We start from the raw sequence: 57,083 nt of genomic DNA, 5'->3' as shown, positions 1-57,083 counted from the left end.
TCGGCCTGTCCAAGATCAGCACGCCCGAAGAATGCGCCAAGGCCTACGAACTGGCATCGCGCTATGACCCGGAAGTTCTGTGCGAGCAGTTCATTGAGGGCCTGGAGACTACCTGTGCGGTGCTGGGCCAGGGGCGCAATGCGAAGGCATTGCCGGTGATCAAGATCGTGGCGCCCGAAGGCAACTACGACTACCAGAACAAGTACTTCACCGACACCACGCAGTATTTCTGCCCCAGCGGCCTGCCTGCCGACATGGAGGCTGCCATTGGTGATCTGGCGGAAAAGGCCTTCCGCACCCTGGGGTGCCGTGGCTGGTCGCGTGCCGATGTGATGGTGCGTGCCTCCGACAACAAGCCTTTCCTGCTGGAGATCAACACATCTCCCGGCATGACCGGCCATTCGCTGGTGCCGATGGCCGCTCGCGCCACCGGCATGAGCTACGAAGACCTGTGCCTGCACCTGCTGGCATCGGCATCCACCGACGCGGCGCAAGGCGCCGAGGTTTGAAAGAAGGACAGACACACCATGGAACAGACCATGCCAGTCCCCTTTGACGTCAGGCTCATGAACATGCTGGCAACGGCATTGTTCGTGGGTTGCGGCGCCATGGTGCTGGCAGCCGGTGCGCGCTGGGCCATCCACCACCCTGCGCTCAGCATTGCCCGCATCGTGGTGCAAGGCGAGATGGAACACAACAGTGCCGTTTCGTTGCAGGCCAATGTGATGCCAGCGCTCAAGGGCAACTTCTTCACCATGGATCTGGACGAGACACGCAAGATTTTCGAGCAGGCGCCGTGGGTGCGTCAGGCTCAGGTGCGGCGCGAGTTTCCGCACACCCTGTCGGTCACGATCACCGAACAGGATGCGGCGGCCGTCTGGGGAGCAGAGGGCGAATCGCGCCTGCTCAACAGCGATGGCCAGATGTTTGAAGGAGATTCCACAGACCCGGATCTGCACAACCTGCCTCACCTGTCTGGCCGCGCTGGCAGGTCGATGGAGGTGCTGGGCATGTTCCGGGCACTTGCCCCGATCTACGCCAAGCTCGACAACCCGCTGGTTGCGCTGGACGAAAGCAGCAGCGGCAGCTGGAAGGCTACCTTGCAATCGGGTGCGGTGATAGAGATGGGCCAAGGCACAGAAACAGAAGTGCGCCAGCGTGTGAGCAAGTTTGCCGAGTCCCTGCCGGAGGTGACGGGCATGTACAAGCGGAGCGTTGCTTCGCTGACGTCTGCCGACCTGCGCCATGCTGGCGGTTATGCCGTTCGCATGCAGGGTGTGAGCACGGGCTCAACCTCGGCGGTCAGACCTGCACCCAAAAAGTAGAACATTCAGAGATGCGAAACATGAACCATACCAATCACCCAATCATCGAGGGCAACTGACCATGGCACGAGACAGCAAAGATGTAGTGGTAGGCCTTGATATCGGCACGGCCAAAGTCATGGTGGTCGTGGCTGAAGTGCTGGGCAATGGTGAGCTGAAGCTGGCCGGGCTGGGCGTGGCGCCCAGCAATGGTTTGAAGCGCGGTGTGGTGGTGAATATCGATGCCACGGTGCAAAGCATTCAGCAGGCTTTGAAGGAGGCCGAGCTGATGGCCGACCTGAACATCCAGCGCGTCTACACCGGCATCACGGGCAGCCACATCCGCGGCATCAATTCCAGCGGCATGGTGGCAGTCAAGGACAAGGAAGTGTCGGCCGCCGATGTGGCGCGTGTGCTGGATACGGCCAAGGCCATCAATATTCCGTCGGACCAGCGCCTGCTGCTGGTGGAGCCGCAGGAGTTTGCGATTGACGGCCAGGATGTGCGCGAACCCATCGGCATGAGCGGCCTGCGCCTGGAGTCGAAGATCCATATCGTGACCGGCGCGCAAAGTGCGGCCGAGAACATCATCAAGTGCGTGCGTCGCTGTGGCCTGGAAGTGGAGCAGCTGCTGCTGAATCCCCTGGCGTCGAGCCAGGCCGTGTTGACCGATGACGAGCGTGAGCTGGGCGTTGCCGTGGTCGACATCGGTGCAGGCACCACCGATGTGTCGATCTTCACTGGTGGCGCCATTCGCCACACGGCGGTGATCCCTATTGCCGGCGATCTGATCACCAGCGATATCGCCATGGCGCTGCGTACGCCCACCAAGGATGCGGAAGACATCAAGGTTGAGAGCGGCTGTGCCAAGCAGCTGTTGGCCGATCCGGACACGCAGGTCGATGTGCCGGGCCTGGGCGATCGCGGCCCGCGCCTGTTGTCCAAGCAGGCATTGGCCGGTGTGATCGAGCCGCGTGTGGAAGAGATTTTCTCGCTGGTGCAGCAAGTCATCCGCGAGTCAGGTTATGAGGAGGTGCTGTCGTCGGGCATTGTGCTGACGGGCGGCAGCGCCGTAATGCCGGGCATGGTCGAGTTGGGGGAGGACATCTTCCTCAAGCCCGTGCGCCGCGGCATTCCCAAGTATTCCGGCACTCTGGCCGAGATGGTGGCCCAGCCTCGCGCTGCCACCGTCATGGGCCTGCTGGAAGAAGCCCGCATGGCACGCATGCGTGGCTACAAGGTGGCCCAGAAAACCGGTTCGGTGAAATCGGCTTTTGGGCGTTTGAAGGACTTTATTGTGGGGAACTTTTAACCATGCATGACAGCACTTGTTGGCTGGCGCAAAGCAGCCCTTCAGTGCCCAAGGTTCACGACCCTTGGCGACCGATAGGGCCACCAGCAACCATTTGTTCATTAAAGAGTGAATTATCCGTAACCCAATTTTTTCATGTTGACGCGCGAGCGAGAGGAGCAGGCAATGACCATCGAAATGTATGAAGGCAACACATTCAACCAGGGCACCCAGATCAAGGTGATCGGCGTGGGCGGCGGCGGCGGCAACGCTGTCGAGCACATGATCGCCAACAGTGTTCAGGGTGTCGAGTTCATTTCGGCCAACACCGATGCGCAGGCATTGGAGCGCTGCCATGCCCATCGCGTGATCCAGTTGGGTGAAACCGGCCTGGGCGCTGGCAGCAAGCCTGAAAACGGCCGTGAGGCAGCCGAATCCGCCATCGAAGATATCCGCTCCGCTATCGCTGGCTCGCACATGCTCTTCATCACCGCAGGCATGGGTGGTGGCACGGGTACGGGCGCTGCACCAGTGATCGCACGCGTAGCCAAGGAGATGGGTATCCTCACCGTGGGCGTGGTGACCAAGCCGTTCGAGTGGGAAGGCAAGCGTCGCATGTCCAACGCCGATGGGGGCCTCACCGAGCTGGAAGCCAACGTAGATTCGCTGATCGTGGTGCTCAACGAGAAGCTGTTGGACGTGCTGGGTGACGACATCACCCAGGACCAGGCGTTTGCGCACGCCAACGACGTGCTGAAGAATGCGGTTGGCGGCATCTCCGAAATCATCAACGACCACGGCTACATCAACGTCGACTTTGCCGACGTGAAGACCGTGATGAGCGAGCCAGGCAAGGCCATGATGGGCACGGCCACTGCCAGCGGCCCGGACCGTGCACGCATTGCTGCAGAGCAAGCGGTGGCATGCCCGTTGCTGGAAGGTATCGACCTGTCGGGTGCCAAGGGCATTCTGGTGCTGGTGACGGCGACCAAGGGCAGCCTGAAGCTGGCCGAATCGCGCCAGGCCATGAGCACGATCAATGCCTACGCATCGCCTGAATCGCATGTGATCTTCGGCGCAGCTTACGACGAAACCCTGGGTGACGAGATCCGTGTGACCGTGCTGGCCACCGGCCTGTCGCGCCCTGTGGCCAAGCGCCAGCCCATCTCGGTGATTCAGGGCAGCGCCGGCCTGCGCACGGGCACGGACGACATTGCCTACACACCACAATCGGTGAACGCACCAGTGACTGGCCTGGCCGCGCAAACCGCCATGCCCATGGGCACCGGCTTTGCGAACGACTTTGCCGACAAGAAGACCCCATCGGTCTGGCGCACCGGGCGCAACGCGGCTTCGGCTCGTGTTGACGCCATGTCGTCGAGCGGCATGGAAGATCTGGAAATCCCTGCCTTCCTGCGCAAGCAGGCAGACTGAGTGGTGTAAAGGCCCCATCCATTGCCCGGGGCACATGGATGAATCAAACTGCAACGCGCTGCAACCTTTGGGGTTGTCAGCGCGTTGTTATTAGAACGTGTTGACGATCTCCTCGCGCTGGCCCCTCGAACTCATCCCGATGGCACTCCAACGCGGCTGCATAGAGATCGTCAGCGCGTTCTCAGAGATGTGCCTGGCACGTGTCTGCGATCTCTCCGCATCTGCTTTGCACACAGATTGGCAAAATCTGCAAGCAAATGGGCAACAGACCTTCGCTATCCGGGCGATTGGTATTTTGTGCAGTCTCACAGGCTGGCACGGCGTAAAATCAACAGGTTATGCTTCAGCAACGTACCATCAAATCCCTGACCCGCGCCGTAGGCGTGGGCTTGCACAGCGGCCAGCGTGTGGAGTTGACCCTGCGTCCCGCGCAGGCCAATACCGGCATCGTGTTTCGCCGTGTCGATCTGCCCGAGCCGGTGGATATTCCAGTGAATGCGGACGCGGTGGTGGACACCCGCATGGCCTCGACCCTGGGCAAGGGCGATGTGCGTATCCACACGGTGGAGCATGTGATGTCCGCTTGCGCTGGCCTGGGCATCGACAACCTGTACATCGATGTGACGGCTGAGGAAATACCGATCCTCGATGGCTCGTCCGCCTCGTTCGTTTTTCTGCTGCAAAGCGCGGGCATCGAGTTGCAGAACGCGCCCAAGCGTTTTCTGCGCCTGCTCAAGCTGGTGGAGATCCGGCAGGGCGAGGGCAACAATCTCAAGTGGGCCCGACTGGATCCCTACCATGGCTACAAGCTGCGCTTCGAGATCGATTTTGCGCATCCGGCTGTGGACTCGACCGGCCAGATGTTCGAGTTCGATCTGGGTGCTGGCAACTACACCCGCGACATCGCCCGTGCGCGTACTTTCGGCTTCACCAAAGATGTGGAAATGCTGCGCTCCAATGGCCTGGCACTGGGCGGCGGTCTGGACAACGCCATCGTGATGGACGATTACAAAGTCCTCAACAGCGATGGGCTGCGCTATGACGATGAGTTCGTCAAGCACAAAATTCTGGACGCCATGGGCGATCTGTATATCGTGGGCTACCCGCTGCTGGCGGCCTACAGTGCCTTCCGCTCCGGCCACGGGCTCAACAACCTGCTGCTGCGCGAGTTGATGCAGCAGCGCGATGCCTGGGATATCGTCACCTTCGAGCATGTGCGTGAAGCGCCTCAGGGCTTTGCCCAGGCAGCACTTGCCTGGTAGGCCCGCGGCATGGTGATGTTCCGCTGGATCTTCATGCTGCTGGTGTTGATGTCGGCCATCAGCTTCTGTGTCTATTTGGGTACCGGCCAGCACCGGTATCGCCAATGGTCTGTGCTGCTGATCAAGTGGACCGTGATTGCGGCGCTGGCGTTCTTTGCGGTATTGTTTGTGGGCCGCATGGTCTGAAGGTAAAAATTCCGTAAACAGCCCCATGCTTTCGGCGCCTGCTGCTGCCCCGAAATGGCATGTACAGGGCTTTTGCGGCAGATTCGATGCTCCTGTGGCTCTTTACACAAGGCATACAGAGGGTAACCCTGGGTCTGAGGGGTAAACCGCAGGTCTCTGCCTCACGTTAAAGAGTCATGCACAGCGGTAATGGGTGAACCCGGCACCGCCTCGTTTTTCGAAAGGAAACAGGTCATGAAGAAACTGAGCAGCACGATCTCCACCATCGCAGGCAGCCTGGGCATTGCCCTGGCATGCGCCATGGTCGTGAGTACACCAGCACAAGCCCAGCCCAATGGCCGTGGCCCTGATGGCTATGGCCCCCCCGGCCAGCAGCGCCATTGGGACCGTGATCGTGGCCATGACAGGCGCTATGACGATCATCGTCGTGACTACCGGCATGACCACCGTCCTCCCCCTCGTGTCGTCGTGGTGCCCGATCGGGGGCGCGGCGTGGGTCCGCGCAACGACTGGTACCGCGGCGGCTACGTACCCGCGCCCTATCGTGGATACAGCTATGTGGTGGGCGACTGGCGAATGCACCGCCTCGCGCCGCCGCCAAGAGGTTACCAATGGATTCAATACGGAGGTGACTATCTGCTCATCGCCGTCGGTACCGGGCTGATTGCCAATATTGTCTTCAATGCGAACTGATACTGTCTGTATGCGGCCATAATTCGGGGTTTGTCCGCGCTCTGGGTTGAACCTTTGGGCGCTGACCCCATCCAAAGCTTACTTTGGTGGCTGCACCTGATGCCGAGCACTGCTTCACGGGGTGCCCGGATCCACGCATGAGGAGTCCTGCAGCCGGCCAGACCTGTGCGCCTACGAAGTGCACAGGTTTTTTTTTGCCCAGCCGATCCGCAAGCATTGGTATTGCAAACCATCGCTTGCAGAGCAAGCCAATGAATCGGTGAAGCCCGTGCAGTCGGATCGAGGCTCGCGGTGCCGCGAAAGAGCACTCCGGCTTCGATTTTCAGTAGCTGCGGCCTGCCTTGTACATGGCGTGCTGCTTGCGCTGCAGCGGGCTCGCTTCGGACATGCGGGCCATGGCCAGGCCTGCATGTGCATGGGTGATCGCCATGCCCAACGCATCAGCGGCATCGGTGCCGGGCAGGCCCGGCAACTGCAGCAGGCGACGGACCATTTCCTGGATCTGGTTCTTGGCGGCGCGGCCATGGCCCACCACGGCCTTTTTCATCTGCAGTGCGGTGTACTCGGCCACCGGCAGATTTTGCGACACCAGAGCCGTCAGCGCGCAGCCGCGCGCCTGGCCCAACAGCAGGGTCGATTGCGGATTGACGTTGACAAAGACGATTTCAACCGAGGCCATATCGGGCTCGTAGCGCTGGCAGACTTCCGAGATGCCGTCAAAAATCATCTTCAGCCGACCGGGCAGGTCACCGAGGTCCAGTGTGGTGGTGCGGATGGTGCCGCTGGCCACATAGGACAGGCGCTGGCCGTTGACGTCGATCACGCCAAAGCCGGTGGTCTGCAAGCCGGGGTCGATACCAATAATTCTCATGCAATGGAAACGATAGCTGTATGCGCAGGGTAGTTCTGCGCTGGAGGCCAGTTCTGCTTAAAACGAGAGCAGGCCCTCATGGCAGTTCAGCATAGCGCATGCGTGCGGTGATCGTGGCGGTACGGCGGTTCAAGTAAGCGGTTTGCGGATTTTTCTCTGCCCCTTTGGGGTTAGGCAGCATGATGGCCAGGCGCGCTGCCTCGTGTGGCGCTAGTTGCGCTGCCGATTTGCCAAAGTAGTGCTGCGCAGCAGCCTCGGCGCCAAAGATGCCATTGCCCCATTCGGCGTGGTTCAAATACAGCTCCAGAATGCGCTGCTTGGGCAGCAGGTACTCCAGCATGTAGGTAAGGGCCAGTTCCTGCCCTTTGCGCAGCAGGCTGCGCTCGGAGGAGAGTAGCAGGTTCTTGGCCAGTTGCTGGGTGATGGTGGAGCCGCCCATGAGCTTGACCGGCCGCGTGGGCACTGTGCTCGGGTCAAAGGCTTCGCCGCGTTTTTTGGCCTGGGCCTCCGCACGGGCAACGGCCTGCTCCTGCTGCTGCTCTGCACGTTCCACGGCCCGGGCGTTGCGTGCGCGGGCTTTTTCAATCGCATCCCACTGCACACCGTCGTGGTTCGCAAAATCGTCGTCTTCGGAAGCAATGACGGCGCGCTTCAAATGGTCGGAGATGCGGTTGTAGGGCATCCACTGCTGGCTCCACCGCAGATGGCCTTCGTGCCGTACCTGACGCCAGGCCTCACTGCGCTCGAACGCGGTGGATGCGGGGTCGATGGATGCCATCAGCGCTATGCGACCTACAAAGAACAGCTGCAGGCCCAGTGCCACCAGCAGTGCCCAACCCAACCAGCGTGCGATGCTCTTCATGACAGTATCAGTGCGCTCAATGCGGCGCCAGTTCGGCACGCACCTGTGCCAGCACAGGCTGCGATGGCGGACGCACGCCCCGCCACAGCCAGAAGGCTTCAGCAGCCTGTTCCACCAGCATGCCCAGGCCGTCGCGCCCGGTTGCACCGTGCTGTGCCGCCCATTGCAGGAATGGCTCGGCAGCAGGGCCGTACATCATGTCGTACACCAGCGTGCCGGCACGCAGCACATGGGGTGGCACCGGGATGGCCGCGCCCTGCATGCTGCTGGCAGTGGCGTTGATGATGACATCGAAAACACCTGTCAGCACACTGCTGTCAAGCGCCAATAGCTCTGTTTTGTATAGCTTTGCAATGTGGGTGTGTTGCTCCGCCAGGTCTTGCGCCTTGCTGTGCGTGCGGTTGCACACCACCAGTTGGGCCGGTGCTTGTTCCAGCAGCGGCGCCAGTGCGCCGGCTGCAGCACCGCCCGCGCCCAGCAGCAGCACGCGCTGGCCGCGCAGGGCCACGCCAGCATTGCGGGTGATGTCGGCGACGAGACCCAGGCCATCGGTGTTGTCGGCGTGTATGCGGCCATCCGTGCCCACCACCAGGGTGTTGGCGGCGCCACAGAGCGTCACGCGGTCGCTGCGTGTATCAGCCAGGCGTGCGGCATCGAGTTTGAAGGGAACGGTGACGTTCATGCCCCTCGTGCCGCTGTTCACAAGGAGGCGCAGGGTTGCTTCAAATGCATCCAGCGGCACCAGCTCGCGCTCGTACACCAGGGATTGGCCTGTCAGTTCGGCAAACAGGCTGTGGATGCGGGGTGAGCGGCTGTGGGCGATGGGGTTGCCCATGACGCAGTAGCGGTCGGCGGTAGACATGGTGGTGCGCGTGGAAAAACGGGCACCAAGGTGCCCGCTGCATGAAAATCTGCTCCACTTTACTGCAAATTGGCCGTTTCCAGCGTCTGCTCGCGGGTGAAGCGGAATTTGGAGACCACGGCAATCTGGTCGGCCTTGGCGCGCAGCGCCGGGCCGAAGTGGCCAAATGGCCCACTGCTGACTGCAATGGCTTCGGCACGGCGATCCAATTGCTGGTTGCCCGAGCTCTTGTACACCTCGGTGCCCAGCACGCGGCCGTCGTGGTTCACCGTCATGATCATGATCAATTCGCCATACAGCTTCTTGCCGCCGGCTTCGGGGAAGTTGGCCGTGCCGCGGTCTTCCACTTTGCGGCGCAGTTCGTCGTAGTACAGCGCAAACACTTCTTCGCGGGTGGCGGGGCTGATGTAGCGCTTTTTGGGGCGGGCGTTTTCCTCGTGGATGCGCTTTTCGATCTCGGCCAGCATCTTCAGGAGCTGTTTGTGCTTTTCTTCCTGCTCCATGTCGGACTGCGAAGCAGTGGCCTTGCGCGTATCGGGCGGGCGGTACTGCGCCAGCTGGTTGCGCAGGTCGGCGAGCAATTGCATCTGCTGCGTCTGCATGGCGTCGATCTGGCGCTGGCGCTCCTCGAAGTCATCGCCCATGTTGGTGATGGCCGAGTAGGGCATGGGGCTGGTGGCACGCTCTGCGGTGTTGGCAGACTCGCCGCCGCCTGCCAGATTGGCCTGAGCCACGGCCTGGGCCTTGTCAGGCTTGGCATCGTCCGACTTGGCATTGACCAGGATCACCTCCAGCGGCGTGTCCTCGAACACGCGGTCGAAGGCTTCAGGGTCGACAAAGCGGATGCTGAGCACCACGGCGTGCACCAGAACCGAGATCAGCAGCGCCAGCTGCAGTGTGGAAAGCGAACGAAGAAATTGCAGAAACTTCACGGTTCCGGTTAATCGGTTTTTGTTGTCGCCGCGTCCTCGCCGTCGCTCATGTCCACCGCAATCGCGATGGGCCCGGCTACGGCCTCCTCCTCATCTTCTGGCGAGTCCTCGCTGGCCTGTTCGGCCCCGGTATCGTCCAGTCTCTCCAGCACGGTTCCAGTCACATCGAGCGTGATCTCGTCGATCTCCCCCAGTTTGACCCGGACCTGAGCGCCACGCGGCAAATTCTGCGCGCCCAGTACCGGAAACACCAATGGTAGTGCATCTGCGCGCACCATCATGCTGCCGGCGGCGCCTTCCTTCATGACTGTTGCAGTTAGCTCACTGATCTGGTGCTGTTCCAGGTATTTCAGGGTCCAGAAGCGCTCCATGCCTGCCTGGTAGCCGTTGTAGGCACTGTAGGCGGCGTCAAACCCGCTGATGATGGAGAACATCTCCGCATCCTTGGGCTTGAACGGGGCCACCAGCGCTGCCGTTGCGCCGTTGCGCGCGCAGGCAATGATCTGCCACTGGTTGACCAGGTCGGTATAGCGGCGCAGCGGTGAGGTGGCCCAGACATAGCTTTTGACGCCAATGCCTGCGTGCGGCAGCGCCTTGGTGGACATGCGCACCTTGACGCCGGGCGCCAGGCTCGCCTGGCTGCGGTAGATGCCGGGCACGCCATGGTCGGCCAGCAACTGACCCCAGCTGCTGTTGGCCACGATGGCAGCCTCGGCCACGATCAGGTCGAGTGGCGCGCCACGCTTGCGCACGCTGATCTCCACCGTCTCGGAGCCAGTGGGCACTGCACCATCGTTGCCGACGAGGCGGAAGTTGTAGTCGGGGCGGTTGAAGTTTTCCGGCTTGCCCCGCACCACTTCCCGACCCGCCTTCAAGTGACGCGAGAGGCGGTATAAAAATGTGAGCTCTTCACGTTTGTCCAGCAAGGGCTGAGGCGTGTTTTCTACCTGCAAGCTGCTGTCCGTCAGCCACTCTTCTGTCGCAATGTGGTCGAGCTTGTCGTAGCGGAAGTTGACCACCACCGGCACGCGTTCCAGCTTGGTTTCCTTGGCGATGACTTCGAGCGTCTCTTCGTTGTAGGTGACATACAGCGACACGGCCGGATTGGCGCGACCTTCGTCCAGCGTGTAGATCTGCACCACCTCGTCGGGCAGCATGGTGACCTTGTAGCCAGGCATGTAGACCGTGGAATAGCGGTTGCGGCCCAGATGATCGAGCGCCGAGCCGGGCTCGATTGCGAGGCCGGGCGCGGCAATATGCACGCCCACCGTCACCTGGCCTGTTCCCAGGCCACGCACCGACAGTGCATCGTCGATTTCGGTGGTCTGCGAATCGTCGATGGAATAGGCCTGTACGTCGGCCAGCGGCAGATCAGTGGGAGGCTGGGGCGCCGTGACCGCTGGAAAGCCCGTGCCCTTGGGGAAGTTGTCGAACAGGAAGCGCTGCCAGTGGAACTGGTAGGACGAATTGATGGCACCGGCCTTCTGCAGCAGCGCAAGCGGGGCCAATTGCGCCTTGCGGCTGGCTTCCACCACGGCTTTGTACTCGGGCGCGTTCTTGTCCGGACGGAACAGAATCTTGTAGAGCTGTTGCTGCACTGGCTCGGGCGTGGTGCCGGCTACCAGCTCCTCCGCCCAGGCGTCGATCTGGGCCTGGATCTGTTTTTTCTTCTCGATGGCGGCCAGCGCCTGCTGCACGATCTCGGCGGGCGCCTTCTTGAAGCGGCCCTTGCCTGCGCGGCGGAAGTAGTGCGGCGCCTCGAACAGCTTGAAGAGCGCGGCCACCTGCTCAATGGTCGATGCGCTCTCGGAGAAATAGTCGCGCGCCAGATCGGCAAAGCCGAACTCCTCGTCGGAGGCGAACTCCCAGGCGAGCTGCGGGTCGATGTCCGCCGACAGGGCCTGCGCCTGCGCAATCAGCTCGGCGGGCGCGGGTTTGTCGAATTTGAGAAGCACATTCGCGGCTTTGACCTTGACCCGTTTCCCGGAGTCCAATTCAATCTGGGCAGAGCTTTCAGCTTCGGAGAGGATACGGCCGGCCAGAAATTTGCCAGCGTCGTCAAACAGTGCATACATAGGCGCGCATTTTCCCATGGCATGCGGCCACGGGGCGACACTGCAGGGTTTTTTGAATTTTTTGTATCAAATTGGTAGCTGGTGCTTTATGGGTAAGCGCGAGCAGCTATGAAATTGATAGTTTTGATGCGATGGCCGGGAGCGAACCCTGGCTTGCAAGCGCAGGAAATTGAAAAAAAACGCTACCACCCCAAAAACCGGTCAATCTTGGGCAGATAGTCGTCAAAGTTGCTGAGCGCATGGTCGCCGCCTTCCTCCAGCAGTACCTCTGCCGCCGGGTAGCGCGCCACCATGTCGCGCCAATCCAGCACCTCGTCGCCCTTGGCGGCAATCAGCAATTGCGGGGCGGTGGGCGGCTCGCCCGTCACATCCAGGGCCTTGAGCTCATCCAGGTATTCGGGGCGGAAGAAGAAGCTTTCCTGCGGGTTGTGCCATGCGGTCTGCTCGCCCAGGTGTTTTTCCAGGGTGATCCAGGGCGTGGTCGACGGGTTGATCATCACGCTCTTGCAACCCAGTTGCCGGGCGATCCAGCTGGCGTAGAAGCCGCCCAGCGATGAGCCAATGACCGCCAGGCTCTGTGCGGGCAGGCCCGCCCAGTTGCGCGTGGCTTGCAGCATGACATCTGCCGCTTCCTTGGGCGAAGGGGGGAGCTGTGGCGATGCCCAGACGATGTGCTGGCGCAGGCCTTCCACATGGCGCTGCATGCGTTGGGATTTTGCCGATTGGGGTGACGAGCGAAAGCCGTGCAGGTAGAGCAAATGGGTAGTCATGCGGAAAATGATAGTGAACTCATCAATGGCCTGCAGCGGCATATGTCGGACAACGCCGATAATGGCGGCCATGTCCGAAGTTCTAGACAAACCGAATGTGCTGCAGCGCCTGCTGCCAATGGTGCGCGGCTACGATTGGCCGCTGATATTCATCATTGGAGCGCTGGCTGCCATTGGCTTGACAGCCATGTACTCCGCAGGGTTCGACCACGGCACGCGCTTTATCGACCACGGCCGCAACATGCTGCTGGCACTGGGCATTCTGCTGGTGGTGTCGCAGATCCCGCCGCACCGGCTGGCCAGCTTTGCGCTGCCCCTGTATGGGCTGGGGGTGGCGCTGCTGGTGGCGGTGGCGCTGTTTGGTATTACCAAAAAAGGGGCGCAGCGCTGGGTCAACATCGGCATCGTCATCCAGCCAAGCGAGCTGCTCAAGATTGCCATGCCGTTGATGCTGGCCTGGTGGTTCCAGCGCCGTGAAGGCGCATTGCGGGCGACCGACTTTCTGATGGCGTTTGCTATCTTGGCGGTTCCCGTGGGGCTGATCATGAAGCAGCCTGACCTGGGCACCTCGCTCCTGGTGATGGCATCGGGCCTGGCTGTGATCTATTTCGCAGGCCTGTCGTGGAAACTGATCCTGCCGCCAGTGCTGATTGGGGCAGTAGGTCTTATTTTGATAGCAATATACGGCCACCACCTGTGCGAGGACGGCATGGATCTGGTGGTGCTGCACGAGTACCAGCGCCAGCGTATTTGTACCTTGCTGGACCCGACGCGCGACCCGTTGGGCAAGGGCTTTCACATCATCCAGGGCATGATCGCGATTGGCTCGGGCGGCTTCATGGGCAAGGGGTTCATGGCAGGCACGCAGACCCACCTGGAATTCATTCCCGAGCGCACCACCGACTTCATCTTCGCCGCATTCTCCGAGGAGTTTGGCCTCGCGGGCAACCTGCTTTTGATCTTCTTCTTTCTGATGCTGGTGTGGCGCGGGCTGGTGATCGCCATGCGAGCGCCCACCTTGTTTGGCCGCCTGATGGCGGGTGCGGTGGCGATGATCTTTTTCACCTACGCCTTTGTCAATATGGGCATGGTCAGCGGCATTCTGCCGGTGGTGGGAGTGCCGCTGCCGTTTGTCAGCTATGGCGGAACGGCCATGGTGACGCTGGGGCTGGCGCTGGGCATTCTGATGTCGGTGGCGCGCTCACAACGTCAACTAGTGCAAGATCAGCCGCCAAGACTTTGATTCCTGTGCCTTTTCTTGGTACAACGGCAGTGTTCCACTTCAAAAGGAGTTTGCATGGCTGCCAAGTTTGAACTGAAGAAGTCCAAGAACGGGAAGTTCTTTTTCAACCTGCTCGCCACCAATGGGCAGATCATCCTGACGAGCGAGATGTATGAAGCCAAGGCCAGCGCGGTCAATGGCATCGAGTCGGTGAAGAAGAACGCCGCAGACGATGGCCGCTATGAGCGCCTGACGGGCAAGGATGGTGCGCCGTACTTCACGCTCAAGGCAGGCAATGGCCAGGTCATCGGGCAAAGCCAGATGTATTCCAGCGAGAAGGCGCGTGATGGCGGTATCGACTCGGTCAAGTCCAACGGGCCGACAGCCACGATTGACGACCAGGCCATCTGAAAGAAAATAGGCTCAGGGTGCGCTTCCTGATTCAATCTGAACTTTGTTTTTGATAGCAATCAGGGCAGACCTCAGGCCATGGCTGACAAGCTGCACCGCAGTGTTTTGACGAGCACTGCGGTTTTTTATTGCGAACTGGCCGCATCTGCATGACACCAGACTGCGGCGGCCATTGCGCTGCCTCTAAAATCAATCCCATGAATGCACCTTTTGATCTTGCCATGGTCAAGCCGCTGACGGCTTCCACCGAACAACGTTTGGACATCGCGCGAAGCCTGCTGCTTGCGCCGTTCGGCTTGGATGACAGCCACCTCGCGCGTGCGCTGGCCGATATCCGTGCCCACAAGGTTGACGATGCGGACTTGTATTTCCAGTACACCCGTGCCGAAGGCTGGAGCCTGGAAGAGGGCATCGTCAAAACTGGATCGTTTGCCATCGACCAGGGTGTGGGCGTGCGTGCCGTGGCGGGCGAGAAAACCGCATTTGCCTATTCGGACGACATCTCGCTCGATTCGCTGCTCGATGCAGCCCATACCGTGCGCGCAATCGGCGCCCACAACCAGTCCCGCCAGGTGCGTGTGCCCGCCAGGAAGATCGCGCCCAGCCGTTCGCTCTACCCCGATCTGGACCCGATCGCCACCCTGGACAGCACCGCCAAGGTGAAACTGCTGGAAAAGGTGGAAGCTCTGGCGCGTGCCAAGGACCCGCGCGTCAAACAGGTGATGGCCGGTTTGGCAGCCGAGCACGATGTGGTGCTGATTGCCCGGGCCGACGGCACGCTGGCCGCCGACGTGCGCCCGTTGGTGCGCCTGTCCGTCACCGTGATTGCCGAGAGCAAGAACCGCCGCGAAGTCGGGTCGGCCGGCGGTGGTGGCCGCTTCGGCTTGGCCTATTTTGACGACACGCTGATCCAGCAATATGTGGATGAAGCAGTGAAAGCTGCGTTGGTCAACCTCGATTCACGCCCCGCGCCTGCTGGCGAGATGACCGTAGTGCTGGGCCCGGGCTGGCCTGGTGTGCTGCTGCATGAGGCGGTCGGCCATGGTTTGGAAGGCGACTTCAACCGCAAGGGCTCCAGTGCCTTCAGCGGCATGATCGGCCAGCGCGTGGCGGCCAAGGGCGTGACGGTGCTGGACGATGGCACCATTGCCGACCGCCGCGGATCGCTGAATGTGGATGACGAGGGCCAGCCCACCCAGCGCAATGTGCTGATCGAGGATGGCATCTTGAAGGGCTACATCCAGGATGCGATGAATGCTCGCTTGATGAAAGTCAAGCCCACGGGCAATGGCCGCCGTGAAAGCTATGCGCACATTCCCATGCCGCGCATGACCAACACCTACATGCTGAGCGGCGACAAGGACCCGCAGGAAATCATTGCGTCCATCAAGAAGGGTTTGTATGCCACCAATTTCGGAGGCGGGCAGGTGGACATCACCAGCGGCAAGTTCGTCTTCTCGGCCAGTGAAGCCTACTGGGTGGAAAACGGCAAGATCCAGTACCCCGTGAAGGGCGCCACCATTGTGGGCAGTGGGCCTGAATGTCTCAAGCACGTGACCATGATCGGCAACGACATGCGCCTGGACAGCGGTGTGGGCACCTGCGGCAAGGAAGGCCAGAGCGTGCCGGTCGGGGTGGGCCAGCCCACCATGCGCATTGACGGCCTGACGGTCGGAGGCACCGCCTGATCCCCCCGCTGACAGACACTTTCCTTCAACGCCTGCATGACAACCGCCATGCAGGCGTTTGTTTTTTGCACCTCAAATGCGGCACTGCAGCATTTGTAGTTGATGATTTATTGCGTAAATATGATATTCGTTGAATAAAAAATGCAAATTTTCTAAATTAATCTATTTATGTGCAGTTTTTGTGCGTTTGCAACAAATGGCGTGCCCGAGACGAAGACGAATGTGGTACATTGAAAAACATGCAAGCACGTAGCGCTTTTTATTTTTACTTTTGGTTCTCGGTCCCAGGCGGACGAGAGGCATAAGCGCGCGAGCACCTAAACCTCCCAGACAACCGCCGAAGCTGCAAAGCCCGGCGGTTTTTTGTTGCATACACCCCCACAACTTTAGGAACGTCAGATGACTCAGCAAGCCCACCCCGCAAGCGATGCTTGGTATCGCGGTGTCGAGAAAACCAGCCAAACCGACGACCAACGTATCAAGGACATCACCGTGCTGCCGCCTCCAGAGCATCTGATCCGCTTCTTCCCGATCCACGGAACGCCCGTGGAAGCATTGATCAACAATACCCGCCAGAACATCCACAACATCATGTCCGGCGACGACGACCGTCTGCTGGTCATCATCGGGCCTTGTTCCATCCACGATCCACAGGCCGCGCTGGAGTACGCACGCCGACTGAAAGCCGTGCGCAAGGAGTACGAAGACACGCTGGAGATCGTGATGCGCGTCTACTTCGAAAAGCCCCGCACCACAGTGGGCTGGAAGGGGCTGATCAACGACCCTTACCTCGACGAAAGCTACCGCATTGACGAAGGCCTGCGCATCGCACGCCAGTTGTTGATTGAAATCAACCGCCAAGGGGTGCCTGCGGGCAGCGAATTCCTCGACATGATCTCGCCCCAGTACATTGGCGACCTGATCAGCTGGGGTGCCATTGGCGCGCGCACCACCGAGAGCCAGGTGCACCGCGAGCTGGCTTCGGGCATCTCGGCGCCCGTGGGCTTCAAGAACGGCACCGATGGCAATATCCGTATTGCGACCGATGCCATCCAGTCGGCCAGTCGCCCGCACCATTTCCTGTCGGTGCACAAGAATGGCCAGGTAGCCATTGTGCACACCAAGGGCAACGCCAACTGCCACGTCATTCTGCGCGGTGGCAAGACCCCGAACTACGATGCCGCCCACGTTGCCGCAGCGTGCAAGGACCTGGAGGCCGCACATTTGCCCGCCACCCTGATGATCGACTGCAGCCATGCCAACAGCAGCAAGCAGCATGAAAAGCAGAAGGATGTCGCGCACGATATCGCTCAGCAAATCGAAAGCGGCTCGCGCAGCGTGTTCGGTGTAATGATCGAGAGCCATCTGCAAGCCGGTGCCCAGAAGTTCACCCCGGGCAAGAACGACCCCGCGGCGCTGGAGTACGGCAAGAGCATCACCGATGCCTGCCTGGGCTGGGACGATTCGCTGGCCAGCCTGGCGGAGCTGTCCAATGCCGTCAAGGCACGCCGCGTGCGCGCAAACACCGAGGAAGCCAGCGTCGCAACCGTGTAAGCTGGCGGCTTTAGAACGTGTTTACGATCTCCAACGCTGCTGGGTAGAGATCGCAGACACGTTCTTAGGGCTGTACTGCCGCAGGCGCGCAGCCTTCCTCAATCACCAAGCAGGAATTTTTCATGCGCAACGAAGTACGGGTGCTGCTGGATGGCGGCGCGGAGTTTTTCCACGATTTTGACAGTGCAGAGGCCATGTCCAATGAGGAGGGGCGCCGCTGGCTGGATCAGGAGTTCATCCGCATGGATTGCGAGCCGCTGCGTGCCAGCGGCAAGGTGTTGATTGCGGACAAGATCGTTGTCGTGGCTCAAGCTGCTGGTGCAACGCTGCTGGGCGATCCAGAATGGCTGGCCCAGTTTGCCAAGGCCAGTGTGGGTGCTGTTGGAAGGCCCACCGTGCTGGTCAATACGAAAGCCATGACCGTGAGCTTCTGACTGGGCAAGCGGCCATGCAACAAAAGCGAGACTTCGGTCTCGCTTTTGTTTATGAAAACTGCCGATGGCGGCCAGCGGGAGGGCGCTGATAGCTATGTTTTTTGTAGTTCAGCGTGGCTGCACCAAGGCCTTCAGCAGCTTGTCATGGATGCCGCCGAAGCCGCCATTGCTCATGCACACCACTACGTCCCCTGGGCGCGCTGCATGCACCACCTGGGTGACAAGGTCTTCCACATTGCTCGCGGTATGCGCGCGGGTGCCCATGGGGGCCAGTGCCTGGGCGGCGTCCCAATCCAGACCAGCGGTATGGCAGAACGCCAGATCGGCGGACTCCAGCGACCAGGGCAGCTGCGCCTTCATGGCACCCAGCTTCATGGTGTTGCTGCGTGGCTCGAACACGGCCAGGATGCGTTTGCCAGCACCCACTTGCTTTCGAAGGCCATCGAGCGTAGTGCGGATGGCGGTGGGGTGGTGGGCAAAATCGTCATAGACGGCGATATCCTGCACCGTGCCGCGCAGTTCCATGCGGCGCTTGACGTTCTGGAACCGGGACAGGGCCTGCGCGGCCACCGCTGGCGTCACCCCCACATGCTGGGCCGCAGCGATGGCGGCCAGAGCATTCATCTGGTTATGAACGCCCGAAAGCGACCACTCCACGCGGGCTACACGCTCATCTTTGTAGAGCACATCAAAGGCCGACGGGTCGCCTTCGGCGCGGAAGTCATCCACAGCTGCGCCAAAGCGCACCACTTCGCTCCAGCAACCCTGGTGCAAGACGCGCGTCAGGCTCTCTTCCACGCCATTGGCCACGATGCGGCCGGAAGCAGGCACCGTACGCACCAGGTGGTGGAATTGGCGCTCAATGGCCGCCAGATCATCAAAGATGTCGGCATGGTCGAACTCCAGATTGTTGAGCACAGCCGTGCGCGGGCGGTAGTGTACAAACTTGCTGCGCTTGTCGAAAAAGGCGGTGTCGTACTCATCGGCTTCAATGACGAACAGCGGGCGCTTGTCTCCCGTGCCTGGGCGCTCTGCCGCGCCCAGGCGGGCGGAGACGCCAAAATCCAGCGGCACGCCGCCCACCAGAAACCCGGGCTGCAGACCGGCTGCTTCCAGAATCCAGGTGAGCATCGACGTTGTGGTGGTCTTGCCATGCGTGCCCGCCACGGCCAGCACATGGCGGCCTTGCAAAACGTTCTCCGCCAGCCACTGCGGGCCGCTGATGTAGGGCGCGCCAGCATCCAGAATCGCTTCCATCAGCGGATATTTGGGAGAGCCGTCGGGCAGGCGCACGCGGCTGACCACATTGCCGATCACATACATGTCAGGCTTCAGCGCCATCTGGTCGGGGCTGTAGCCCTCGATCAGTTCAATGCCCAGGGCACGCAACTGATCACTCATGGGCGGATACACGCCCGCATCGCAACCCGTGACTTTGTGACCGGCTTCGCGCGCCAAAGCTGCCACACCACCCATGAAGGTGCCGCAAATACCCAAGATATGAATGTGCATGGAGACTGATTCTAAGGTTGCACGGCTGGTGGCAGAGACAATCCCTGCGCTGCAATTGCAAGCAAAACAAGCAAATTCCGCCTGTTGCGGCAAATCCGTCACAATGGGGCGCTATGAATAGTGAAGTGACTTGGGAAATTGCCAACACCGCCGCACGCATGGTGGTGGAGGAAGGCCTGGAGTGGGGCCCGGCCAAGAAGCGGGCCGTCAAGCAACTGGGCCTGCCCTCCCGTACCGCCTTACCTGACAACGACTTGCTGGAAGCGGCAGTGCGTGAATACATCACGCTTTTTTGTGCAGATACGCAGCCTGCCGAACTGCGTGCGCTGCGGGAATGGGCACTGCTGTGGATGGAGCGCATGGAGGCGTTTCGCCCGTATCTGACGGGTGCAGTCTGGAACGGCACGGCGACACGGCTGTCCGATATTTATATACAGCTCTTCTGTGATGACTCCAAATCAGCGGAGATTGCGCTGATTGACCGTGATGTGCGTTACGACGTCTCGTCGGTGAATGGTTTTCACGGCGAGCAGGTGGATGCCCTGTCCATCAGCAGCCTGTGCAAACCCTTGGGCGAGGCGGTGGGTGTGCACTACCTGATTTATGATGCCGACGACTTGCGCGGCGCCCTGAAGCCCGATGCCAGTGGCCGCGTACTTCGCGGCTCGGTGGACGCGGTGCGCCGCCTGCTGGCTGAGCCTGTGTCAGCGAAAGACTGAAAGAGTGCCATGCGTACAGATACAGATTCTCCTCTTTCAATTCCGCCGTCCCCGATGCGTCGACGCTGGCTGACCGGTGCAGTTGCAACTGGTGCTGTTGCTGCCGGCGCAGGTTGGGCATGGTGGCGCCATAGCGTGGGCGAGATGGCACCTGGGGCGAACGAAGCCATCTGGAGCCAGACGTTTCCGGGCCTTGCGGGGCAGCCTGCCATTGAGATGGCGGCGTTCAAAGGAAAGCCGCTGCTGCTGAACTTTTGGGCGACTTGGTGCCCGCCCTGTGTGGAAGAGCTGCCCATGCTGGACCAGTTTTACCAGGCGCAACGCGCCAAGGGCTGGACAGTGCTGGGTCTGGCGGTGGACAAGGAAGAGGCGGTTGCCCGTTTTCTGCAGCGCCTGCCGCTCACTTTCCCCATTGCCATTGCCGGCATGCAGGGTACCGCCCTCAGCCGCGATCTGGGCAATTCTGCAGGGGGCCTGCCGTTTTCAGTGATTTATGACAAGCACAGTCGCGTTCAACATCGTAAAATGGGGCAACTTCTGGCATCTGACTTGCAAAATTGGGCAAGTCTGTAAGTGATGCCTGCTGTGTGCGACAGTGCTGTCGTAGTTCGAAAATCAGAGATTTTGAAATGAATAGGGCGAATTTCGAGTAAATTTGCGCCCTGTTTGAATTTTTAGCCGTTGGAGCTCCCATGGATTTACGCAAACTGAAAACCCTGATCGATCTCGTGTCTGAGTCGAATGTGTCGGAGTTGGAAATCACCGAAGCAGAAGGCAAGGTCCGCATTGTGAAGGGTGGTGGTGCCGTGGTGCAGCAAATCATGGCTGCCCCTGTGATGCCGGCTGTTGCAGCCCCTGCCGCCGCTGTGCCTGCTGCGCCAGTTGCCGAAGCAGCCGCTGCACCTGCCGTTGCTCAGGGCCATACGGTCAAGTCGCCAATGGTTGGCACGTTCTATCGCTCGTCCGCCCCTGGCGCCAAGGCTTTTGTCGAAATCGGCAGCCAGGTCAAGGAAGGCGACACGCTGTGCATCATTGAAGCCATGAAGATTCTCAACGAGATCGAAGCCGACAAGTCCGGTACGGTCACGCAGATCCTGGGTGAAAACGGCCAGGCCGTAGAGTTTGGCCAGCCCCTGTTCATTATTGGATAAGGCCCCGCATGTTTAAAAAGATCCTGGTTGCCAACCGCGGCGAGATCGCGTTGCGTGTGCAGCGTGCATGCCGCGAGCTGGGCATCAAGGCGGTGATGGTCTACTCCGAAGCGGACCGTGATGCCAAATACGTGAAGCTGGCTGACGAAGCGGTCTGCATTGGCCCGGCGCCTTCGCCCCAAAGCTACCTGAACATGCCTGCCATCATCTCGGCGGCAGAAGTGACGGATGCCGAAGCGATTCACCCGGGCTATGGCTTTCTGTCCGAGAACGCCGACTTTGCCGAACGCGTGGAGAAGAGCGGCTTCCAGTTCATCGGTCCCACGCCCGAGTCGATCCGTATCATGGGCGACAAGGTCTCGGCCAAGCAGGCCATGATCAAGGCAGGTGTGCCCTGCGTGCCGGGGTCGGATGGCGAACTGCCGGATGATCCTGCATTGATTCGCCGCATTGCCAAGGCGATTGGCTATCCGGTCATCATCAAGGCAGCAGGTGGCGGCGGTGGCCGCGGCATGCGTGTGGTCCACACGGAGGCCGCGCTGGTCAATGCAGTGCAGATGACCAAGGCAGAAGCCGGTGCCGCCTTCGGCAATCCTGCCGTGTACATGGAAAAGTACCTGCAGAACCCGCGTCACATTGAAATCCAGATCCTGGCCGACAAGTTCAAGAACGCCGTGTATCTGGGCGAGCGCGACTGCTCCATGCAGCGCCGCCACCAGAAGGTGATCGAGGAAGCGCCTGCACCAGGCATTCCACGCCGCCTGATCGAAAAGATCGGTGAGCGTTGCGTGGCCGCCTGCAAGAAGATCGGCTACCGCGGTGCGGGTACCTTCGAGTTCCTGTATGAGAACGGCGAGTTCTACTTCATCGAGATGAACACCCGCGTGCAGGTGGAACACCCGGTCACCGAGTGGATCACGGGCGTGGATATCGTCAAGACGCAGATCATGGTGGCGGCTGGCGAGAAGCTGCCGTTCACGCAGCGCCAGATCAATGGCCAGATGCGTGGTCACGCGATCGAATGTCGCATCAATGCGGAAGACCCTTACAAGTTCATCCCCTCGCCCGGCCGCGTCACCACCTGGCACATGCCTGGTGGCCCAGGCGTGCGCGTGGATTCGCATGTGTATGCCAACTACTTCGTGCCGCCCAACTACGACTCGATGATCGGCAAGCTGATCGTCTATGGCGATACGCGCGAACAAGCCATTGCCCGCATGCGCACTGCATTGTTGGAGACGGCGGTGGAGGGTATCTCCACCAATATTCCGCTGCACTCGGAGCTGATGGTGGACGCCAAGTTCAACGCTGGCGGCACCAATATCCATTACCTGGAAGAGTGGCTTGCGGCGCGCAAGCGCTAAAAATATGGCTGTTGGCGTGCACCCCAGAAGCACTTGCAGTTGAAAACAACTTGAATGCTTGATAAGGTATGCACAGGCAGCTCTGAAATCGATAGTCATGCATGCTGGCATTTCCTAGGGAATGCCAGCTTTTTGCTTTAAGGAATCTTGCCATGTACGAACTGTGCCTGATGTGCCCGGAAGACCGGGTGGAGAGCGTGAGCGATGCGCTGGACGCACTCGATGCGCTCAGCGTATCGGTGGAAGATGCCGACGCGCAGACCGATGCCGAACAGGCGCTGTTTGGTGAACCCGGCATGCCGCCGCCCAAGGAGGGCTGGCAGCGTAGCCGTATCGTGGCGCTGTTTCAGGAACGCGCGGCCGCAGACGAAGCGCAGAAACTGTTGCAACTGCAGGATTTCTTTGAAGGCTGCGCCGTGCTGGGGGTGCGCGAGGTGGCGCAGCAGGATTGGGTGCGTCTGACGCAGTCGCAGTTTGCGCCGGTCGACATCACCCCCCAATTCTGGATCGTGCCGACCTGGCATGAGTTGCCCGCTGCAGCCACGCGCAGCATCCGCCTCGATCCGGGCCTTGCCTTTGGAACCGGCACCCACCCCACCACCCGCATGTGCCTGCGCTGGATTGCCCGCCATGGAGATGCCGGTCATGATTTCGGTCGTGTGCTGGACTACGGCTGCGGCTCCGGCATCCTGGCTATTGGCGCTGCCAAGTTTGGGGCGACTGATATCGATGCGGTGGACATCGATACCGCAGCCGTGGAGTCGACCGAGTACAACGCGCAGGCGAACAATGTCAAACTGCGTGCAGGCCTGCCCGATGCTGCGCAGGGCGAGTACCGCACGGTGCTCGCCAACATCCTGGCAACGCCCCTCAAGGTGCTGGCTCCATTGCTGTGCGGCCATGTCGCCGAAGGCGGAGATCTGGTGCTGGCAGGCATCCTGGAACGTCAGACCGACGAATTGAAGGAAGCCTACGCACCTTATCTGCAACTGGAGGTGGCCGACACCGAAGACGGATGGGTGCTGATGACCGCGCATCGCCATGGCGAAGGTGCAACACCGCCTGCAGGCGCCTGAGCTTCTGCTTCTACAATCAACAGCGATGAGCCAGATTACGCGTTGCCCCCAATGCCAGACACGATTCAAGGTCGTGGATGACCAATTGCGCATCTCCGATGGCTGGGTACGCTGCGGCAAATGCAAATCGGTGTTCGATGCACTCACCCATCTGGTGCAACGGCCGGAGGCACCGGCTGCATCGACTGATGCAGCGCCGACAACTGCAGGCGCTCCCGTGGCATCGTCGACTGCTGGCTTCTCCGCACAATCTGGGGCTGCTGCACCCCTTCCGGAGACCACCGCGCGCGCTGCCTTAGTCGCGCCAGGATGGCAGTCCACGGCTCCAGTCAGGCCAGCGGATGCTGTCGCAAGCCAGGATGCAGCCGTACTGGTCACCGGCAACTCGATGGCCGTCGACCCGCATGCCAATGCGCCTGAACTGTCCGTGCTGGTGTTTCCACGCCGGGGTAATTTTGGCGAATCGGGCTATGTCGATTCGTCGTGGATGTCCGCGTACGAGGACGATGGTTCGGCAGAGGCCGCAAAAGCCGTTGTTGCGGCGCCTGCGGCTGTAGGAACTGGCAAGGCTGCTGTGGTTGCATCGTCGGTTGTCGAGCTTGCCCCCGCGTTGGAGAGCGAATGGAGTCCTGCCGGTCAGCGCCCCGATGCCCTGCGCCAAGGCCCGGTGGGCTTTTCCGCTCAGGACGATCTGGCGGAGTTGCAAGCGCGTGAAAGCCGGTTGATGGAGGCCATTGCGGAGCAGAGGTCGCGTACGGAAACCAAGGTTGTGGCCTTGCAGGACGCTGGCATCGACCCTGGCAGAGCCGTGTCGCAACCTGCGCCTGCCCCTGCCAGAGTGGATGCGTCACCTGCACCGGTGACGTCCCAAGAGAAAGCAGTACCCGATACTGCCGATGAAATACGGATTGCCCCTGCAAAGGACGCGAAAGAACCAGATCTGCATTCTTCCGGTTCTGCGCACGGTGGCGAGGCACTGCTGTCCGCCGCCCCTGAAATGGCGGACCGTCTGGTGACGTCTGCAAAGGTGGAGCCCTCTTTGGTGGCCGCCCCCAATTTTGTGGCTGAGATGGACGCGGTGGCAGTGCCCGCTTCTGACGCTCAGGCAGAGCCGGGTTTTGTTCGTGACGCTAAACGCCGGGCCTTTTGGGGGCAGCCGTGGGTTCTGGCAGTGTCCGGCCTGTGCGCGGTACTGCTCTTGGCGGTGTTGCTGATCCAGGTAGGGATCGCGCAACGCGATCGTCTGGCCATGCTGTATCCACAATGGCGTCCGGCGCTGGAGAAAATCTGCCAGACGGCGGGTTGCCAGATTGGGCTGCCGCGCCAGTTGCAAAGTGTCTCCATTGACAGCACCACCTTCAATCCGATGGGCCCCGGCCAGTTCAGGCTGACCGTGGTGCTGCGCAACGCGGCAGACCATGCCGTGGCCATGCCGGCGCTGGAGCTGAGCCTGAACGATGCCGCAGAAAAGCTGGTGCTGCGCCGCGTGCTGAGCGTTGCAGATCTGCAGGCCCCCGCACAGTTGCCCGCCCATGGTGAATGGACGGGAGTGGTCGCCCTCGGGGTGGCGGATCGCGGCCAGGAAGTGGTAGGTTACCGTGTGCAGGCCTTCTACCCCTGAAAACGACACCTGCGCGCACGACCTGTGTGCACGCTCCGTGCGCTACCTATTTGTTTGATTGAAAAGGATTGGATTTACATGGCCTCGCTGATTTGCGGTTCGCTTGCGTTTGACAACATCATGACCTTTGATGGCCGCTTTGCCGACCAGATCATGCCCGAGCAGATCCACATTCTGAACGTATCGTTCCTGGTGCCCACCTTGCGCCGCGACTTTGGCGGCTGCGCCGGCAATATTGCCTACGCCCTGCAACTACTGGGTGGCAAGCCGCTGCCCATGGCCATGCTGGGCGATGATGGCGATGGTTATCTGGCGCACATGCAACACCTGGGTATCGATACCCGCTTTGTGAAGAAGCTGGAAGATACCTACACCGCCCAATGCATGATCACCACCGACCTGGACAACAACCAGATCACTGCCTTTCACCCTGGGGCGATGATGCAGGCGCATCAAAACCAGATCACCAAGGATTGCGGTGCAGCCATTGGCATCGTGGCGCCTGATGGGCGCGATGCCATGCTGCAGCATGCCGAGCAACTGCATGCCGCAGGTATCCCTTTTGTATTCGATCCTGGTCAGGGTCTGCCGATGTTCAATGGCGAGGAGCTGCGCCACTTCATCAGCCTGGCGACCTGGGTGACGGTGAATGACTACGAAGGCAAGATGCTGAGCGACCGTACCGGGCTGTCGTTCGAAGAGATTTCCAAACAGGTCAAGGGGCTTATGGTGACCTTGGCAGCCGAAGGCTGCGCGCTTTGGGAAAACGGCGTGCAGACCCATGTGCCAGGCACCCAGGCCAAGGCCGTGGTCGATCCCACCGGTTGTGGCGATGCCTGGCGCGGTGGGCTGCTGTGGGGCCTGGAAAACGGCCGCACCTTGCACGATTGCGTGGTATTGGGCAATCGCATGGGGGCGCTCAAGATCGCATCGCGCGGCCCGCAGAACTACACGCTCGATTTCGATCCGGCAGCGGTGTAAGAATGATCCAGAGCTCCTGAAGGGGTTGGGTCCGCATTGGATAGCGCGTTGCAACGGCCCATGTCAAAACAACCCCAGGAGTTGCCAGCTTGCAGGTGGGCATTGGGTTGACTCCATGCCTGCAAATGCAAGACAGCTGAGGCTGGTACTTGCACCAAGTGGCTGATATCTGATGCAGCAAAAACAAAACCGGCTTGAAGCCGGTTTTGTTTTGAGAAGCCGCGTGCTCTTATTGAGGGCGGTTGCTGGTTGGGAAGGGCCAGGCTGCGTTGGTGCTCAGCACGGTCTTCACAGGCTCTGCGGATGCAGCAGCAGCAGGCGCTGCAGCAGGGGCAGGCTTTGCGGAAGCCTTCTTGGCAGGAGCCGCCTTCTTTGCAGCAGGCTTGGCGGCAGCTTTTGCTGCGGGCTTTGCTGCAACTGCCTTCTTGGCTGGAGCCGCCTTCTTTGCCGCAGGCTTTGCAACTGGCTTGGCTGCAGGCTTTGCAGCAGGTTTAGCTGCAGCAGCCTTCTTGGCTGGAGCTGCCTTCACTGCGGCCTTTTTGGCCACCACTTTGACGGCGGCCTTCTTTGCAGGTGCCTTGGCAGCAACAGCCTTCTTGGCGGGTGCTGCCTTCTTCACTGCTGGCTTGGCAGCGGTCTTTTTAGCGACGGCCTTGGTTGCAGCCTTTTTCGCTGCAGGCTTGGCTGCTGCCTTCTTTGCTGGAGCCGCTGCCTTCTTGGCAGGTGCTGCAGCCTTCTTGGCTACGGCCTTGGTGGCAGCCTTCTTTGCTGCTGGCTTGGCAGCGGCCTTGCTTGCAGAAGCCTTCTTGGCAGGTGCTGCAGCTTTCTTGGCTACCGGCTTAGCGGCGGCCTTTTTGGCTGCTGGCTTGGCAGCAGCTTTTTTGGTGCTTGCTGCCTTGGCTGCAGGTTTGGCTGCTGCCTTGGTTGCAGTCTTCTTGGCCGCTGGCTTGGCAGCGGCGGCCTTGACGGCCTTGGGCTTTGCTGCGGCCTTGGGGGCAGCAGCCTTGGTAGTTGCAGCCTTCTTAGCAGTTGCCTTGGTGTCTGCAGACTTCTTGCTTGCTTTGGACGTTGCCATGCTCTTCTCCTTCGGTCAATTTAGAAAGCAGACTTCATGCCTGATTGAATTCGACACGAAGTTTTGATAGCAAACTGAATTGTGCATCAGCTGCTAGCAACTGTCATAGTGCAAACCTCAATAAAGACGCCAAATTTCACAGTTTTCTATCAGGAAAACCACATTTTTCTTGGGTTCGCACTTTCAATGCTCTTCAATCCCACGACAACGCACCACCAGACTGGTATTCGATGACGCGTGTTTCGAAGAAATTTCTTTCCTTTTTCAGATCGATCATCTCGCTCATCCATGGGAACGGATTCTCTTCGTTGGGGAACAATGCCTCCAATCCGATCTGCGTGGCCCGGCGGTTCGCGATGTAGCGCAGGTAGCCTTTGAACATCGAGGCATTCATGCCCAGCACGCCGCGCGGCATGGTGTCTTCGGCGTACGCATATTCGAGGTCGACGGCCTTGAGGAACAGTGCCTTGATTTCGTCCTTGAACGCGGGCGTCCACAGGTGCGGGTTCTCCAGCTTGAGCTGGTTGATGAGGTCGATGCCGAAGTTGCAGTGCATCGATTCATCGCGCAGGATGTACTGGTACTGCTCGGCGGCACCGGTCATCTTGTTCTGCCGGCCCAGTGCCAGAATCTGCGTGAAGCCCACGTAGAAGAAGAGGCCCTCCATGAGGCAGGCGAAGACGATCAGGCTCTTGAGCAGGGTCTGGTCGGTCTCGGGCGTGCCGGTATGGAAGTCCGGGTCCATGATCGCTTCGATGAACGGGATCAGGAACTCGTCCTTGTCGCGGATCGATTTGACTTCGTTGTAGGCGTTGAAAATCTCGCCTTCGTCCAGGCCCAGGGACTCGACGATGTATTGGTAGGCGTGCGTGTGGATCGCTTCCTCGAATGCCTGGCGCAGCAGGAACTGGCGGCATTCGGGGGCGGTGATGTGGCGGTAGGTGCCCAGCACGATATTGTTGGCCGCCAGCGAGTCGGCGGTGACAAAGAAGCCCAGGTTGCGCTTGACGATGCGGCGCTCGTCTTCCGTCAGGCCGTCGGGCGACTTCCACAGCGCGATGTCGCGCGTCATGTTCACTTCCTGCGGCATCCAGTGGTTGGCGCAGGTGGCGAGGTACTTTTCCCAAGCCCATTTGTACTTGAACGGAACGAGCTGGTTCACGTCGGTCTTGGCGTTGATGATGCGCTTGTCGGCGGCATTGACACGCTTGTGGGTACTGGCAGTACCGCTGCCTGCCTGGGGCATGGCTGCGGTGGCTTGCGATTCTTCTTCAAAACTCAGCATTTAGTTCTCTCCATCTGCGTTGCTGGCTGACGCACGGGCCACGGATTATTGGGATGGCGCGTGCGTGGATGGCTAAAGGTTTACTGGCAGGCTTCGCAGCCGGGGTCGTCAATCGCGCAGAACTTGACGTCGGTGGCCGGGGCCTGCGAACGGGCCGCTGCGGCAGCGGCATCCAGTGCGCTCACGGTGGCAGCGGGCGCGGCGCCCGCGCTGGGCACTGCATTGAGCACACGACTTTGCACGGTGGACTTTTCGACTTGTGTGGCGCTGGTGGTGCGCAGGTAGTAGGTGGTCTTGAGGCCACGTACCCAGGCAAGCTTGTAGGTGTCGTCCAGTTTCTTGCCGGATGCGCCTGCAATATAGATATTGAGGCTCTGGGCCTGGTCGATCCATTTCTGGCGGCGCGACGCGGCTTCCACCAGCCAGACGGGCTCGACTTCGAATGCGGTAGCGTACAGAGCCTTGAGCTCGTGCGGAACGCGATCGATCGGGCGCAGTGATCCATCAAAGTGTTTCAGGTCCATCACCATCACTTCGTCCCACAGGCCCAAGCGCTTGAGGTCACGCACCAGGTACTGGTTGATGACGGTGAATTCACCCGACAGGTTGGATTTGACGGACAGGTTGCCGAAGGATGGCTCGATCGATGCGTCGACGCCGACGATGTTCGAGATGGTCGCCGTGGGCGCGATGGCAACGCAGTTGGAGTTGCGCATGCCGTCCTTGGCAATTTTCTTACGCAGGGCTTCCCAGTCCAGGCGTGCGCTGCGGTCCACCTGTACATAGTCTGCATTGCCACGGGTCTGGGCCAGCATGTCCAGCGTATCGGGCGGCAGGATGCCCTGGCTCCAGAGCGAGCCCTGGTAACTGGAGTACACGCCGCGCTCCTTGGCCAGCTCGGTCGACGCCCAGTAGGCGTAGTAGCACACGGCTTCCATCGATTCGTCGGCAAATTGCACGGCGGCATCACTGGCATAGGGAATGTGCAACTGGTACAGGCTGTCCTGGAAAGCCATGATGCCAAGGCCGACCGGGCGGTGGCGCATGTTGGAGTCACGCGCCTTGTCCACGGCGTAGTAGTTGATGTCGATGACGTTGTCGAGCATGCGCATGGCGGTATTGACCGTCTTTTTCAGCTTGTCCTGGTCCAGCTGCTTGCCGCCGTTGCCATCGTCCTTGATATGGCGGGCCAGGTTGACCGAGCCCAGATTGCAGACAGCGGTTTCGGTGTCACTGGTATTGAGCGTGATCTCGGTGCACAGATTGGAGGAGTGCACCACGCCGGCGTGCTGCTGGGGTGAGCGCACGTTGCAGGCATCCTTGAAGGTGATCCAGGGATGGCCGGTTTCGAACAGCATCGACAGCATCTTGCGCCACAGGTCGACGGCAGGCAGGGTTTTGGAGAGTGCAATTTCTCCGGTGGCTGCCTTGGCTTCGTAGGCGGTGTAGGCCTTCTCGAATGCGGCGCCGAACAGGTCATGCAGATCCAGCACATCGGATGGCGAGAACAGGGTCCAACTGCCTTTTTCCATCACACGCTTCATGAACAGGTCGGGAATCCAGTTGGCCGTGTTCATGTCATGGGTGCGGCGGCGGTCATCGCCGGTGTTCTTGCGCAACTCCAGGAATTCTTCGATGTCCAGGTGCCAGGTTTCCAGGTAGGTGCAGACCGCGCCCTTGCGCTTGCCGCCCTGGTTCACGGCCACGGCCGTGTCATTGACCACCTTGAGGAAAGGCACCACGCCCTGCGATTCGCCATTGGTGCCCTTGATGCGGGCACCCAGGGCGCGTACGCGCGTCCAGTCGTTGCCCAGGCCGCCAGCAAACTTGGACAGCAGTGCGTTCTCACGGATGGCGTCATAGATGCCACCCAGATCGTCGGGGACCGTGGTCAGGTAGCAGGAGGAGAGCTGCGAGCGTTGCGTGCCGCTGTTGAACAGCGTAGGCGTGGAAGACATGAAGTCGAACGACGACAGCAGTTCATAGAACTCGATTGCGCGCGCATTGCGGTCCTTCTCGTTGAGCGCCAGGCCCATGGCCACGCGCATGAAGAAGGCCTGGGGCAGCTCGATGCGCTGCTTTTTGACGTGCAGGAAATACCGGTCATACAGCGTCTGCAGGCCCAGGTAGTCGAACTGCTGGTCACGCTCGGCGTTCAGGGCCGAGGCGAGGCGCGGCAGGTCGAAATTCAGCATGTCGGGGTTGAGCAGGTCGTGCTCTACGCCCTTGGCGATGTAGCCTGGGAAGTAGGCAGCATAGGCCGCGCCCATGTCGGAGGCTGCCACGTCCTGGCCCAGGATTTCGCGCGTGATGGTGTGCAGCAGCAGCCGAGCGGTCACAAAGGTGTAGTCAGGCTCTTTTTCGATCAGGGTGCGGGCGGCCAGGATGGAGGCTTTGAAAACCTCGTCCATGTTCATGCCATCGTACAGATTGCGCAGGGTCTCGCTGAGCACCGGCGCAGGGTCCACATCCTGGCCCAGGCCCTGACAGGCAGCGGTGATGCGGTCGTGCAGCTTTTTCACATCCAGCACCACGCGCTGGCCCTTGTCCAGCACGTGCAGCTCGGGTTGGGCGGGCGCGTGCTCGGCGTGCAACTGTGCGCGTTCCTGGTTGCGGCGCTCGCGGTACAGCACATAGGCGCGCGCCACTTCATGGTTGCCGCTGCGCATCAGGCCCAGTTCCACCTGGTCTTGCACATCCTCAATATGGAAGGTACCGCCGCCAGGGCGTGAGCGCATCAGGGCGCGAACCACAGTGTGAGTGAGGTTCTCCACGACTTCGCGCACGCTGGCTGATGCGGAGCCCTGGGTGCCATGCACCGCCAAAAAGGCTTTCATCATGGCGGTGGTGATCTTTGGCGGCTCGAAAGGAACGACGGCACCGTTCCGTCGAATGATCTGGTAGTCGGGAAGAACGGTGAAACCGTCAATCGTGCGCTTGCTGGAGTCCTGTTGTGTCAGTTCGGCGGAAAGCGAGTCGGCGTTCATGTTGTCCTCTCTGAAACTCTTGAAAAAACCGGTAGAAAATCGAAAAAAGCGACGTCAGCAGGAAGCCGCAGGAAAGGGCTGGGAATACTCTGGACACTACATATAGTGTCTGGCGGCCTGCTGAACACTACCTATAGTGTACTTCGCAATATATGGAAATGAGTCGTGACAAATTGTGATAAAGCTGTCTGCGTTGCATCGCAGCATGCGCGGCAATGCGCACCGATGCATGTTTTCGGTGTGCGAGCGCAGTGCTGGTGCGTGCTTGCAGGGAAAAGCGGGCCTCACATCGGGCAATGCATGGCCTGCATGCGATTGAAAAAAATGTTGGCCGCGAGTGGCAACGACAGACGGCGTGTGGCGTCCATGCCAAGCGTGCAGTTATGCACGCGTTCCTGATGGGGCGGGTGCCGCCAAGGGCTTTGAAAATGCAGAAGGAGCGTAGCTAGACGGTACCTGGCGGAAACATGGCCCGGGGCCAGTTCAGCATCTGTTGCAACTGAGGCCAGACGAAGCCGCTGCCCGGATCCTGCTTGCGTCCCGGGGCCACATGTTCATGCCCCGCAATCTGACGGATTGGGTATTCATTTTCGACATGCTGGCAGACTTGAGCCAGTGCCGCATATTGCGCTGCCTCGAAAGGCAGGCCCTCCAGGCCCTCCAGCTCAATGCCGATGGAGTAGTCGTTGCAGCGCTCACGCCCCTGCCAACTGGACGCACCTGCATGCCAGGCACGGTCATTGCAGCTTACAAACTGCCAGACGGTGCCAACTCGGGTGATAAAGAAGTGCGAAGACACCTTCAGCCCGCGGATGTCTTGAAAATAAGGATGTGCGTCCCAGTCCAGCTGGTTCACAAAAAGGCGCTGTACGTCTCCGGTGCCATAGATGCCGGGGGGCAGGCTGATCGAATGCAGTACCAGCAGGTCAATGTCCGTGGCTGCAGGCCGAGGGCCGAAATTGGGTGACGGACAGTGGGTGGCCATTTGTAGCCATCCGGCATCCCAGGCTACTGGCAATTGCGATGCGCGTGGGGCGGGCGTCACTGGTGAGGAACTCCGTCATGCGTATCTGCAATGTGCAGCCGCTCCATCCGGTAGCGGATTTGCCGCAGGCTGATGCCCAGGCGCGCTGCCGCCGCTGTGCGGTTGAAGCCGAATTCGCGCAGTGCCCGCACCAGTATGTCTCGCTCCAGCTCGTCCATCCAGGTTTGCAGATCCTGGGGCAGGTCTTGGTCGCAAGGGTAGGTATTGCCAGGGATGGGCGGCGCAGTTGCTGCGCCGACGGCCAAAGGCAGAGAGGCCGGTGTTGCGGAGGGTTCTGGCAACCGGAATGCCGCTTGCGCAGCGGGTGGCGGTGCTACATTGGCCAGGTCCGGCTGCCAGGTTTTTGCTGGCTGGTCTATTTTCAGCAGTGATCCGTCGCTCAAGGCGACCGAGCGCAGCAACAGGTTCTCCAGCTCGCGCACATTGCCAGCCAGCGGGTAGGCCGCAATGGTGGCGAGGGCCTCTTCCGTCAGCTGGTAGGCGGGCTGGCCGTGGTCTTGCGCAATGCGCTGCAGCAACACGGTGCACAACTGAGGCAGGTCCTCACGCCGCTCGCGCAGAGGCGGAATCACGATCTCGATGACATTGAGTCGGTAGTACAAGTCCTGGCGAAAGCGCCCTTGCGCCACATCGGCCGCCAGGTCACGGTGCGTGGCGCTGACGATGCGGACATCGACAGCTTCTTCCTGCTGACCACCGAGGGGGCGGATTTTTCGCTCCTGAATCGCCCGCAGCAATTTGGCTTGCATGGCCAGCGGCAGTTCGCCGATCTCGTCAAGAAACAGGGTGCCGCCATGCGCGGCCTGGAAAAAACCTTCCCGGTCCTGGGCTGCGCCGGTGTAGGAGCCCTTCTTGGCGCCAAAGAATTCGGCTTCCAGCAGCGCTTCCGGAATGGCGCCGCAATTGACTGCCACCATCGGGCCCGCAGCGCGCTGGCTGTGGGAGTGCAGGGCCTGGGCGACCAGTTCCTTTCCAGTACCAGATTCGCCGCGCACCAGAATGGGCGCCATGCTGCTGGCCACCTTGGCGATGCGCTCACGCACCTGCTGCATGGCTGGTGACTGGCCCACCAGCTCCTTGGCCGGAGCTGTTGCCGCTGCTGGGGATCGGGCACTGCTGTCGCCTGCCGGTGCTTGTTGCACGGGAGAGGGACTGGGCAGGCCCTGGCGCGCGGATGCGACAACCTGGCGGAATTGTTTGAGATCGACCGGTTTGGTGAGGTAGTCGAAGGCGCCTTCCCGCAAGGCGGCGATGGCATTTTCGGCTGAGCCATAGGCGGTTATGACGATGGCGCGCTCACTGCGCCCCTGGCTGCGCAGCGTCTGCAGCAGCTCCATGCCCAGGCCATCGGGCAGTCGCATGTCGGTGATCAGGATATCGAACTGCTGCTGCTGCAATTGGGACTGCGCTTCCTGCACCGAGCCAGCCGTATGCACGCGGTAGCCCTCACGCAGCAGCGTCAGTTCATACAGTGTGCGCAGGTCGGGCTCATCGTCCACGACCAGAACGGAGGTATTTTCAAAACTCATATCGGCAGCAGGCGCTCAAGAGATGGTTGTGCAACGGAGTTGGCAGCCCTGCGGAACTGCACGATGAAAGCATTCCCATCGCGTATATCCGAGTGACGGGCGCTTTGTCTTTCATAGCGGATCATAGCGCCGTGGCGGGTGCACAGCTCCCGGCAGATGTACAGACCAAGTCCGCTCGAGCGGCTCTCCGATGAGAAAAAGGGCTCGAACAAGTGCTTCTCGATGGTCGGCTCGATGGGCTGACCGTCGCTCCACACCACCATGGTGGCCGTGCCGGCCAGGGTGCTGGAGGTGGTTACCTGCAAGGCATCGGCATGGTCGCTGCGATAGCGTTGCGCATTGTTGAGCAGGTTGTACAGCAGTTGGCGCAGATGCCCCGTGTCAAATGCCACCAGACTGCCCTCCGCATGCAGGGACAGCGCCACCTGGTGCGCGGCTGGCGCGAGCGCCATCCAGTCATTGCAGATTTCGTAGACTGTGTCGTCCAGCAGTACGGCTTCGCCTTCTCCGGGCTGTATCTGGTTATGCACCCGAGCGATGTCCAGAATGTCTTCCGCAATCCTTCCAAGGCGTTGGGCGTTCTGTTCGACCATATAGGTGAGGCGCTTGAGGTTGGGGTCGGTCAGGTCTTCGTCCAGCAACGCATTGGCCTGGGTGATGGCTGCGAGCGGGTTGCGGATTTCGTGTGCCACGGCAGCCGACATACGCCCCATGGCAGCCAGTTTTTCGGTGCGCAGGCGCGCTTCCATTTCACGCAGGTCATGGAGGAAAACGAGGCACAACGGGTCATTGTCCGCGCTGTCGATGGTGCCCAATCCCGGTAGCGGGTGGGTCAGCCAGGTTCGGACGTGCAGGCCGACGGGGGTGGAGCCTGGCGCGATCAAGGCCTGATCGCTGGAGATGGCTTCGCCATTGCGAAAGGTGTCGTTGATCTGGTGCACCACGCCTTGCCATGCCGGCAGTTGCCCCAGCTGCTGCAATTGCACGGGAGTGGTGAGCTGCTGCAGCAGTGCCATGGCAGCGGGGTTGGCGCTGTGCACCTGAAGCTGCTGGTCCACCACCAGAACGCCGTCTGGTAGGTTCTGCAGGATCAGTGCATTGACCTGCTCCTGCTGATTGGCTGCAGCTGCGGCGCGCAGACCCTGCCGCGTCTCGCGCTCCACACGTGCCGCCAGCAGGCGGACCAGGATACCCACCAGGAAGTAGGCCGCACCCGCCAGGCCCGCTTGCACCGTATTCTGCGTAACTTCGAGATCCAGCACCGATGCTGTTGCCGTGAGGGTCTCCATCAGCAGAAAAATCGTGATGTAGGCGCAGGTGCCCAGAACCACCAGCCAGCCGCCCAGCGTGCCGGCAAACAAAACGGTCAGCCCGAACAGCGGTGTAAGCGTGTAACTGCCGGTCTTTGTCACTTCCAGCAGCGATATCAGCAATAGATCGAGCCCGATGGTCGGCAGCCAGGCATAGACCTTGCGTTGTGGCGGTGGCTGCTGGCTGATGACGGCATACAGGATGGCAAGCGCACCATAGATGGCCAGTATGGCCAATTGGGGGAGCAACTGCCGCGCGTGAACAGGAGCCAGCAAAACAGAGCCGATGGCCAGCAGCACGGCCACCACCACACGGGCAGCCAGGTACACCCGCCATAGGCGCCGAAAAGGGGTGTCCAGCGGCGTTGCAGCAGGGGTCATGGCGACGGCGTCGTATTGCTGGCGGCGGCCAGGTGCGCTTGCGAGCAGTACTGCTTGCCGCGGTGGCTGATGGCATCCGATTGCGGGAAATGCACGCCGCAGTGGGCGCAATGCACCATGGGCTCGGGTTGAGCCAGCGTCTTTTTAGGTGCTGGCCGAGCGTTTTGCACGCGTTTGCCACGCCAGATGTGCCAGGCGATCACCACCAGCAGTAGAACCAGCAAATACTTCATGGTTGCTCAGCGCTCCAAGATCACTTCCAGTACAAAGCGCGAGCCCACATAGGCCAGCAGCAGCAGCAGGGCACCTGCGTAGAGGATGTTCACCGCCTGCCTCCCTCGCCAGCCAAAGCGCTTGCGGCCAAACAGGAGGATGGCAAAAGTCAGCCAGGACAATACGCTGAAAACCGACTTGTGATTCCATATCCAGGCTTTGCCGTACAGCGCCTCGCCAAAGAACCAGCCCGCCGCCAGGGTGGCGGTGAGCAGAGCGAACCCGGCACCTACAAAGCGGAATGTCAGCCGCTCAAGCGTCAGCAGCGGCAAGCCACCGTCGTGGTCGCCATGTTGGCGCATCTGGCGTTCTGCGCGCGTCATCAGCGCCGCATGTACGACCGCGGCAGCGAACAGACCGTAGGATGCAATGCCGAGCGCCAGATGCAGCGGCAGCCACGGCGACGCATCGACATGCAATGGGGTTCCGGGGAAAATCACGGCCAGCAGTACCGCTACGCTGCCGAGTGCAGCCAGCGGCCAGCGTGAACGCAATTGCGGGTACAACTGCTGCTCGACCACATACACGGTCAGCACCAGCCACGCCGTGACGGACAAGGCCGGCGCAAATCCGAACCGGGGCTCATGCCCGGCCAGGCCCCACACCAGGCTGGCGGCATGCAAGGCCCAGGCGACGAGGAGCGAGCGCTTGGCGCCGCGCTCCTGCAGGCGTTGGGTGGCAAGCGCCGGCAGGGCATAGGCAAGCGCCGCAGCCAGGGCCAGTATCCAGCCGACAAGACCGGCTCCGGCCACTGTGGAAGAAGAAAAGGGCATGTGCCTATGATAGCTGCCGTCAGCAGCATGCTGCTTTACTTGGAGGCTCCTTCCATGTGGCAGCCTGCAGGCGGTGCGCAGACCCGTAGGATCACGGGCTGCGGGCAGGCAGATGGGTAAGGGTTAAAATGGGCTTTTGCCTGCAGCAAGCCGCACCGCGGCCTGGCGCTGTAGCGCCGCTTGCCACTCCAACTACCTATCACTGCCCATGGCTTCCGCATTGACCGATAAACTGTCGCGCCTCGTCAAGGAGATGCGCGGACAGGCCCGTATTACCGAATCGAACGTGCAGGACATGTTGCGCGAAGTGCGCATGGCTTTGCTGGAGGCAGATGTTGCCTTGCCTGTGGTGCGGGATTTCATTGCCCGCGTCAAGGAAAAGGCCCTGGGGCAGGAGGTGCTTGGCAGCCTCAAGCCCGGGCAGACCCTGGTCTCGATTGTCAACAAGGAACTTGCCGTCACCATGGGCGAGGGCGTGGCGGACATCAACCTCAACGCCCAGCCACCCGCCGTCATCCTGATGGCTGGCCTGCAGGGCGCGGGCAAGACCACCACCACTGCCAAGCTGGCCAAGCACCTGATTGAAAAGCGCAAGAAAAAGGTGCTGACGGTGTCGGGAGACGTCTACCGCCCGGCAGCTATCGAGCAGCTCAAAACGGTCACCACGCAGGCCGGTGCTGAATGGTTTCCCAGTACGCCTGATCAGAAGCCGCTGGATATCGCCAATGCTGCGCTGGACTACGCCAAGAAGCACTATTTCGACGTGTTGCTGGTCGATACGGCTGGGCGCCTCGCCATCGACGAAGTGTTGATGCAGGAAATCCAGCAATTGCACGGGGCGCTCAAGCCTGTCGAGACCTTGTTCGTCGTCGATGCCATGCAGGGCCAGGATGCCATCAACACCGCCAAGGCATTCAAGGAAGCGCTGCCGCTGACCGGTATCGTCCTGACCAAGCTCGATGGCGATTCGCGTGGCGGCGCTGCGCTGTCGGTGCGCCAAATCACGGGTGCGCCCATCAAGTTTGCCGGTGTCTCCGAAAAGATCGATGGCCTGGAGGTGTTCGATGCCGAGCGCCATGCGCAACGCGTTCTGGGCATGGGCGATATCGTGGCCCTGGTCGAGCAGGTCACCAAGGGCGTGGACATGGAGGCCGCGCAGAAGATGGCCGAAAAGATCAAATCCGGCGACGGCTTTGATCTGAACGATTTTCTGGGCCAGCTGCAGCAGATGAAGCAGATGGGTGGCCTGTCCACACTGATGGACAAGCTGCCGACCGAGCTGGCGGGCAAGGCCGGTCAGGTGGACATGGACAAGGCGGAGCGCGAAATCCGCCGCAAGGAAGGCATCATCTGCTCGATGACGCCGTATGAACGGGCCAAGCCCGAACAGATCAAGGCCACTCGCAAAAAGCGCATTGCAGCAGGTGCCGGAGTTCAAGTACAGGAGGTCAATCGCCTGTTGAACGAGTTCGGCCAGATGCAGCAGATGATGAAGAAGATGAAGGGCGGTGGCCTGATGAAGATGATGAAGAAAATGGGTGGCATGAAGGGAATGAAAGGCATGATGGGTGGCGGAGGTATGCCCAAGCTGCCGTTCTGAAGAAGAGCGTCTGCCCAAAAGCAAAAACGCCTGCAGTTCACCGCAGGCGTTTTTTGCGTTTCGTCATCAAGGAAAGGGGTTGCCCGGGCAGTCGATGATGGCTATTTGTAATATTTACTTAGAAATATCAAGAAATTAGGCTTCTGGCAGCGGCCACTTTACAGTCGGCAATGGCAGAGCCAGACGCATCTGGCGCGGTCGGGAATGCGCCTATTTCACCGCCACCTTGGCATCTCCGGGCAGCATGCGGCCAATGACGCTCGCATCGGAGAATCCATGGCCCTTGAAGGTCTCCAGCACCTGCTGGATGGCTCCGGGCTGGCACGACACCAGCAGGCCGCCTGAGGTTTGCGGATCCGTCAGCAGGCTGCGCATGGCGTCGGACACGTTTTCGCCCAATTCCACATCTGTACCGTAGGATGCCCAGTTGCGGCCCGAGGCTCCTGTTGCAATGCCTTGTTCGGCCAGTTCGCGCACGCCGGGCAGCAGGGGAACCAGGTCGCTGTCGATGTTGGCCGTCAATCCGGCGCCGCGCGCCAGCTCCAGCGTGTGGCCCAGCAGGCCAAAGCCAGTGACATCGGTGAGTGCATGCACTCCTTCGATCTGCGCCAGCACGGTTCCGGGGCGGTTGAGCTGGGTGGTGGTGTGCACCATGGCTGCGTAGCCTGCATGGTCCAGCAGGCCTTTTTTCAGCGCTGCAGACTGGATGCCGACTCCTAGTGGTTTACCCAGAATCAATACGTCACCCGATTGCGCATCGCTGTTGCGCTTGAGGTTCTTGGGGTTGACGACGCCGATGCCGACCAGGCCATAGATGGGTTCCACGGAATCAATGGAATGGCCACCGGCCAGGGGAATACCGGCATCACGGCAGACCGATTCACCGCCTTCCAGAATCTTGGCAATCACATCATGCGGCAGCACATCGATGGGCATGCCGACAATTGCCAGCGCCATCACCGGCGTGCCGCCCATGGCATAGATGTCAGACAGCGCATTGGTGGCGGCAATTCGGCCGAAATCATAGGGGTCGTCGACGATCGGCATGAAAAAATCCGTTGTCGCAACAATGGCCTGCTCGTCGTTGATCTGATAGACGGCTGCATCGTCCGCCGTCTCGGTGCCCACCAGCAATTGGGCGTAGAACTGCTTGGGCAGCGCGCTGCGGCTCATCAGGTCAGCCAGCACGCCCGGGGCAATCTTGCAGCCACAGCCGCCGCCATGGGACAAGGAAGTGAGTCGAGGGGTCTGGGTGAGGTCGGTAGTCATGGATCAGAGTCTGGCGGGCAGGAGGAGCTACCCCTATTATCGACAGCTTGCGCATTCCCTGCGCCTTGACGGGGAGCAATTGCTACCAGCCGTGAGCAAGGGGGCGGCAGTACAGCAAGTTTTACATTGCTAATTGTAAAGATATGGAAGAATGCCAGGGATTGACGGGGGGAGATGCATGGCGCAATGTGTCTCCAGGCAGTTGTCACTGAAGTCATGGAGCTGTTGTTGTCATATTGGAGGCCAGGTCGAGGCAATCGAACATGGTCCCGCCGCTTCAGCGGCTGGGCGTGGCTCTTTGCGGCCTGTTTGAGCTGGTCGGCGGTTGCGTCAGAGGTTACCGATGCAGAGGTATCCGCTGAAACCAATGTGCAAGCGGTAACGCGCACCGTGATCGGGATACTGGGCTATACGCGCTGGCCCCATGAAAGCGAAGAGTTGCGGCTGTGCGCAGTGGGCGCCACGGAATATGGAGCAGGGTTGCTGCAAAGCTCCGGGCTGGTGGTCGCTGGTCGGCGTCTCAGTGTCAAACAGGTGGATTCCGCACAGCTGAAAGCCTCCGAGTGCGATGGCCTCTATGTGGGAGACATGGGCGAGCAGCAGTGGCGCAAGCTGATGCAGCAAGAAAGCGGCCGCCCCCTTTTGACGATCAGTGAGCGCAGTGCGCTGTGCCGCATCGGTGCCATGTTCTGCCTCAGCCGCCAAGGTGAAGGCCCGGGCTTTGAAGTCAATCTGGACTCGATTGCCCGCAGTGGCCTGCGCATCAGTCCCAAGATACTGCAGCTGGCGCGGTCCAAGGCGGTGCCATGAGCCTTTTCATGGACAGCCAGGCATCGTTGCACGCAGTAATCCGGCGGGCCCATTTGCGCATGGCCGCCATGGCCATCTCGCTGGCAGGTGTGCTGCTGCTCGTGGTCGGGGTGGTGGTGCTGCGTTTCTACCTGCTCAACAACTTGCAATTGATGGCCCGATCTCTGGCCTATACGGTCGAAGCGTCGTTGGTGTTCAACGACCATGGCGAGGCCAGCAGGGTACTGGATCAATTGCTGCGAAACGAGGATGTAGCCCGCAGCCAGGTGTTTGACGCCCAGGGGCAGGTATTTGTGCAGTGGAGTTCTGCCAAAACCAGCTCGGGTGGCACCGGTGAGTTGCTGGCGGCGGTCATGGGAATGCGCCCTGCCGAAGCGCCGGTGAGCCAGGATGGCAGGCAGATCGGGCGTGTGGTGCTCTACAGCGACGGCGCAGGGTTCATTCGATTTCTCAGCTCCGGCTTGGCGGTGCTGTTGCTGTGCGTGGGGGTCAGTGGATTTATCGGCATGCGCCAGTCACGCCGCATGCTGGCCGATATTGCCGAGCCGTTGCAGCAACTGGCCAGAGTGGCTCGCGCGGTGCGGCATGATCGATCCATGGGGCAACGCGTGCCTCCCGCCCGGATTGCGGAACTGCATGAACTGGGCGATGACTTCAATGCGCTGCTGTCTGAATTGCAAATGCGGCAGGAGCGGCTGCGGCAGCAGAACTCGCAATTGGAGCTGCAGGCATCGCGCGACGGCCTGACGGGGCTGGCCAATCGCTCACATTTCGAGCAGCGCCTTCAGCAGGCGCTGCTCGATGCGGAGGCCATGGGGCGCAAGCTCGCCGTACTTTTTATCGATAATGACCGCTTCAAGCAGGTCAACGATATTCATGGCCACGCGGCCGGAGACGCGCTGCTCAGGGCGGTAGGGCTCCGCCTTCATTCCGTGGTGCGCGAGGCAGACCTGGTTGCCAGGCTGGGCGGCGATGAATTTGCCATTCTGCTCTACCCCGTAGGCGGCATGGCGGATGCCCAGGTGGTGGAGCACAAGATCCAGGAGGCGATGCAGTGCCCTGTGGTGACCAGTAGCGGTGCAGCGCTCAGGCCCTCCGTGAGCGTCGGTATTGCAGTCTTCCCGCAGCACGGGCAGGATATGGAGGAATTGATGGGCCACGCAGACCAGGCCATGTATGAAGCCAAGGTGGTACGCCATGCCGGAAGTGCTGCGAACAAGGAGTAAATAATGGAGTGGAGCCAGAGAGCCGGGGAGAAGTCACGTATTGCCCATGGAATGCGTTGGGCCATGGCCATGGTATTGGCTGTGGTGCTGGCAGCGTGCCAGACTCCGCCACCGCCGCCAGTACCGCAAAGCGGACTGACGGCGCAACAGCAACAGGTGCTGCGCAACCAGGGGTTCTCGGAAGGAGATCAAGGCTGGGAGCTGCAGATGTCCGGCAAGCTGCTTTTCGAATTTGACTCTGCCGAGGTGGGCGAGGCTGCGCGCACCAAAGTCGTGGAGCTCGCGCGAGCTTTGCTGAAAGAGGGTATCGACCGGCTACGCGTGGAAGGCTATACCGACGACCGAGGCAGTGCGGCCTACAACCTGAAACTGTCATTGCGCAGAGCTCAGGCTGTGAGCGATGTGTTGGGAGAGGCTGGCATGCCCAGGCAGAACATCGAGGTCAAGGGGCTTGGCAATGCCTTGCCTGTCATATCGGGCAATGCCGCAGAAAATCGCCGTGTTGCGATTGTGGTGCCCTTGTTCTAGGAGGATGGCTGGCCACGGCGCCTCTCTTCTTGATACTGCGGCTTTGCGACGCCTCGTGGAGAGCGCAGGCCAGTCCGTTGCGTGAACGGAGTTGCTGCGCCGCTTTCTGGCATGCAGGTGACTCCAGGAGTTCTTTCATTCTGTAGGACGGGTATGGGCAAGAGATGGAAAGCGCTGACACTGGTGCCCTGGGTTTTCTTGGTGGGCTGTACCCCGGCATTGAATCTGGATCACAAAGCGGATCGCACACAAAACCCTGCCAAGGACGCACGCTGGCTGACCTTGATCGTCAAGGCCGGGGACGGCATCGAGCCCCAGCCGGTCACGCTGGAATACGAATCAGAAAAATGCGAGGAGCCGAGGAGCTACGGCGTCGGTGGGCAGTCGCAAAGCGGCGTTGCCCTGATGCGGGCTTCTCACTACGAAAAGATCAGCCTTGATCGAGCGCCGGAGAACCATGTCTACAAGGCGCGCTTTGCGATCGATGCCGGAGGAAGCTGCCAGTGGAAGCTGGTGTCTCTGGAGACCTCGTTCAAATATCGGAGCCATCATCCCCTGGCCCAAGGCAAGGAAGCGATTTCGAACAGGGAGAAGTTCGCTTTCAGAAGTGAAAAGGACTCTGTTCGCACACCCAACGTGAGAGTCACTTTTGAGTATTTCCCAGTGGTTTATCTCCACGACGACCCATCCGAGAACAGGTTTCGGTTGCAGAAAAAGTCCATGTTCTTCCCGCCGAGTCTGGATCCGTCGGAGTCGGGGACCATGACCCTGGAGCCCAAGGTGTTTGGCGACATGGCGATGACGGTCGGCGAAGACCCCCAGAGCAGACGAAATTATGTCGTAGCCTATCCCGACGGCGCAAAGGGCACGAGCTGGTCCAGGGATGTAGTGGGAGTTGAGGACAAAAGAATGCAGTGCTTGCTCTCCCCTGCAAAACAGAATTGCGCCCGGTTCAGCCCTATAAAGCGCTGATACGTCTGTCGGAGTGCATGGGATGGCGGAGGGCAGCTGGAGTCGAACCAACCCAGGAGTGGCTGACACCCCTCACCGGGTTTGAAGCCCGGCCGCACCACCGGGCACGATTGCCTTCCATCAGAAAGTGCGCCGATTGTAGCCATTCCCGTTGCCCGTTGAGCCGGAGTGGATCATGCCCCTCAAAATGGAGTCAGGCGTGGCATGCTGCGCGCCGAAGCGCAAACGAAGTGTCTGGTGAGCACTTCCTCCTAGTCGCCTGCGCCCCTCGCAGACGTGTCATGGCTGACTGGCTTGCCAGCGCACACCGGGGCGCAGCATGTGGGCGTCGCGCACACGGCGGGTGTAGCCCACGCGGTCGAAGAACTCGAGGATCTGGATGGCGCGCTTGCGCCCGAGGCCTGTTGCATCTCGAAAGGCCGCAGCCTCCACCGCGCCCCGCTCGGCCTGCAAGGCCAGATCGGCGACCAATGCGGCCAGAGCATCGGTTTGCTCGGCTGCATAAAAGAGATCCTTGACAACCTGAAACACCAAGCCTTGCCGGGCCAATTTCTTGAGCAGTTGGCGTACCATTTCCTCGCCACTGCCGTGGTCCCGCGCGAGATCGCGAATCCAGGGCGGATCGAAACGGCCAGCGCCAATGGCGGGCAGCAGGCGCTCGGCCAAGGCCTGTTCAGCATTGCTCAACTGCACGCTGTGGCCTGGCAGATGCAGCCATGCACCGGTGGTGCTGATGTGCTGTGCCTGCAGCAAAGCCTCAATGAGGCTGGTGTAGAGCGCGTCGTGCATGCCATGCTGCAGGCTGGGCAATGCCATGCGGCGAAGGCGCGCAGCGTTGATGCCGGGCTCATCGGGCGCCACGCTGTGAAAACGTTCCAGGGCCTCAAGCACCTGGGTCTGCAGCGTCAGCCAAGCCCCATTGCTCAGCAAGAGCGCATCGCCATCCGTGGTGGGAAGTACGATGGCTTGGGCGGGGACCGGCGGCTGCGCCAGGCCTGTTAGCCGCACCAACTGGGATCGTGCGATGCCATAAGAGGCCTCGGCCAACAGTGGCGCAGTGTCATGGCTTGTGACCCAGTGCTCCAGTGCTGCAAGGAACGTCAGCCGTGCTTCACTGCGGCGCTTGCGCGCTGGCGCATACGGGTCCAGTACCGTGGCCCCTGCAATGGTGCGGCTGGCCTGGGCATTGCGGAGGATGATGCGATCACCCGGTTGTACAACGGCCGGTGCATCCAGCACCAGCTGGGCCAGGCATTCGGCTCCAGGCGGCAGTTCGCCGTCTTGCAGCAGGGCCACATGGCCGGTGCAGTGCATGGTGCCCAGGTGCACATGCACGGGCGCCCAGGGTTTGAGCGCTGGCGCACCGGCCAGCAACTGCAGTCGCACGTCGATACGTTGGGTGGTGTGCAGCAGGCGTGCATCCAGCAGCCAGTCGCCGCGCGCGATATCTTCCTTGGCAATGCCTGCAAGGTTGAGCGCACAGCGCTGTCCGGCCACGCCCTGGTTGCTCGCCCGGTTCTGCGCGTGGATGCTGCGCACCCGCACTGTCTTTCCAGTGGCCGAATGCACCAGGCTGTCGCCCACGGCAGCACTGCCATTGAAAACCGTACCCGTGACCACGGTCCCCTGTCCTGCCAGGCTGAACACGCGGTCGACGGCCAGGCGAAACAGGCCTTGCTGCGCGCGCTGGGGCATGGCCTGTGCAACGGTGTGCAGGTGCTGGCGCAGCGCATGCACGCCCTGGTCGCCCGGCAGTGCAGCCGCAGTCTCGAAAACAGGGGCATTGGCGAGAGGGCCACCTGCGAGAAGCGCGCGTATCTCATCCTTTACGATCGCTATGCGCTCGGGTGCTACGCGATCAACCTTGGTGAGCGCGACAGTGCCTTGGCGGACACCCAGCAGCTGCAAAATTTCCAGATGTTCGCGTGTCTGCGGCATCACGCCGTCATCGGCCGCCACCACCAGGAGCGCGTGGTCGATGCCCACGGCGCCTGCGGCCATGGTGTGAATGAACTTCTCATGCCCTGGCACATCGATGATGCCCAGTACATCACCATTGGCCAGGGGGGCGTAGGCATAACCCAGCTCGATGGAGATACCGCGCGCCTTCTCTTCCTTGAGGCGGTCGGTTTCCACGCCCGTCAAGGCGCGTACCAGGGTGGTTTTGCCATGGTCAATATGGCCTGCGGTTCCAATGATCATTTGGAAATGCTCTGTTTTTTATAGCTCTTGGCGATTTTCAGACGGGCGCCAGAATAAGTTTCTTCCAGTTGTGGATGAACGCGGCCTGGTCTGTGGCTTCAAGGCAGCGCAGATCCAGCCACAGGGCATCCTGGCGCAGGCGGCCAATGACCGGGCGCGGCAGCCGACGAAGCGCAGCTTCGAGCTGCTGCAGCAACTGGCCGGCGCGCCTGGGGTCTGCGGAGCGGATCACCAGGCCATGGCTGGGCAGGCTTTCCACAGGCAGCGCGCCGCTGCCGATCTGGCTGGACATGGCAGCTGGCTCCACCACATACGCGGTGCCCAGCGCGGTTTGCACAGGGGCTTGCAGAACTTCGGCCTGCTGCTGCATGTCGGATGCAGCGCGGGTGAACAGGCGCAAGGTGGTGAGGCGAAGGGCCAATTGCTCGGGGTGCAGGTACAGGCGCAGGGTGGGCTCCAGCGCGGCCAGCGTCAGCTTGCCTACGCGCAATGCACGTTTGAGCGGGTTCTTCTTGATCTGTGCAATCAGTGCCTTCTTGCCGACGATGATGCCCGCCTGTGGGCCGCCCAGCAATTTGTCGCCGCTGAAGGTGACGATGTCGGCGCCGGCTTCGACGGTTTCTCGCACCGTCACCTCGTAGGGAAGGCTCCAGGCACGCATGTCGACCAAGGTGCCACTGCCCAGGTCCACGATCATTGGTAACTCGTGGGTGTGCGCAATATTCGCCACGGCGGCATCCGAAACGGACTTGGTGAACCCCGAGATGGCGTAGTTGCTGCAATGCACCTTCATCAGCGCCGCCGTCTGGCCGGAGATGGCTTCGGCATAGTCCTTTTCATGTGTGCGGTTGGTGGTGCCGACTTCGACCAGGGTGGCGCCCGCGCGCGTCATCACATCGGGGATACGGAAGGCGCCGCCAATCTCCACCAGTTCACCGCGGGAGACGATAACCTCCCTGTTCGATGCCAGTGTGGACAGCACCAGCAGCACCGCCGCTGCGTTGTTGTTGACGATGGTGGCGGCTTCCGCACCGGTCAGGCGGCAGATCAGGTCCTCTACCAGATCGTCGCGGTCGCCGCGGCCCCCATCGGCCAGGTCATATTCCAGGTTGCTGGGTGTGGCCAGCGCCTGCACCACGGCGTCGATGGCCTCCTGCGGCAGCAGTGCGCGGCCCAGGTTGGTGTGCAACACGGTTCCGGTCAGGTTGTAGACGGCCCGCAGGCGAGGGGCAAACAGCCGCTGCAGCGCATGCTCGGCAGCATCCAGCAGGGCGTCGGCACTGGGCGCGGTCTGGTTGTCCTTGGCTGCCAACCACTGGGCGCGAGCGTCTGCAAGCGCTGCGCGAATGGCATCGGTGCATTGCGTTTTGCCATAGTGCGCAAGCAGCCCGGCAGTACGGGGATGCTGCAGCAACTTGTCGACGGAGGGCAGGTGAGAGGCAGTGCGCATGGGTGAAACGTCTAAAAACGAAAAACGATGGTGCGGGTAAGCAACCATCGTTCTAGTATGGCATGGTGGCACGGCGCGCATCATTGCGCCTTGCCGCCAGCAGCCGGCGGGCCGCCGTCAGTGCAGGTCGGGCACGGAAGCGTTGTCGTCCGCCTGGGGTTCCGCCACGGCAACAAACAGCAACGGGTTGCCGCTGGCGCGCTGGAACCGGGTCTCTTCGCTCATCAGCAGATCGAGCATCAGGCTGGCCAGATCATCGGCCAGCGGCTCGGCCAACGGGTCCTTTTCCTGGTTGACGATCTTGCGGTAGCTGCCGCACGCGTCACAGGTTTCGGCGAGCACCACATCCTTGCCACCTTCCAGGCCCTGGTAGTGAATGCCTTTGGTCGATTCGCAGTGCGAGCACTTGACGCGCACCATATGCCATTCGGTGCTGCAGCAGCCGCAGTGCAGATAACGGTGACCGGCCATCTTGCCGCCAATGCGCACCACGCTGGCCACCGGCTCGGCGGCGCATACGGGGCAGATGGTGGCGGGATCGGTGTAGGGCACGTCGCCGGCCCGCAACTGGCTTGCGCGGCGGGCAAACACCACCTGCAGCGCGGCCATGGCAAAGGGGGCCATACCCACATCGCGTGCAGCCAATTCCTTGGTGAGCAGGCGCTTTGCCAGGGCGTTGCGCTCCTCGGCACTTGTTGTCTGCAGCTCTGCAATCAGTGGTTGCAGTGGCGCGGGCAGCCCGCCTGCGCCGGAGAGATCGGCCAGCATGCCATCCAACACCTGGTGCCAGACGGGGTCGAGATGGTCTGCGGCCGGCAGCAGTGGCGACGAAAATTCCTGCGCCTGTGCAATGGCCGCTGCATCGGGCTCTGCCACACGCAAGTCCTGCACGGCGCGGTGCTGGGCCTGCACCAGACTGGCGATGAAGTTCAGGTAGTCGGCAATCGGGTTGCCTTCGGCCAGCTGGCGGATGCGATTGGCGCGTTCCAGAAACAGGCTGCTGGTATCGGGCAGCAGCACGCGCGGAAAGCTGGTGTGGTCCAGCGACTCGATCTCGCCGGGTTGAAGAATGCGTTGCATACGGGGATTTTCTCAAGTATCAACGCCGATAGACCTGGTAGGGCTATCGGCGTCTTTGAAGGGCCGGGGCGAGGCCAAAGCCTCTGCGGGCAAGGGCTGGCTCAGTCCTTCTCGCCCGTCATGCGGCGGTACCACAGCGGGTGGTGGAACCGGGCCCAGGCGCGGGTCACGGTACCGCGTGTCATGGCGCGGATGGTGCCCTTGGTCCAGATGGCAGCGTAGATGTGTGCAATGATGAGTCCGATCAGGCCGAAAGCCGAGATGGCATGGATCAGGCTGGCTGCACGCACCACGTTCACAGGCAGATTCCACCAGGCACGCCACATCAGCACGCCGGTGACGACGAGGCCGAGCATGCACAGCACCAGCATCCAGAACAGCACCTTCTGGCCGCCGTTGTACTTTTCAGCGGGCGGAATCTTGTCGTGCTCACCCTTGACGAGGGCCGGCACATTCTTGAGCCACTCCACATCGCGCTCCTTGATGATGTTCAACTGCCAGAAGCGGAAGAACATCAGCAGGAAGCCAAAGGCCATGACCAGGCCGATGTAGGGGTGCAGAATGCGCGTCCAGGGCCCGCCGCCGAACAGGTTCGTCATGAAGAAGAACGACGGGTGGAAGAACGCCAGACCGGACAGCGCCAGCAGCACAAAGCTGATGGCAACAACCCAGTGGTTGGCACGCTCCGCAGCGCTGTAGCGCTGGATGTCTCGGTTGGTGCGGCTCATCGTCCTGCCTCCTTGTGGTTGTCGGCATCGGCCTTGCGGGCCTCTTCCTCCTCCAGCTCCTCGGGCACTTCAAGCGGGCCCTTGGTGATGTAGTGGAAGAAGCTGCCGACTGCTGCGGCGCCCAATGCGGCCAGTGCCAGCGGCTTGGCCACGCCTTTCCACAGGCTGACCATAGGGCTGATCTTGGGATCATCGGGCAGGCCGTGGTAGAGCGATGGCTGGTCTGCATGGTGCAGCACATACATCACATGCGTGCCGCCCACGCCTTGCGGATCGTACAGGCCAGCCTTGGCAAAACCGCGTTCCTTCAGGTCGGCGATCCGCTCGTCGGCGCGCTCCTGCATGCCCTGCTTGGTGCCGAACATGATGGCGCCCGTGGGGCAGGTCTTGACGCAGGCTGGCTCCTGGCCCACCGCAACGCGGTCAGAGCACAGCGTGCACTTGTAGGCCTTGTGGTCCTTTTGCGAGATGCGGGGAATGTTGAATGGGCAGCCGGTGACGCAGTAGCCGCAGCCCACGCAGTTTTCCTCCTGAAAATCCACGATGCCGTTGGCGTATTGCACGATCGCGCCGGGCGAAGGGCAGGCCTTCAGGCAACCTGGGTCTTCGCAGTGCATGCAGCCGTCCTTGCGGATCAGCCATTCCAGATTGCCAGTGGCCTCGTTCTCGTATTCGGAGAACCGCATCACGGTCCACGAGTTGGCGCTCAGGTCGGTCGGGTTGTCATACACCCCGGCCGCAGCGGTGCCTACGTCGTCACGCAGATCGTTCCACTCCATGCAGGCGGTCTGGCAGGCCTTGCAGCCGATGCACTTGGAGACATCGATCAGCTTGGCCACCTCGCCGCCATGCGCGTCGCGCACGCTGGGCGATGGGGTGGTGGTAGCGGAGCGGCGCTTGATATCCAATGATTGTAGAGATGACATCGCTGCTCCTTAGACCTTCTCGACCTTCACCAGGAAGGTCTTGAACTCGGGCGTGTTGCTGTTACCGTCGCCCACGAATGGGGTGAGGGTATTGGCCAGGAAGCCCGGCTTGGTCAGGCCCTTGAAGCCCCAGTGGATGGGAATACCCACGTGGTGCACCGTCTTGCCTTCAATCTGCATGGGCTTGATGCGCTTGGTAACCACTGCCGCTGCCTTGATGTAGCCGCGCTTGGAGCTGACCTTCACCATGGAGCCGGTGGTGATGCCGATCTCCTTGGCCAGCGCCTCGCCGATCTCGACGAACTGCTCTGGCTGGATGATGGAGTTCAGCAACGCATGCTTGGTCCAGTAGTGGAAGTGCTCGGTCAGGCGGTACGTGGTGCCCACGTGCGGGAACTCCGAAGCCTTGCCGAAGGTTTCCCAGATGGCCGGGAAGACACGGGCTGCCGGGTTGCTGACGGCCTTGTCGTTCTTCGGGTACATCGGGTTGTAGCCCAGCGGATTGTCGAACGCCTCGTAGTGCGTCGGGAACGGTCCTTCGTTCATGCCCTTGCGCGCAAAGAAGCGCGCCACCCCTTCGGGGTTCATGATGAACGGGCCGGTACCGGCCTCCGGCTTGATCGCCACGCCATAGTCGGGCACATCCGCGCCACCCCAGGCCTTGCCGTTCCATTTGACCAGCATGCGGTTGGGGTTGAAAGGCTTGCCTTCCAGGTCGGCAGACGCTCGGTTGTACAGCACCCGGCGGTTGGCCGGCCAGGCCCAGGCCCAGTTCAGCGTGTTACCGATACCGGTGGGGTCGCTGTTGTCGCGGCGGCCCATCTGGTTGCCCGCTTCCGTCCAGCAGCCGGTGTAAATCCAGCAGCCGCTCATGGTGGTGCCGTCGTCACGCAGCTCGCCAAAGCCCGACAGCTGCTGGCCTGCAGGGCGCAGCACTTTGCCATCGGCATCGGTCAGGTCGGCCAGTGCGCGGCCGTTGTACTCCTTGGCCAGCTCTTCCGAAGACGGATGGGCTGGCTGGGCGTAGGGCCACCACAGGTTGACGATCGGGTCGGGGAACTTGCCGCCGTCCTTCTGGTAGGCAGCCTTCATGCGCAGGTGCAGGGCCGACATGATGGCGACGTCGGTCTTGGCTTCTCCAGGAGGCTCCGACGCCTTCCAGTGCCACTGCAGCACACGCGACGAACTCACGACCGCGCCATCCTCTTCTGCGAAGCAGGTGGTGGGCAGGCGGAACACCTCGGTCTGTACCGATGCTGTGTCGATGTCGTTGTACTCGCCGTAGTTCTTCCAGAACTCCGAAGTCTCGGTGGCCAGCGGATCCATGATGACCAGGAACTTCAGCTTGGCCAGGCCCGCACGGGTGCGGTCCTTGTTCGACAACGCCGCCAGCGGGTTGAAGCCCTGGGCGATGTAGCCGTTGACCTTGCCTTCGTTCATCAGCTCGAAGATCTGCAGCATGTCGTACTGCTTGTCGAGCTTGGGCAGGTAGTCATAGGCCCAGTTGTTGTCCTTGGTGGCCGCAGGGCCCCACAAGGCCTTCATCAGGCTGACGTGGAACTTGGGGTAGTTCTGCCAGTAGCTTATCTGGTTGGCGCGCAAAGGCTTTTGCGTGCGTGCTTCGATGTACTTCTGGTAGTCCTGCTCGCCCTGGTTCGCCAGGGTTAGGTAGCCAGGCAGTGCGTTGGACAGCAGACCCAGGTCGGTCAGGCCCTGGATGTTGGAGTGGCCGCGCAGCGCGTTCATGCCGCCGCCTGCAACACCGATATTGCCCAGCAGCAACTGCACCATGGCGCCGGTACGCAGAATCTGCGCGCCGATCGAGTGCTGTGTCCAGCCGAGGGCGTACAGGATGGTCGCAGCGCGGCCAGCCTGTGCGGTGGATGCGAGCTTTTCGCACACGTGCAGGAACTTGTCCTTGGGCGTGCCGCAGGCGCTCTCCACCTTCTCAGGCGTGTAGCTGGCGTAATGGCGTTTGAGCCACTGGTAGACGCAACGCGGGTGCTGCAGGCTCGGGTCGGTCTTGACGTAGCCGTCCTCGCCCAGCTCGTAATCCCAGCTGGCCTTGTCGTAGGTGCGCTTTTCGGGGTTGTAGCCCGAGAAGATGCCTTCGTCAAACGCGAAATCCTCACGCACGATGAAGGTGAAGTCCGTGTAATTGCGCACGTACTCGTGGTGGATCTTGTCGTTCGTCAGCAGGTAGTTGATCACACCGCCGAGGAAAACAATGTCCGAACCTGAGCGGATAGGGGCGTAGAAATCCGCCACCGAAGCCGAACGGTTGAAGCGCGGGTCGACCACCATGAAGTGAGCCTTGTTATGCTCCTTCGCCTCGGTCACCCATTTGAAGCCGCAGGGGTGGGCTTCAGCGGCATTGCCGCCCATGATCAAAATAACGTCCGCGTTCTTGATGTCGACCCAATGGTTCGTCATCGCTCCACGGCCAAACGTCGGGGCAAGACCTGCCACCGTCGGGCCGTGTCAGACACGGGCTTGGTTATCGAACGCCAACATGCCCCATGAGCGGGCCACTTTGTAGGTGATGTATCCAGCTTCGTTGCTGGCAGCCGATGCGGCCAGCATGCCGGTCGTTGTCCAGCGGTTCACCGTCAGACCGTCATCGGTCTTCTCCAGGAAGTTCGCGTCGCGGTCCTCCTTGATCAGCTTGGTGATGCGGGTCAGCGCCTCGTCCCACGACAGGCGCTTCCACTCGTTGGAGCCGGGCGCACGGTATTCGGGGTAGAGCAGGCGGTTGGGGCTCTTGACGATGTCGAGCAGCGATGCACCCTTGGGGCACAGCGTGCCGCGGTTGACCGGATGGTCCGGATCACCTTCGACGTGCATGATCGACAGCTTGGCATTCTTGCCACCGTCGCCAAGGGAGTACATCAAAATACCGCAGCCGACAGAACAGTAGGTACACGTCTGGCGTGTCACCGTGCTGCCGACCAGTTTGTACTGGCGGACTTCGGCCAAAGCGGTGGCGGGCGAGAAGCCCATCACGGCCAGGCTGGATCCTGCCAGGGTAGAGCCAGTCACTTTCATGAACTGGCGCCTGGAGAATTGCACCATGGGTTGTCCTTTCAATGAAGGATGCTTGTTTTTACTGGGATCGCAACCCAAATTGTAGACCGCTAGTTCTAAAAAACCTCAATAGTCGGCCATTGGCGCATTGCCAGACATTTGACGGAGGGGTAAAGGTCTTCGTTGATGCCTATTGATTTGGCAAAAATCAATATGATTCACAAGCTTGCGAAAAACAGTGAATAATATGCTTCATGAATACGATGCACTTCGTCACTGCATTCCGCACTTTGAAACCAGAGGATGAGCCCGCTTCTGCGTCCGCTGCCATGCGTCGGCGCATGCTGCTGCTCGGGGTGCCGGCGGCAGTGCTGCTGGCAGGTTGCGCCTCCAGACCGGCATCCAATGGCTCGCAGGCGTCGGCAGATCCAACGCGCCGCAGGCCGGCGGGCGCTCCGGATGGCGGTGTGGTGCCCATCAACCTGGGCCTGAGCGGCGAGTTGCGCGACACCCTGTATGCGCGAGTGATGATGGTGGTCAATACCCCCTACACCTACGGCGGCAACACCCCTGAGGGCGGCTTTGACTGCAGCGGCCTGATCCAGTATGCGATGGCTGGCATCACCACCCGCAAGCTGCCCCGCACCACATCGCAGTGGGCGGGGGTGAGCGCGCCGATTGACCGCAGCGATCTGCAACGCGGCGATTTCGTTTTCTTCAACACCCTGGGCGGGCGCTATTCGCACATGGGCATCTATGCGGGCAGCAACCAGTTCGTGCACGCGCCATCGAGCGGTGGCGTGGTCCGAACGGTCAGCATGACCAACCCCTACTTTGCCAAGCGCTTTACCGAGGCCCGGACGGTGTTTAGTGTCTAGCTGTGAACTATCAATAGGTTGTTTTTAAATTGGAGTCGGCACATTGGTGTGATATGGCCAATGGCATTGTGCGGGCGAAGCCAGTTGTAGTGATGCTGCCAATTGGCCAAGGCATCGGCTTACTCGATTAGGCTTTGGAAGGTCCAGCCCTATGTCCACTCGCGAAGCGCGGATTGGAAGCGCTTTGCTTTGCTAATCCGTGGTCGGTACGGCTTGGTGAACTTGTGTCCCGTCTGTGCCAATGCTGGTAGGCGTTCAGCATGCTTTTTACTTCTTTGTATTGAGAAATCTCAATCGCTTGCATGCGGTGTGTCTAATCAGCGTCTTCCGACAATCGGGCAATGATTTTTGGCTACCCATCCCTATTATCGAGCCCCATACCAACACACATCCACCCAAAAGCCAGAGCCGAACATGTCAAGCCGCACCTTTGTCGCCCGCAGCTCGCTGGGCGAACAACTGGAATATCGTTCATCCACAGTGAAGATTTCATCGACGGCTGGGTCTATGACTTGAATTTAAGGGCTGCAGCATGGAAAAGCCCTCAAGCGCGGGTCGCAGCATCCCAGAAGTTGCACCCGTCAAGCACATCAACCACACACCGTTTCCTAGCCAGTATTTCCAGACGGTAGACCAGTATGGGCGAGCGTTCCATGTGATTGCTACGCGCATTACTTATGACCTGCAACACCTGTGGGGCAGCGGTTATCTCAGCTATGCGGCAGAACAATCCCCACTGGCAATGTCTGATGTCTGGGATGGGGAACCCAATGAAAGCTCGCCGCTGTGGGAAAGCGACTTTGCTCCTTATAAGCCCAAATGCGATGTGCTCGTTGCCAATGCTGTCAGCCGACCGCCAGAAGGTAAGCCCGGTTCAAGCTGGCGATGTGGGATCGCAATTGATTGGCGCGATGAAAACGGACAAGATCAACATTGGCATAAAGAGCTGCTAGTTACTGGACCTCGAGCCCATAACATGCTGGGATTACCAGGAACGCCTCAACCAACGACGCAAACACGCATCCATTGGCAAAACGCTTATGGTGGTCACAAAGATCGTTCAAGTGGCACAGGCCATAACGTTGATGAACGTAATCCTGTCGGGCATGGTCTCGACAAGGCAAGAGGGGCCCGGGCGCCCCAATTGGAGCCTGCCTCTCAGCCGTACCGCGGCCAGAAAAACTATTCGCCTATCAGTCTCACAGCATTAGGTCGCGCTTGGTTGCCGCGCAGGGTTTTGGCAGGAACCTATGACAAGGCATGGCGTGAGAAGCAATGGCCACTGCCTCCCATGGATTTCGACTACGGCTATTGGAACTGCGCTCCAGCCGATCAGCAAATCGACTATCCCACGCCTGGCGCGAAACTGAGCCTGATCGCCCTCTATCCGCCGAACTTGAGCCACGCCTGGCCGGAGCGCTTTAGTGCTCGGCTGCCGCCGCACCAATTGTTTGTCTTTGCGCGGCTCTCCCCAGCCCTGGGTTGGCCGGGCGACATCCTGGTAGATCTAGACACCCTGGTAATCGATCTTGCCACTTTGCAGCTATACGCCACCTATCGATTGGTTGTGCCGGTTCCCAATCAGCTGCCCCAAAACACTACCCTTGTGCTTGAGACCCGCATGGCTCCTGTAGGCCACATGGACGATTCCGTTCCATCCGCAGAGCTTGGCCCACTGGGCTGACTTGCACCCAAAAAAGCAGGAGAACAACATGGCTGACGAACAACTCACCGCCAAGGACGCGCGCTTTCTTGTGATCGGAATAGTGCCCGATGTTTGCCTGACACCAAGCAAAGGCGGCCACCCTGTGCCCTATCCCATTGCTCATGAAATGAGCCAATCCGAGTAGTGTTCAGCCGATGTCTTCGCCAACGGAAAGCCGGTGTTCCTGCACCGAATGAGCTATGTGGACAACGTGCGAGGGGACGAGCCCGGCATGGGGGGCGGCGTGATTACTGGTGTGAACATGAAGGTTAGCCACAGCAAGCAACACAGTACCGGCGTTTTTGTCAATGGGCACCCCGTGGTGCGCACTGGTGATCAGATGCACATGAATACCAAGAAGCCTTGAGGATGATCAATGTCCGCCAAGGCACCCACACCAGCGCCCAAGCCTCCAAGCAAGGCAGAAACACATCCCGCAAAGGGCAACCCACCGCATGGTGAAAATGCTCGCGGTAAGGTTGTCAACAAAACCGAGCCAGCACCCAAGAGCGCGCCAAGCAATCCAAAGAAGGACTACCCGCCTGATTTTTATGAGCGGGAACTGGAAAAAGCACAAGAGATGGAAAAGGCCAAGACCCTGGGTGAGCATGCGCCAGGAATCTTGGATGTAGTGGGTATAGTCTTGGGAGGGGGACGAGGTAGAAGCAGGCGCGGGGGAAAGCCGGCAGCAAAGCCGACAGAAGAGCCAGCGCCTCCGGCCAAAACGCCAGCTCCGGCTCCTGCCCCAAAGGCACCACCTCCCCCGCCACCCGCCCCTCCTCCTGCAGCCGCCGAGGTCAAAGCAGCAGGAGGGAGTGGCGGCGCTTATGTGAAAGGCAAAACAAAGCGCCGGCCTGGTCGTCGTTGTGAACTGGTACCTTACAACGAACTTGAATGCCCGCCGGGAAATGACAAGCACCATGTCGTGCCCGATTGGATGCTGCGCCTGGGCAAGCGAGGCGGGCTGGAGCGCATTCCTGATATGCCTTCTCTGGACGAGGGGCCTGCCATCTGCCTGGAAAACGGCAGCGGCAAAGAACATAACACGGCCCACAAACATACGGACCGGCCTGCAGTGCGCGTGGGACGCGAAGGCACTGCAACGGGCACACCAGGCACGATCACCCTGGGTCAGGCCAAGAAAATCTCAGCGCGCGCCATTGAAAAGTCAACTGGAGGCCCGAAAAAAGGAGGTTGCTCCAGAGCCGATATTCAAAAGCAACTGGATGAGCAGTTCAAGGCGCACAATGATGCGGTTCTGCGGGCTGTCAAGCATGCAGGGAGGGTAACCGAAGACATTAAAGATGCTGTTAATCGACCTACTGGAGATATTTAATTATGGCGATTGATAAGGCCAAAACATTTCAATTTGGAGCGCTCATCAATGCATTCATCGGTCTTCTTGCTGAAACGCTTGATGCCATTGATATCAATGATTATGATTTTTCTTTTGTCGGCGCTTATAGTGGTAAAGATCCGCTGACACGCAAGTGGTTAGTCAAGAATTACGATTGGGTAACTATTTGTGTGGCCTATTGGTCCACCCATGAATTACGCTGCGTACTTTCTCGAGAAGGCCAAATTCGTCTATATGCGCCAGGAGGTAGTCCCGATAAAATCTACCAAATTCCCGACGCTGGGGTCATGCGCGAAGATGCGCTTGGCCTAGGCTATGTCAACCGCATTCGCGCCATTGGTAATGCCTTGTATGTCTGCGGTCAATCCAGGCAAGTCTATCGGTTTGAGCCTGGA

General features: G+C 60.6%; 52 protein-coding genes, 1 tRNA gene and 1 pseudogene (2 of these 54 running past the window's edge). 30 read left to right on the top strand and 24 right to left on the bottom strand.

Going from position 1 to position 57,083, the window contains the following annotated elements; translation table 11 throughout:
- The 7 genes from ABIE32_RS14900 to ABIE32_RS14870 form a co-directional block, all read left to right on the top strand.
- Positions 1–509 carry the 3' portion of a D-alanine--D-alanine ligase gene (locus tag ABIE32_RS14900; protein ID WP_429017349.1) on the top strand. Its footprint begins 466 nt before the window's first position, so only the last 509 of its 975 coding nucleotides appear in the window; the start codon falls outside the window, past its left edge; the stop codon is at positions 507–509.
- 30 nt (positions 510–539) lie between these two features.
- Positions 540–1,325, top strand: a complete 786-nt coding sequence (locus ABIE32_RS14895; protein ID WP_429017347.1) for a cell division protein FtsQ/DivIB — start codon at positions 540–542, stop codon at positions 1,323–1,325.
- A 61-nt stretch (positions 1,326–1,386) separates the two neighbouring features.
- Positions 1,387–2,616: a cell division protein FtsA gene (ftsA, locus tag ABIE32_RS14890; protein WP_184706309.1), complete on the top strand. Its 1,230-nt coding sequence runs from the start codon at positions 1,387–1,389 to the stop codon at positions 2,614–2,616.
- 165 nt (positions 2,617–2,781) lie between these two features.
- Positions 2,782–4,029 carry a cell division protein FtsZ gene (gene ftsZ / locus ABIE32_RS14885; protein ID WP_184706307.1) on the top strand — a complete coding sequence of 416 codons (1,248 nt, stop codon included), beginning with the start codon at positions 2,782–2,784 and terminating at the stop codon, positions 4,027–4,029.
- A gap of 338 nt (positions 4,030–4,367) precedes the next feature.
- Positions 4,368–5,291, top strand: a complete 924-nt coding sequence (lpxC, locus tag ABIE32_RS14880) for a UDP-3-O-acyl-N-acetylglucosamine deacetylase (RefSeq protein ID WP_429017346.1) — start codon at positions 4,368–4,370, stop codon at positions 5,289–5,291.
- A gap of 9 nt (positions 5,292–5,300) precedes the next feature.
- Positions 5,301–5,477: a hypothetical protein gene (locus ABIE32_RS14875; protein ID WP_224151277.1), complete on the top strand. Its 177-nt coding sequence runs from the start codon at positions 5,301–5,303 to the stop codon at positions 5,475–5,477.
- Between the two features lie 234 nt (positions 5,478–5,711).
- Positions 5,712–6,170, top strand: coding sequence for an RcnB family protein (locus ABIE32_RS14870; protein WP_429017344.1), 459 nt, complete (start codon positions 5,712–5,714; stop codon positions 6,168–6,170).
- Positions 6,171–6,492: 322 nt separating this feature from the next.
- On the opposite strand, the gene ruvC is transcribed toward ABIE32_RS14870, so the two are convergent.
- From ruvC to ABIE32_RS14840, 6 genes are all read right to left on the bottom strand, one after another.
- The gene (ruvC, locus tag ABIE32_RS14865; RefSeq protein WP_429017342.1) at positions 6,493–7,041 is read right to left on the bottom strand and encodes a crossover junction endodeoxyribonuclease RuvC; all 549 of its coding nucleotides are present in this window, start codon (positions 7,039–7,041) and stop codon (positions 6,493–6,495) included.
- A 76-nt stretch (positions 7,042–7,117) separates the two neighbouring features.
- A complete protein-coding gene (locus ABIE32_RS14860) occupies positions 7,118–7,903 on the bottom strand; it encodes a transglycosylase domain-containing protein (RefSeq protein WP_429017340.1) in 786 nt (261 codons plus the stop codon).
- Positions 7,904–7,919: 16 nt separating this feature from the next.
- Positions 7,920–8,765 (bottom strand): shikimate dehydrogenase, encoded by an 846-nt coding sequence (aroE, locus tag ABIE32_RS14855; RefSeq protein ID WP_429017338.1) that lies wholly within the window; start codon positions 8,763–8,765, stop codon positions 7,920–7,922.
- A gap of 59 nt (positions 8,766–8,824) precedes the next feature.
- A complete protein-coding gene (locus ABIE32_RS14850) occupies positions 8,825–9,697 on the bottom strand; it encodes an energy transducer TonB (RefSeq protein ID WP_224151281.1) in 873 nt (290 codons plus the stop codon).
- Positions 9,698–9,705: 8 nt separating this feature from the next.
- Positions 9,706–11,772 carry a ribonuclease catalytic domain-containing protein gene (locus ABIE32_RS14845; protein WP_429017335.1) on the bottom strand — a complete coding sequence of 689 codons (2,067 nt, stop codon included), beginning with the start codon at positions 11,770–11,772 and terminating at the stop codon, positions 9,706–9,708.
- Positions 11,773–11,954: 182 nt separating this feature from the next.
- Entirely contained in the window at positions 11,955–12,542 is a 588-nt protein-coding gene (locus ABIE32_RS14840; RefSeq protein ID WP_429017334.1) for a YqiA/YcfP family alpha/beta fold hydrolase, read from the bottom strand.
- 70 nt (positions 12,543–12,612) lie between these two features.
- On the opposite strand from ABIE32_RS14840, the gene rodA reads away from it, so the two are divergent.
- From rodA to ABIE32_RS14815, 5 genes are all read left to right on the top strand, one after another.
- Complete coding sequence (gene rodA, locus ABIE32_RS14835) at positions 12,613–13,785, top strand: rod shape-determining protein RodA (protein WP_224151285.1); 1,173 nt, start codon at positions 12,613–12,615, stop codon at positions 13,783–13,785.
- Between the two features lie 54 nt (positions 13,786–13,839).
- Positions 13,840–14,175: a YegP family protein gene (locus ABIE32_RS14830; RefSeq protein WP_429017332.1), complete on the top strand. Its 336-nt coding sequence runs from the start codon at positions 13,840–13,842 to the stop codon at positions 14,173–14,175.
- A 221-nt stretch (positions 14,176–14,396) separates the two neighbouring features.
- Positions 14,397–15,863, top strand: coding sequence for a metalloprotease TldD (tldD, locus tag ABIE32_RS14825; protein WP_429017379.1), 1,467 nt, complete (start codon positions 14,397–14,399; stop codon positions 15,861–15,863).
- Between the two features lie 399 nt (positions 15,864–16,262).
- On the top strand, positions 16,263–17,417 hold the full coding sequence (locus ABIE32_RS14820) for a 3-deoxy-7-phosphoheptulonate synthase (RefSeq protein WP_224151287.1): 1,155 nt from the start codon (positions 16,263–16,265) through the stop codon (positions 17,415–17,417).
- A gap of 122 nt (positions 17,418–17,539) precedes the next feature.
- A complete protein-coding gene (locus ABIE32_RS14815) occupies positions 17,540–17,851 on the top strand; it encodes a hypothetical protein (protein ID WP_429017330.1) in 312 nt (103 codons plus the stop codon).
- 108 nt (positions 17,852–17,959) lie between these two features.
- On the opposite strand, the gene mpl is transcribed toward ABIE32_RS14815, so the two are convergent.
- The gene (gene mpl / locus ABIE32_RS14810) at positions 17,960–19,363 is read right to left on the bottom strand and encodes a UDP-N-acetylmuramate:L-alanyl-gamma-D-glutamyl-meso-diaminopimelate ligase (protein ID WP_429017328.1); all 1,404 of its coding nucleotides are present in this window, start codon (positions 19,361–19,363) and stop codon (positions 17,960–17,962) included.
- Positions 19,364–19,476: 113 nt separating this feature from the next.
- On the opposite strand from mpl, the gene ABIE32_RS14805 reads away from it, so the two are divergent.
- From ABIE32_RS14805 to ABIE32_RS14775, 7 genes are all read left to right on the top strand, one after another.
- Complete coding sequence (locus ABIE32_RS14805) at positions 19,477–20,082, top strand: hypothetical protein (protein ID WP_429017326.1); 606 nt, start codon at positions 19,477–19,479, stop codon at positions 20,080–20,082.
- Positions 20,083–20,136: 54 nt separating this feature from the next.
- Positions 20,137–20,655, top strand: coding sequence for a TlpA disulfide reductase family protein (locus ABIE32_RS14800; RefSeq protein ID WP_429017325.1), 519 nt, complete (start codon positions 20,137–20,139; stop codon positions 20,653–20,655).
- Between the two features lie 119 nt (positions 20,656–20,774).
- Positions 20,775–21,233: an acetyl-CoA carboxylase biotin carboxyl carrier protein gene (gene accB / locus ABIE32_RS14795; RefSeq protein WP_429017323.1), complete on the top strand. Its 459-nt coding sequence runs from the start codon at positions 20,775–20,777 to the stop codon at positions 21,231–21,233.
- An 8-nt stretch (positions 21,234–21,241) separates the two neighbouring features.
- Positions 21,242–22,597, top strand: a complete 1,356-nt coding sequence (gene accC, locus ABIE32_RS14790; protein WP_224151294.1) for an acetyl-CoA carboxylase biotin carboxylase subunit — start codon at positions 21,242–21,244, stop codon at positions 22,595–22,597.
- A gap of 152 nt (positions 22,598–22,749) precedes the next feature.
- Complete coding sequence (gene prmA, locus ABIE32_RS14785; protein WP_429017320.1) at positions 22,750–23,673, top strand: 50S ribosomal protein L11 methyltransferase; 924 nt, start codon at positions 22,750–22,752, stop codon at positions 23,671–23,673.
- A 25-nt stretch (positions 23,674–23,698) separates the two neighbouring features.
- The gene (locus ABIE32_RS14780; protein WP_429017318.1) at positions 23,699–25,294 is read left to right on the top strand and encodes a DUF3426 domain-containing protein; all 1,596 of its coding nucleotides are present in this window, start codon (positions 23,699–23,701) and stop codon (positions 25,292–25,294) included.
- A 78-nt stretch (positions 25,295–25,372) separates the two neighbouring features.
- A complete protein-coding gene (locus ABIE32_RS14775) occupies positions 25,373–26,275 on the top strand; it encodes a carbohydrate kinase family protein (protein WP_429017316.1) in 903 nt (300 codons plus the stop codon).
- A 229-nt stretch (positions 26,276–26,504) separates the two neighbouring features.
- Here the strand turns inward: ABIE32_RS14775 and ABIE32_RS14770 are convergent, their stop codons facing one another.
- The 8 genes from ABIE32_RS14770 to ABIE32_RS14735 all read right to left on the bottom strand — a co-directional run bounded on the left by ABIE32_RS14770 (position 26,505) and on the right by ABIE32_RS14735 (position 36,933).
- On the bottom strand, positions 26,505–27,350 hold the full coding sequence (locus ABIE32_RS14770) for a hypothetical protein (protein ID WP_224151298.1): 846 nt from the start codon (positions 27,348–27,350) through the stop codon (positions 26,505–26,507).
- 193 nt (positions 27,351–27,543) lie between these two features.
- Positions 27,544–28,596, bottom strand: a complete 1,053-nt coding sequence (locus tag ABIE32_RS14765; RefSeq protein WP_429017377.1) for a ribonucleotide-diphosphate reductase subunit beta — start codon at positions 28,594–28,596, stop codon at positions 27,544–27,546.
- Positions 28,597–28,715: 119 nt separating this feature from the next.
- Entirely contained in the window at positions 28,716–31,622 is a 2,907-nt protein-coding gene (locus ABIE32_RS14760; RefSeq protein ID WP_429017313.1) for a ribonucleoside-diphosphate reductase subunit alpha, read from the bottom strand.
- A gap of 445 nt (positions 31,623–32,067) precedes the next feature.
- Positions 32,068–32,667 carry a 1,6-anhydro-N-acetylmuramyl-L-alanine amidase AmpD gene (gene ampD, locus ABIE32_RS14755; protein ID WP_429017311.1) on the bottom strand — a complete coding sequence of 200 codons (600 nt, stop codon included), beginning with the start codon at positions 32,665–32,667 and terminating at the stop codon, positions 32,068–32,070.
- Positions 32,664–34,196 (bottom strand): sigma-54-dependent transcriptional regulator, encoded by a 1,533-nt coding sequence (locus tag ABIE32_RS14750; RefSeq protein ID WP_429017308.1) that lies wholly within the window; start codon positions 34,194–34,196, stop codon positions 32,664–32,666. The genes ampD and ABIE32_RS14750 overlap by 4 nt, the downstream gene beginning before the upstream one ends.
- Positions 34,193–35,887, bottom strand: coding sequence for an ATP-binding protein (locus ABIE32_RS14745; protein WP_429017305.1), 1,695 nt, complete (start codon positions 35,885–35,887; stop codon positions 34,193–34,195). Before ABIE32_RS14745 ends, ABIE32_RS14750 begins: the two co-directional genes overlap by 4 nt.
- Positions 35,884–36,120 (bottom strand): PP0621 family protein, encoded by a 237-nt coding sequence (locus ABIE32_RS14740; RefSeq protein ID WP_224151304.1) that lies wholly within the window; start codon positions 36,118–36,120, stop codon positions 35,884–35,886. The genes ABIE32_RS14745 and ABIE32_RS14740 overlap by 4 nt, the downstream gene beginning before the upstream one ends.
- Positions 36,121–36,126: 6 nt before the next feature.
- Complete coding sequence (locus ABIE32_RS14735; RefSeq protein ID WP_429017302.1) at positions 36,127–36,933, bottom strand: cytochrome C assembly family protein; 807 nt, start codon at positions 36,931–36,933, stop codon at positions 36,127–36,129.
- A 208-nt stretch (positions 36,934–37,141) separates the two neighbouring features.
- Between ABIE32_RS14735 and ffh the strand changes: the two genes are divergently transcribed.
- Positions 37,142–38,533, top strand: a complete 1,392-nt coding sequence (ffh, locus tag ABIE32_RS14730; RefSeq protein ID WP_429017300.1) for a signal recognition particle protein — start codon at positions 37,142–37,144, stop codon at positions 38,531–38,533.
- Between the two features lie 210 nt (positions 38,534–38,743).
- Here ffh and selD read toward each other — a convergent pair whose 3' ends face one another.
- A complete protein-coding gene (selD, locus tag ABIE32_RS14725) occupies positions 38,744–39,802 on the bottom strand; it encodes a selenide, water dikinase SelD (protein WP_429017297.1) in 1,059 nt (352 codons plus the stop codon).
- Between the two features lie 369 nt (positions 39,803–40,171).
- Here selD and ABIE32_RS14720 point away from each other — a divergent pair, with 369 nt between their 5' ends.
- From ABIE32_RS14720 to ABIE32_RS14705, 4 genes are all read left to right on the top strand, one after another.
- Positions 40,172–40,612, top strand: a complete 441-nt coding sequence (locus ABIE32_RS14720) for a YfiR family protein (protein ID WP_429017295.1) — start codon at positions 40,172–40,174, stop codon at positions 40,610–40,612.
- On the top strand, positions 40,609–41,838 hold the full coding sequence (locus tag ABIE32_RS14715) for a diguanylate cyclase domain-containing protein (protein WP_429017292.1): 1,230 nt from the start codon (positions 40,609–40,611) through the stop codon (positions 41,836–41,838). The genes ABIE32_RS14720 and ABIE32_RS14715 overlap by 4 nt, the downstream gene beginning before the upstream one ends.
- A 63-nt stretch (positions 41,839–41,901) precedes the next feature.
- The gene (locus ABIE32_RS14710; protein WP_429017289.1) at positions 41,902–42,366 is read left to right on the top strand and encodes an OmpA family protein; all 465 of its coding nucleotides are present in this window, start codon (positions 41,902–41,904) and stop codon (positions 42,364–42,366) included.
- A 153-nt stretch (positions 42,367–42,519) separates the two neighbouring features.
- On the top strand, positions 42,520–43,338 hold the full coding sequence (locus ABIE32_RS14705) for a hypothetical protein (protein WP_429017286.1): 819 nt from the start codon (positions 42,520–42,522) through the stop codon (positions 43,336–43,338).
- A gap of 23 nt (positions 43,339–43,361) precedes the next feature.
- Here ABIE32_RS14705 and ABIE32_RS14700 read toward each other — a convergent pair.
- The 7 genes from ABIE32_RS14700 to fdnG all read right to left on the bottom strand — a co-directional run bounded on the left by ABIE32_RS14700 (position 43,362) and on the right by fdnG (position 52,796).
- Positions 43,362–43,457 (bottom strand) — tRNA-Sec (locus ABIE32_RS14700).
- A gap of 160 nt (positions 43,458–43,617) precedes the next feature.
- On the bottom strand, positions 43,618–45,540 hold the full coding sequence (gene selB / locus ABIE32_RS14695; protein WP_429017285.1) for a selenocysteine-specific translation elongation factor: 1,923 nt from the start codon (positions 45,538–45,540) through the stop codon (positions 43,618–43,620).
- 37 nt (positions 45,541–45,577) lie between these two features.
- Positions 45,578–46,990 carry an L-seryl-tRNA(Sec) selenium transferase gene (gene selA, locus ABIE32_RS14690; protein WP_429017282.1) on the bottom strand — a complete coding sequence of 471 codons (1,413 nt, stop codon included), beginning with the start codon at positions 46,988–46,990 and terminating at the stop codon, positions 45,578–45,580.
- Between the two features lie 117 nt (positions 46,991–47,107).
- Positions 47,108–48,070, bottom strand: coding sequence for a formate dehydrogenase accessory protein FdhE (gene fdhE / locus ABIE32_RS14685; protein ID WP_429017279.1), 963 nt, complete (start codon positions 48,068–48,070; stop codon positions 47,108–47,110).
- Between the two features lie 101 nt (positions 48,071–48,171).
- The gene (locus ABIE32_RS14680; RefSeq protein WP_224151315.1) at positions 48,172–48,798 is read right to left on the bottom strand and encodes a formate dehydrogenase subunit gamma; all 627 of its coding nucleotides are present in this window, start codon (positions 48,796–48,798) and stop codon (positions 48,172–48,174) included.
- Positions 48,795–49,724, bottom strand: a complete 930-nt coding sequence (gene fdxH / locus ABIE32_RS14675) for a formate dehydrogenase subunit beta (protein WP_224151316.1) — start codon at positions 49,722–49,724, stop codon at positions 48,795–48,797. Before fdxH ends, ABIE32_RS14680 begins: the two co-directional genes overlap by 4 nt.
- A gap of 9 nt (positions 49,725–49,733) precedes the next feature.
- Positions 49,734–52,796, bottom strand: coding sequence for a formate dehydrogenase-N subunit alpha (gene fdnG / locus ABIE32_RS14670; RefSeq protein ID WP_429017276.1), 3,063 nt, complete (start codon positions 52,794–52,796; stop codon positions 49,734–49,736).
- Positions 52,797–53,002: 206 nt separating this feature from the next.
- Between fdnG and ABIE32_RS14665 the strand changes: the two genes are divergently transcribed.
- On the top strand, positions 53,003–53,626 hold the full coding sequence (locus tag ABIE32_RS14665) for a C40 family peptidase (protein WP_429017273.1): 624 nt from the start codon (positions 53,003–53,005) through the stop codon (positions 53,624–53,626).
- Here the strand turns inward: ABIE32_RS14665 and ABIE32_RS14660 are convergent.
- The gene (locus ABIE32_RS14660) at positions 53,623–53,736 is read right to left on the bottom strand and encodes a hypothetical protein (RefSeq protein WP_429017270.1); all 114 of its coding nucleotides are present in this window, start codon (positions 53,734–53,736) and stop codon (positions 53,623–53,625) included. The two genes, ABIE32_RS14665 and ABIE32_RS14660, sit on opposite strands and share 4 nt — an antisense overlap.
- Before the next feature lie 422 nt (positions 53,737–54,158).
- Between ABIE32_RS14660 and ABIE32_RS14655 the strand changes: the two genes are divergently transcribed.
- The 5 genes and pseudogenes from ABIE32_RS14655 to ABIE32_RS14635 all read left to right on the top strand — a co-directional run.
- On the top strand, positions 54,159–55,310 hold the full coding sequence (locus ABIE32_RS14655; protein WP_429017267.1) for a DUF2169 family type VI secretion system accessory protein: 1,152 nt from the start codon (positions 54,159–54,161) through the stop codon (positions 55,308–55,310).
- Between the two features lie 28 nt (positions 55,311–55,338).
- The gene (locus tag ABIE32_RS14650) at positions 55,339–55,476 is read left to right on the top strand and encodes a hypothetical protein (protein WP_429017265.1); all 138 of its coding nucleotides are present in this window, start codon (positions 55,339–55,341) and stop codon (positions 55,474–55,476) included.
- Positions 55,477–55,491: 15 nt separating this feature from the next.
- A pseudogene (locus ABIE32_RS14645) lies at positions 55,492–55,698 on the top strand (PAAR-like domain-containing protein); the annotation flags it as partial.
- Between the two features lie 9 nt (positions 55,699–55,707).
- Positions 55,708–56,667 carry a hypothetical protein gene (locus ABIE32_RS14640; protein WP_429017263.1) on the top strand — a complete coding sequence of 320 codons (960 nt, stop codon included), beginning with the start codon at positions 55,708–55,710 and terminating at the stop codon, positions 56,665–56,667.
- Between the two features lie 2 nt (positions 56,668–56,669).
- A protein-coding gene (locus ABIE32_RS14635) for a hypothetical protein (protein WP_429017260.1) crosses the window boundary here: on the top strand, positions 56,670–57,083 show its 5' end (the start). 609 nt of this gene lie beyond the right edge of the window; only the first 414 of its 1,023 coding nucleotides appear in the window; it begins with the start codon at positions 56,670–56,672; its stop codon lies off the right edge, out of view.

Origin of the sequence: Comamonas sp. 4034 (assembly GCF_050434545.1) — a bacterium.
Lineage (GTDB): Bacteria > Pseudomonadota > Gammaproteobacteria > Burkholderiales > Burkholderiaceae_C > Comamonas > Comamonas odontotermitis.
This window is presented reverse-complemented; position numbering and strand designations above follow the sequence as displayed.

Coding starts and splice junctions, on each gene's coding strand:
- ABIE32_RS14895 (WP_429017347.1), top strand. CDS start 540: ATGCCAGTCCCCTTTGACGTCAGGCTCATGAACATGCTGGCAACGGCA.
- ftsA (WP_184706309.1), top strand. CDS start 1,387: ATGGCACGAGACAGCAAAGATGTAGTGGTAGGCCTTGATATCGGCACG.
- ftsZ (WP_184706307.1), top strand. CDS start 2,782: ATGACCATCGAAATGTATGAAGGCAACACATTCAACCAGGGCACCCAG.
- lpxC (WP_429017346.1), top strand. CDS start 4,368: ATGCTTCAGCAACGTACCATCAAATCCCTGACCCGCGCCGTAGGCGTG.
- ABIE32_RS14875 (WP_224151277.1), top strand. CDS start 5,301: ATGGTGATGTTCCGCTGGATCTTCATGCTGCTGGTGTTGATGTCGGCC.
- ABIE32_RS14870 (WP_429017344.1), top strand. CDS start 5,712: ATGAAGAAACTGAGCAGCACGATCTCCACCATCGCAGGCAGCCTGGGC.
- ruvC (WP_429017342.1), bottom strand. CDS start 7,041: ATGAGAATTATTGGTATCGACCCCGGCTTGCAGACCACCGGCTTTGGC.
- ABIE32_RS14860 (WP_429017340.1), bottom strand. CDS start 7,903: ATGAAGAGCATCGCACGCTGGTTGGGTTGGGCACTGCTGGTGGCACTG.
- aroE (WP_429017338.1), bottom strand. CDS start 8,765: ATGTCTACCGCCGACCGCTACTGCGTCATGGGCAACCCCATCGCCCAC.
- ABIE32_RS14845 (WP_429017335.1), bottom strand. CDS start 11,772: ATGTATGCACTGTTTGACGACGCTGGCAAATTTCTGGCCGGCCGTATC.
- ABIE32_RS14840 (WP_429017334.1), bottom strand. CDS start 12,542: ATGACTACCCATTTGCTCTACCTGCACGGCTTTCGCTCGTCACCCCAA.
- rodA (WP_224151285.1), top strand. CDS start 12,613: ATGTCCGAAGTTCTAGACAAACCGAATGTGCTGCAGCGCCTGCTGCCA.
- ABIE32_RS14830 (WP_429017332.1), top strand. CDS start 13,840: ATGGCTGCCAAGTTTGAACTGAAGAAGTCCAAGAACGGGAAGTTCTTT.
- tldD (WP_429017379.1), top strand. CDS start 14,397: ATGGTCAAGCCGCTGACGGCTTCCACCGAACAACGTTTGGACATCGCG.
- ABIE32_RS14820 (WP_224151287.1), top strand. CDS start 16,263: ATGACTCAGCAAGCCCACCCCGCAAGCGATGCTTGGTATCGCGGTGTC.
- ABIE32_RS14815 (WP_429017330.1), top strand. CDS start 17,540: ATGCGCAACGAAGTACGGGTGCTGCTGGATGGCGGCGCGGAGTTTTTC.
- mpl (WP_429017328.1), bottom strand. CDS start 19,363: ATGCACATTCATATCTTGGGTATTTGCGGCACCTTCATGGGTGGTGTG.
- ABIE32_RS14805 (WP_429017326.1), top strand. CDS start 19,477: ATGAATAGTGAAGTGACTTGGGAAATTGCCAACACCGCCGCACGCATG.
- ABIE32_RS14800 (WP_429017325.1), top strand. CDS start 20,137: ATGCGTCGACGCTGGCTGACCGGTGCAGTTGCAACTGGTGCTGTTGCT.
- accB (WP_429017323.1), top strand. CDS start 20,775: ATGGATTTACGCAAACTGAAAACCCTGATCGATCTCGTGTCTGAGTCG.
- accC (WP_224151294.1), top strand. CDS start 21,242: ATGTTTAAAAAGATCCTGGTTGCCAACCGCGGCGAGATCGCGTTGCGT.
- prmA (WP_429017320.1), top strand. CDS start 22,750: ATGTACGAACTGTGCCTGATGTGCCCGGAAGACCGGGTGGAGAGCGTG.
- ABIE32_RS14780 (WP_429017318.1), top strand. CDS start 23,699: ATGAGCCAGATTACGCGTTGCCCCCAATGCCAGACACGATTCAAGGTC.
- ABIE32_RS14775 (WP_429017316.1), top strand. CDS start 25,373: ATGGCCTCGCTGATTTGCGGTTCGCTTGCGTTTGACAACATCATGACC.
- ABIE32_RS14770 (WP_224151298.1), bottom strand. CDS start 27,350: ATGGCAACGTCCAAAGCAAGCAAGAAGTCTGCAGACACCAAGGCAACT.
- ABIE32_RS14765 (WP_429017377.1), bottom strand. CDS start 28,596: ATGCCCCAGGCAGGCAGCGGTACTGCCAGTACCCACAAGCGTGTCAAT.
- ABIE32_RS14760 (WP_429017313.1), bottom strand. CDS start 31,622: ATGAACGCCGACTCGCTTTCCGCCGAACTGACACAACAGGACTCCAGC.
- ABIE32_RS14750 (WP_429017308.1), bottom strand. CDS start 34,196: ATGAGTTTTGAAAATACCTCCGTTCTGGTCGTGGACGATGAGCCCGAC.
- ABIE32_RS14745 (WP_429017305.1), bottom strand. CDS start 35,887: ATGACCCCTGCTGCAACGCCGCTGGACACCCCTTTTCGGCGCCTATGG.
- ABIE32_RS14740 (WP_224151304.1), bottom strand. CDS start 36,120: ATGAAGTATTTGCTGGTTCTACTGCTGGTGGTGATCGCCTGGCACATC.
- ABIE32_RS14735 (WP_429017302.1), bottom strand. CDS start 36,933: ATGCCCTTTTCTTCTTCCACAGTGGCCGGAGCCGGTCTTGTCGGCTGG.
- ffh (WP_429017300.1), top strand. CDS start 37,142: ATGGCTTCCGCATTGACCGATAAACTGTCGCGCCTCGTCAAGGAGATG.
- selD (WP_429017297.1), bottom strand. CDS start 39,802: ATGACTACCGACCTCACCCAGACCCCTCGACTCACTTCCTTGTCCCAT.
- ABIE32_RS14715 (WP_429017292.1), top strand. CDS start 40,609: ATGAGCCTTTTCATGGACAGCCAGGCATCGTTGCACGCAGTAATCCGG.
- ABIE32_RS14710 (WP_429017289.1), top strand. CDS start 41,902: ATGGCCATGGTATTGGCTGTGGTGCTGGCAGCGTGCCAGACTCCGCCA.
- ABIE32_RS14705 (WP_429017286.1), top strand. CDS start 42,520: ATGGGCAAGAGATGGAAAGCGCTGACACTGGTGCCCTGGGTTTTCTTG.
- selB (WP_429017285.1), bottom strand. CDS start 45,540: ATGATCATTGGAACCGCAGGCCATATTGACCATGGCAAAACCACCCTG.
- selA (WP_429017282.1), bottom strand. CDS start 46,990: ATGCGCACTGCCTCTCACCTGCCCTCCGTCGACAAGTTGCTGCAGCAT.
- fdhE (WP_429017279.1), bottom strand. CDS start 48,070: ATGCAACGCATTCTTCAACCCGGCGAGATCGAGTCGCTGGACCACACC.
- ABIE32_RS14680 (WP_224151315.1), bottom strand. CDS start 48,798: ATGAGCCGCACCAACCGAGACATCCAGCGCTACAGCGCTGCGGAGCGT.
- fdxH (WP_224151316.1), bottom strand. CDS start 49,724: ATGTCATCTCTACAATCATTGGATATCAAGCGCCGCTCCGCTACCACC.
- ABIE32_RS14665 (WP_429017273.1), top strand. CDS start 53,003: ATGAATACGATGCACTTCGTCACTGCATTCCGCACTTTGAAACCAGAG.
- ABIE32_RS14655 (WP_429017267.1), top strand. CDS start 54,159: ATGGAAAAGCCCTCAAGCGCGGGTCGCAGCATCCCAGAAGTTGCACCC.
- ABIE32_RS14650 (WP_429017265.1), top strand. CDS start 55,339: ATGGCTGACGAACAACTCACCGCCAAGGACGCGCGCTTTCTTGTGATC.
- ABIE32_RS14640 (WP_429017263.1), top strand. CDS start 55,708: ATGTCCGCCAAGGCACCCACACCAGCGCCCAAGCCTCCAAGCAAGGCA.